Here is a 55,868-nt window from a genome sequence, read left to right as displayed (position 1 = left end):
CGATGTTCGCGACGAGCAAGGCCCATTCTTCGTCGGAGATCTCGGCCGTCGCGCGCGCGATGATCGTCTTGTCGGTGGTTCCCCATGCGATCGGCATGGGAGACACCATCTGCCAGGTGTCGCCGATCGTGTTCTTGTTGCGGTCGGCGAGCACCGAAATCGACGGAACCAGTTCGCCTTCCACCAATTCGTGGCCGGGAAGTGTTCGAATGCTGCGGGTGACCAGTGCGAAGTGACGCGTGTCCGCGTCGGGTTTCGCGATGTCGACGAGCGCCAGCAACGTCACACCGCGCGCCCGCTTCTCCGCGATGACCGCCGGCACGAGGCCGCCCTTCGCGTAGAGGTCTTCGACGGTGCCGACCTTGCGCGGGGCCCAGACCGTGACCCACAGCGACGTCGCCGCAGTGATCAAGAACACCGCGCCGAGGATGTACGACCACGGGTGTGCCATCCAGAAGAACCAGATCCCGGCGCCGATCAGCACCACCGCGGTCACGATGGCCGACACGCGAAGCCTGCGTACGTCGGCCATCGTCTCGTTCACCGACTTGGCGTGGGCTACGTCGACAGGAAACTGGAATTGGCGCACACGCCCATTATTAGCACGTCTGTCAGATCGCGGGACCGAGCATGTCGTCGGCGTCCGTGATGCGGTAGGCGTACCCCTGCTCGGCCAGGAAACGCTGGCGGTGTGCGGCGTACTCCGCGTCGAGCGTGTCCCGGGAGACGACGGAGTAGAAGTGCGCCTGTCCGCCGTCGTGTTTCGGCCGCAGCAGTCGTCCGAGGCGCTGCGCCTCTTCTTGCCGCGATCCGAACGTGCCCGAAACCTGCACTGCCACAGACGCTTCCGGTAGATCGATCGAGAAGTTGGCCACCTTGCTGACCACCAACGTCTGGATCTCGCCGCGGCGGAACGCGTCGAACAGCTGCTCTCGTTCCTTGTTTCTCGTCGACCCCTGGATCACCGGCGCGTTCAGCGCCTCACCGAGCTCCTCGAGCTGGTCGAGATAAGCGCCGATCACCAACGTGGGTGCGTCCTCGTGCTTGGCGAGAATCGACTTCACGACGGCGATCTTGGTGTGGGCCGTCGAGCACAGCTTGTAGCGCTCTTCCGGCTCGGCGACGGCGTAGGCCATACGCTCGGCGTCCGTCAGCGTGACCCGGACCTCGATGCACTCCGCGGGCGCGATCCAGCCCTGCGCCTCGATGTCCTTCCACGGCGCGTCGTACCGCTTGGGGCCGATGAGCGAGAAGACGTCGCCCTCGCGGCCGTCCTCACGCACGAGCGTCGCGGTGAGTCCGAGGCGTCGACGCGACTGCAGGTCGGCCGTCATACGGAAGACCGGCGCGGGCAGCAGATGGACCTCGTCGTAGATGACCAGGCCCCAGTCGCGGGAGTCGAACAACTCCAGGTGCTTGTATTCACCCTTGGTTCGACGCGTGATGACCTGGTACGTCGCGATCGTGACCGGGCGGATCTCCTTGCGCTCGCCCGAGTATTCGCCGATCTCGTCCTCGGTCAGCGACGTGCGCGCGATCAGCTCGCGCTTCCACTGCCTGCCGGCGACGGTATTGGTGACGAGGATGAGCGTCGTCGCCTTCGCCTTGGCCATCGCGGCAGCTCCGACCATCGTCTTGCCCGCGCCGCAGGGGAGCACGACGACGCCACTGCCGCCCGCCCAGAACGAGTCGGCCGCCATCTCCTGGTAGTCGCGCAGCGACCAGTGGCCGCCTTCCTGGTCGAGATCGATCGGGTGCGCTTCGCCGTCGACGTAACCGGCGAGGTCCTCGGCGGGCCAGCCGATCTTCAGCAGCATCTGCTTGAGGTGACCGCGCTCGCTCGGGTGGACGATGACGGTGTCGTCGTCGACTTTGGCGCCGAGCATGGGCGCGATCTTCTTGTGACGCATGACCTCGGTCAGCACGGCACGGTCGAGGCTGACGAGCGACAGCCCGTGGGCCGGGTTCTTGACCAGCTGCAGACGGCCGTAGCGGGCCATCGTGTCGACGATGTCGACGAGCAGCGGCTGCGGGACCGCGTAGCGCGAGTAGTTGACCAGTGCGTCGACGACCTGTTCGGCGTCGTGACCGGCCGCGCGCGCGTTCCACAGCGCGAGGGGCGTGATGCGATACGTGTGGACGTGCTCGGGCGCGCGTTCGAGCTCCGCGAACGGCGCGATGGCGCCGCGGGCTTCGCCTGCCTGCGGGTGGTCGATCTCGAGCAACAGCGTCTTGTCGGACTGGACGATGAGGGGTCCGTCGGTCACCGATTCCTCCTACGGAAAGTGCGCAATTCTTCCATTGTCCACACGAGGCGGCTTCCGCGCACGTGAGCGCGAATGTATAGCCGGCTGTACATTCGCGCGCACGTGCGGCGCAGCCGCCTACTCCACGAGCGCCACCGACGTGATGCGGTGCAGAGTGAATCGCCGGACAACCCCGGTTGCCGGGTCGAACGCGTCGAGCTGCCCGCCGCCGACGCTCACCGGGTCCACGACGCGTTGCGACGCGACACCTTGGGCGTCGACGTACCCGATGGACACGCTGCGACGCACCTTGACGGCCGTTTGCAGCAGGGCCATCGTCGCCGACCCGGTCGCGCGGGTGCCGTCGGAGCGAACGGTCTTGCCGCCCGCCGATGCTGCCCGCTCCCCGGCGCGCAGCTCGGTGACGAGCCGTCCGAGTTGTTCCTCGGTCGGGACCGCCTGGTTCCGGTACGTCGGACGGTGCCGACGCGCGGACACGCGGGCGCCGTGGGTACGCAGGTCGACGATGGCACCGCTCGCGTCCTCACCGGCAGGCGCGAACCCGGCCGCGGACAGCACGGCCAGGACCTCGGCCAGCGGCGCCTGCGAGATCGCCACCGTCGGGGCAAGTCCGCGGAGCGCCAACTGCTCGGATGCCGGCGACTTCAGCACCTCGGCCAGCAGCGCCGGGTCCTCGCACCGCACGAACGACGACGCCACACCCGCGCGCAACCGCCCGTGCCTGCGGGCGACGTCGTCGATCAGGTAGGTCAGGCCCTGCGGCACCGGCGTGCGCGAGTGCACCTCGAAGAGCGAGTGCAGTTCGGATGCGGACATTCCGACGTCGAGTGCGCGGCGCAGGCTGTCGTCGGTGATGCGGTACATCGTCGCGGCACCTGCGGATTCGACATCGGCGACGAGGTCGATGCGGTCCGACAACTCCGGTTCGAGCGGTCCGGGCGCGACGAGGGTGAGGTCGGCCTGCACCAGCACGTAGTCGATCGGGGTGGGGAGCGCGTCGCGCATCTCCGCTTCCGCGTCGCCGCCGTGCAGCAGCGCCTTGCCGGGTGTCGACAGTGCCCCGCGCGCGACGATGCTCAGTGCCGTCGCCTCGGCGAGCATGCGGGAGACCGGCCGCGGTGAGAACCGGGCCGCCGACCGGGGACGACGCCACGCCAGGCCGCGCGAGATGTCGATCTCACTCGCTGCCACACCCGTTCCCAGGTCGGCCAGGTACTCGAGGATGGTCCGCCGGTCACGCGGTGCGGCGGGGGAGCGCACTTCGTCGGACAGTGCAGCGACAGGCTTGTCGTTGGGATCACGCATCCCGATCAGCCACGGCGCGCGCTGCAGATCGAGCCACGCCGACGCGAGCGTGTGCCACTTGGCGGCGGTCGTGCCGTTCGTCCATGCGTCGACGGCCGACGTCGGTGCCCAGTAGTCCTCACCGGAATCGTTCGGTGGCAGCGGGTCCGGGGTGCCGCTCGAGATGAGCGACGCGGCCGCGAGCAATTCGACGAGCAGTCCGACGCGGGTGTCGTCGAGCCCGGTGACTTTCGCGATGCGTTTGATTTCGCGGACACCGAGACCACCGGCCTTCAGTGCCGGAGCCGGGGTGTCGGACAACGCCTGCACGACGGCCCCGCAGTGCCGAATCAGTTCGAGTGCCTCGCCCGCCGCAGCGGCGTTGACGTCGGCCACGGTCAATTTGCTGGTCGCGGGCTTGGGAGGTGTCAGCGACGTCGGATCGGAGACGGGTTCGCCGCGCAGCGTCTGTCCGACCTGGTGCGGCAGTTCGACGGTCTGCTCGTCGAGCCAGATCAGCAGACCCGCGCGCAGGAGTTTCTGCACCGGCCGATCGGGGGGAGTGTCGGGTGCTGCGTCCCTCGTCCTGCCGGTGGGCGACGACCTTGCCAGCGTCTCGAGCAGGCTACGTTCGCTGTCGTCCAGCTCGGCGAGCGCTGCGGTGATCTGCTCGGCGGTGAGCTGCTCGGTGGCGTCGAGAATGCGGCCGACGCGCCAGGGCACGGCGTCACGAGCGGCAGGAACCATCCGCAGCGACGTCGTGCCCCAGACGAGTGCACGTTCGCGCAACGACGTGAGTGCGCGGTCGACGGCCTTGCCCGTGGCTCGTTTGGCGATGATCGCGTCGAGCTGGGCCCGCGTGACCGGCATTTCGTGAGCGCCCTCGATGGCGAGCATCTCGAGAATCGTCAGCGTGAGAGTGTCCAGCGTGTCCGCGGCGCGCAGGATCGAGGCTCGCTGTTCGGCACGCCCGGCGAGCACCCCGATGGTCGACGGCGGCGGCACGGTCAGGTCCGGCCGCAGCGTCAGGGTGGTGACGAGCTCGGTGTCGGTACGGGATCTCAGCCACGCCGCGAGGTCCGAAGCCACTGCTGTATCGGTCATTGCTTTACAGATTAGAGACCTGGGCTGGTGTACGGCGCGTCGCAGGTGTCAAAATGGGCGCATGGTGAACAAGTCGAAGAAGCCCTATGTCGATCCAGGCTGGCCCGAAACCGCTCGTGGCGATCACGCGGTGACCGAGCTCTCGTCCTCCCGATCGGGAGGCCTGTCCCCGTTCGGCGAGGAGACGGAGTTCCCGTTGCCGGTGGAGCAGCTGCCGTACGCGCACCCGGTGACCGTCGTCAACCGTTAGAAGAACAGATACGCGAAAGGCCCCCGAGAATCTCGGGGGCCTTTCGCGTACGTGCGGCGCTTACTGAGGCAGGAATGCCTTGTTGGCCTGGTAGAACTCGACGATCTGCGGGTCGAGCTGGATGCCCTTGGTCGCGTCCTGGATGAAGGACGTGATCTGCGGATCGTTGGTGATGGTCTGCACGGCGGTCGTGATGCCGTCGATGACCTCGGCGGTGCCGTCGACCGTCGGGATGCTGGTGAGGTCCGGAAGCTTCGGGGCTTCGGGAGCGGACTGCGGCGAGGCAGGAACGCTGCGCTCGGTGGGCGCGCTGCTCAGTCCGAGGCTCGACGAGCAGGAGGGCCATGCGCCCCAACCCTGCGATGCGAGGACCTTCTCGGCGACGGCGATCTGCTCTTCACGGGTGGCCTGGTTGGCCGACGCTGCATACTGTCCGCCGCCGTGCGACGTCCAGGTGCTCGGAGAGAACTGCAGGCCGCCCTGGAAACCGTTACCGGTGTTGATGGCCCAGTTACCGCCTGCTTCGCACTGCGCGAGGCGATCCCAGTCCGAGTCGGGGGCCGCGTTCGCGGTGCCCGAGAAGGCGATACCCGCGGTGCCCATGATGGCGCCGGTGACGGCGACCTTGGCAACCGTGCGGCCGGTGGTGGTCGGCTTGCGATGACGTCCGCTCATACGAATTGAAATCCTCTCCACTGGCGCCTGCGAGGTCAGCTGTCGGGTTCGGGCTGAGAGGTAGCCCGGCCCAACCGTTCCGGAGGAACTGTCGGGCTTCACCCCAAGGAAATCGTTGCCGGGCAACGCTTTCCGGTTATCCGAGAGGACGTGTGGGTCCCCCGTCCTCGTCCCCTGGGTAGTTCGTCGAGGGTTCCGTTCCCGCGGGACGAGGTTGGGCGCTGCGGGTACGGATTCGGCCGAAGTTTCTCAGCCGCTGATGACCGTACTGAAGTTCCGGCGGAGTGTCACCATTTGGTAACTGTCGATTTCGGGGGGCGCGGCCACAGTCGTTCGGGTAACGGAATGCGGGGCCGGCGAACTCCCAGCTAGCGGCGGTGATGCGTCGGCGTCGCCCGCTCGTTGCCCTTCCGTTATGCCGCTGTTATGTGACAGAAGTCACATTCACCAGGAATGGGACGGGAGGGGCTGAAGTGATCAGGCGTCGACGATGTCCTTGCCGAGTGGCATCAGGGAGATCGGGATCATCTTCAAGTTCGCGATCGCGAGCGGAATCCCGATGATCGTGATCGCCATCGCGACCGCCGTGACGATGTGACCGATCGCGAGCCAGATGCCGGCGACGATCACCCAGATCACGTTGCCGATCAACGACGCGACTCCGGCGGTCGGTTTCTCGACGACGGTCTTGCCGAACGGCCACAGCGCATAGACGCCCACGCGGAACGACGCGATGCCGAACGGAATGGTGATGATGAGAATGCAGCAGACGATGCCCGCCGCGAAGTAGCCGAGTGCCAGCCAGAGTCCGCCGAAGATCAGCCAGATGACGTTCAGGATCACTCGCACTTGTCGGCCCCTCTACCTCGCACGTCTACCGGACATCAGCGCAAACACTAGCGCCAGAACGAAGCCGAGGGGCGACGCGAGCATTGCAGTCAGATAAAGCCACAGTGGCGGTTCCTCGTTCGTGATCGCGGGTACGAGAAAGATGGCCACGATCGCCAGCAGGCCGACGGCGAAGATCGTCAGTGCGACGCGGAGCAGTGTGTTGCGGTGGGGGCGCGAATCGGGCACGTCACCAACTTAGCGGCTGGGCTGCGAACGAAAACGCAGATGCCTCGCAGATGCCCTCCGCTGTAGACTGCAGTATTCGCGTCCTACGTTCGTATGTGGGGCGCGACTGTTGTGTGGAAGTACTTCGAGCGAATGGACGGGTGAGCGCAGTGCCGACCGGCAAGGTGAAGTGGTACGACGTCGACAAGGGTTTCGGCTTTCTCTCGCAGGAAGAGGGAGAGGACGTCTACGTTCGTTCGTCTGCGCTTCCTCCCGGCGTCGAGGGCCTCAAGGCAGGCCAGAAGGTCGAGTTCGGCATGGCTGCCGGTCGACGCGGTCCTCAGGCGCTCAGTCTGAAGGTGCTCGAACCTGCCCCGTCGGTGCGGCAGAACAGCGCGAACCGGCGTGAGCCAGTGGAGCGCAAACACACTCCGGACCAGTTGCACGGCATGGTCGAGGACATGATCACGTTGCTCGAGGCAACCATTCAGCCGGAGCTGCGCAAGGGTAAGTACCCGGACCGCAAGACCGCGCAGAAGATCTCCGAGGTCGTGCGCGCGGTGGCCCGGGAACTGGACAGCTGAGCAAGAAACGATCTCCGCTCAGGCCGTGGCGATCGACCAGATCGCGTGACTGACGATCTCTTCCTGCTGGGTGTCGGTGTCGATGACGCCGGACGGCAGTCGGACCTCGACGCCCAGCAGCGCACGACCCTGGTCGTCGACCGGCGGCACCGTCACCGCCGAGGTCGAGTCGGGGAGGTACAGGGTGTCGGTTTCGACGGCGTCGCTTCCCGATTCGTCGGAGTACACGGCGGCGAGAATCCACGGCGCCGACGCGATCTCGCTCGGTAGCGACAGCTGCAGCGGGCGTCCCTCGCGTACCGGCAGAGTGACGCTCTCGCCGTCACTGCCGCACAGAGGCTGGTCGACGGGGCAGTACAGGTAGGGCTGGACGTCGATGGTCCGGCCGTCGGCGAAGGCTGTGATGCTCGGTCGCCCGGAGGGCGCGTCGCGGACGAGGAGCGCCAACACCCCGACGAAGGCGACGAGCACGACGACGGCAGCGGCCGCCCCGATTGCCAGGATCTTCTTGGTTTTCGGTGCGAGGTTCACTTAGCTCACGTTCTGTCGGGTGGCGGCGTCGGGAAAGGTCTGCTCGGCGTGCTCGGGACGGTTTCCGCCGAGCCCGGGCAGCAGCGACTTTCCTCGGTAGGTGAGGAAGGTCTGCGCGAGTCCGATCGTAAGTAATACCGAGACGACGGTGAAACCCAGCCAGTATTCGGTCGGCAGCAGCACGCCCAACGTTCCGCCGAGAACCCAGCAGAGCTGCAGAACGGTCTCCGAACGCCCGAATCCGGATGCGATGGATTCGGGCGGCAGATCGGACTGCAGCGACGCGTCGAGGGAAACCTTCGCGAGGGCGCTGGCGCAGGATGCGACGAGAGCCGCAAGCGCAGCGGTCAGGAGACTGTCGGTGATGGCTGCGATGATCGCGAACGCCGTCACTGCGGCGGCGCAGCGCAGGACGACGATCGCGGGCCTGCCGAGCTTGATGCGCGCGCCCGCGGCGTTGCCGGCGAAGTTTCCGATCGCTGCGCCCGCGCCGACGAGTCCGAGCATCGCGGCCTGCTTGATCGGTTCGTGTTCGGTCTGCGATTTGGCGACGAACGCGACGTACAACGTGAGGAACCCGGTCAGGATTCGAATCGTGCCGTTGCCCCACAATCCGACGATGACGGCTTTGCCCAACGGCTGACGACGGTTCTTCGGGGCAGCGGCCGTCTGCTTCTCGCGTCGGATGACCTCGGTGACGGCGTCGTCGCCGTGGTAGCTGAGTGTCGCGGGGACCTCGCCCTCGGTGACCTCGACCCACGACGGGATCCGCATGCTCAGGTACGCGCCGAAGATCGTGATGGCGGCGACGAACCACAGCGCGCCCGACGACCCGGCGAGCCACGCGACCACGGCCGCGACACCGCCTGCGACGATCGTGCCGCCGATCAGACCGAACACGGTGAGCCGCGAGTTGACGCGGACGAGGTCGATCTCCGGTGGTAGCACCCTCGGGGTCACGGCACTCTTGAGCACCGCGAACGATTTGCTGAGTACGAGCATGCCGAGCGCCGCCGGGTACAGCACCCAACTGTCGAAGTTGAACACCAGGACCACCGCCAGCGTCGCGCGCAGCACGAACGACGTGGCCAGCGCGATGCGTCGGCCGTGTTGAAGTCGGTCGAGCATCGGGCCGATGAGCGGGGCGATGACGGCGAACGGCGCGATCGTGATGAGCAGATACAGCGCGACCTTCGTCTTGTCCTCGCCCGTCGCGGCCGAGAAGAACAACGTGTTCGCGAGCGCGACGGCCAGTGCCGCGTCGGACGCGAAGTTCGCCATCGTCGCGTACGTCAGAGCCGTCAGACCGGACTTGTCGGCGCCGTCGGCCTTGGCGGCTCGCTGGAACGCGCCGATGCCCTTGCCCGTCAGCTCGCGACTACGCATCGCGGCGACGCGGGTGACCGTCAGCTTGCGCGGCATCGGCGGCGGTTTCGGGCCCGACCCCTTACCGGGAGGAGGCGCCGGGGGATGCAGTGGAGGCAGCGGAGTGCGCCTGCTGGCCTGACGCGGCGCAGGTCGGTAGTTGTCGAATCCCGGGTGATCCTCACCCGGAGGGGTATCGGAGTGGCGGGGATCGGTCACGGGATCAATTCTGTCCTAAAAATCGACGCGGCGAAGACACCGACTCACGGCTGGGGTGTGAACTGCACCTCGAACATCGTCGGCCAGAGCTTCCCCGTGACGAGAAACCTGTCGGTGCCGGGAATCTGCGCGATTCCGTTGAGCACGTCGGCACCCGCACGCTCGTCGGAGGTCATCGAATTCCAGAGCGGCGACGCGTCGATCATCTCGGTGACGCGCCCGGAGTCGGGGTCGATCCGGGCGATGTCGTCGCTCTGCCAGAGATTGGCATAGACGGAACCGTCGTCGGAGCATTCGAGTTCGTTCAGGTTGCTCAGCTGCTCGCCGTTCACTGTCACCTGGACCGACCCCGTCTCGTCGAACGACGCGGGATCGCGGAACGTGAGTGTCGACGAGCCGTCGCTCATGATCAGTCGGTCACCGTCGTCGCACAGGCCCCAGCCCTCGCCGTCGTAGACCACCTGCCGACGCTCCTGCAGCGTGACGGGATCGCGCTCGAACGCGACGCCGTCGCGCCACGTGATCTGCCAGAGGGAGTCTCCGGCGACGGTGAGCCCCTCGCCGAAATAGTTCGACGACAGGTCGACGCGTCGCAGTTCCTCGCCCGTCTCGAGGGACGAAACCCGTACGTACGACGACCCGTTGCGGCCGGTGCCCTCGTACAGTTCGTCGCCGGACACCTCGAGACCCTGGGTGAACGCCGTTCGATCGTGCTCCCGCGTCTGGACGACCGTCACGGTCGACGTCGCGGCGGTGGCGTCCGGCTCGTCCGTGGCTCCGGAGCACCCGATCAGCAGAACCGCCGCGGCGAGCAGACCCGGCACGGCCCGGAAGGGGACGGTCATCCGCCCATCATGGCAGGCCCGAACTGGGCGCATTCGACGTGATGCGGCAAAATGAACGACGTGAGTTTCGTATCGTCTCCAGAACTCGACCATTCGGACCGCGACGAAGCCGTGCGCGATCGGACAACCCAGCGTGAACCGGTTCGCCCCGTGTTGGCCGACGCCGTGGATCTGGCGCGGCAGGCGGTCGTCGACCTGGGCGAAGGCGGTATCGGTGAGTATCTCGGCGTGACGGCCGAGGACGAGAGTTCTGCCACCCATCGCTTCGTGAGCGACCTGCCCGGCTACCGCGGTTGGCAGTGGGCCGTCGTCGTCGCGGCACCCGAGGGCGCGGACACCGCGACCATCAGCGAGCTCGTTCTGCTGCCGGGCCCCGATGCTCTCGTCGCGCCCGAGTGGCTGCCGTGGGACGAGCGCATTCGCCCCGGCGATCTCGGTCCCGGCGATCTCCTTCCCCCTCGCGTGCAGGATCCGCGGCTCGTTCCCGGGTACGTCGCGACGGGTGACCCGCAGGTCGACGACGTCGCATACGAGCTCGGCCTCGGACGGACGCAGGTGCCGAGCCGTGAAGGACGTCTCGACGCGGCCGAGCGGTGGCACGACGGCGAATTCGGTCCGGGCAGCGAGATGGCGAAGGCCGCACCGTCGACGTGCGGTCTGTGCGGCTTCTACCTTCCGATCGCCGGGTCGCTCTCCGCCGCGTTCGGTGTGTGCGGCAACGAGTTCGCCGCCGACGGACGCGTCGTCCACGCCGAGTACGGATGCGGCGCGCACTCGGACACCGAGTTGCGCACCGGCGCAGGCTCGCCGCAGTTCGAGCCGTACGACGACGCCGTGCTCGACGTGACACCTCAGGAACCGCAACCGGTGCAGGAACCGGAACCGGCGCAGGAGACGGAAGCGCCGCAGGAGACGGAAGCGCCGCAGGAGACGGAAGCGGCGGAGGCGTCGCAGGACGAGCAGCCGATCCAGGATCCGCAATCGACCACCTGAACGATCCTCTCGACACCGAAGCTCTGCGGGCCGGGGTCGTCTCGGCGTGGACGTCGTCGCCGACCCGGCTGCGAGAGGATGCGGCGACCGAGGCGGATCTGGTTCGCGCGGGATATCGCGATCGTCTGCTGACCGAGCTGGCGCAGAACGCTGCCGACGCGGCGGACCGAGCGGGGGTTCCCGGGCATGTGAAGGTGTGGTGCGTCGGCGACGCGTTGCACGTGGCCAATACGGGTGCCCCTCTCGACGTCGAGGGTGTGCATGCGTTGACGGCGCTGCGTGCGTCGGCGAAGACGTCGGGGGTCGGACGGTTCGGAGTCGGCTTCACCGCCGTGCGTACCGTGGCGTCCGAGATCGAATTCCGTTCCGCGGCAGGCGGAATCGTGTTCAGTGCCGAACGGACCGGGCAGGTTCTGATCGACGCGGGTCTGACGGCCCCGGACGCGGGTATCCCGGTGCTCCGATTGGCGTGGCCGACGAACGAAGCGCCGGCGGAAGGGTTTGCGTCCGAGATCGTTCTGAAGCTGCGTCACGATCCCGCACCGATGCTCGACGCGTTCCGGGCCGAGGCCGTCGACCTGCTCCTCGAACTCGACTCGTTGACGACGATCGACATCGACGACACGCACTTCGACTGCCGCACAACGGATATCGGAAACGGTGCGGCGCACCTGACCATCGGCGACCGAACCTGGTGGCAGTTCCGCACCGACCACGCGCGCTGGGTGGTGCCCATGAGCGACGGCGTCCCGGTGCCTGTCGACGCCGACGTTCTGCGCGCTCCGACGCGGTCCGACGAGGAATTGTCGTTGCCCGCCATCGTGATTGCCGACGTCGCGATGCAACCGGACCGCAGACGCACGCTGCCCGGCGCTCCCGTCGAACGGATCGCCGACGGCTACGGCCGCATGCTTGCCGCACTTCCCGCTGCATCACGGCCGTCGTTCGTGCCGAGGCCGGGTTTCGCGCGCAGTGAGGTCGACGGAGTGCTGCGTGAGCGGATCGTGCGTGAATGTGCCTCGACCCCTTGGCTTCCTGGCGCCGACGGCGAGGATCTGATCCCGTCGCGGACCGTCGTGTTGCCGGGGCTGACCGACGAACTGGCCGAGGTGCTCGGGCCGGTGATGCCGGATCTCGCGGCCCCGTCGGTGTCCGGCCCGCAGCACGGCCCCGCCCTCGCGGCCGTCGACGTCCATCGAATCGGGTTGGCCAGGCTCGCCGACATGCTGTCCGGGACGTCGCACGAACCCCTCTGGTGGCACCGCCTGTACGACGCGTTGGCCCCGCTCGTCACCGACGGCGTCGCTGCGGAAGAGCTTGCGGCGCTGCCGGTTCCGCTGTCCGACGGTCGCACCGTCACCGGTCCGCGTACGACGGTTCTCGCGGTGGGAGCACGAGGGGTCGGGGGAGTGCACTGGGCTCGGCTCGTTCACCCGGACGCCGCCGCACCGCTGTTGACCCGGCTCGGCGCGACCGAGGCGTCGCCCGCGGAGTTGTTGTCCGATCCGGCGCTGCAGGTCGTGCTCGACGATCTGGACTGGGACGACGACGATGCCGTCGACGAACTCACCGCCACCGTGCTGTCGCTGGCCGACGGGCAGCGGGAGTTGCCGTCGTGGCTCGGTTCGCTTCCGATCGAGGACACGGACGGTGAACTGCGCGCCGCCGACGAACTACTGCTCCCGGACGCGCCGCTGGTGCGATTGCTGTCGAGCGATTCGCCGTTCGGTGTCGTCGCCACGTCCGTGGTCGACAGGTTCGGCGCCGACGCGTTGCGGGCGGTCGGCGTCGGATGGGGTTTCGGCGTCGTCACCGAGGACCTGCCGACCGGACCGGATCACGATCTCGCCGACGAGGGCGCCTGGTGGGCGTCGTTGCGGGAAGACCCCGATGTGCTGATCGCCGTCCGCGACCTCGACCTCGTCGACGACGAACGCTGGCCCGACGCTCTGTCGCAGCTGGTCGAGGAGCGGACCACACGCGACCTGCTCGCCGATCGTGGCGGGTACACCGCGTGGTGGCTGCGTCGGCACGCTGTGATCGACGGCCATCGGCTCGGCCACTACCGTGCCCCGTCGGATCTGACATTCGCCGGCCTGCTGGATCCGCTCGACCATCCGCACGCCGACGACGTGGCGTCGGCGCTGGCGCCCGCGGTCTGCGACAGCGCGGAGTTCGCGTCCCTGATTCTGGACCGGCTCGCCGATCCGGCGCGTACTCCGACGCCGGCCGTCGTCGCGCGTGCGCACCGACTCGTCGCCGAGGCGGTGTCGTCGGGAGTCGTCGATCTCGACGATCTCGATCTTCCTCCCCGTGTGCGTGCGATGTCCGGGGCCGTGATCGACCCCGCCGACGCGGTGGTCGTCGACCGGCCGTGGTTCGTCGGCGTCGTGACGTCGGACGTCGCGGTGCTGTCCTCGATGGAATCGGCGGCGACGTTGGCGTCGATCCTGGACGTGCGCACTGCGTCGGAATCGATTCGCGCGGACGTCGTCGGCGTCGGACGCGTCAGTTCGTGGGATCGCGAGCCGGACGCGGTACTTGCCTGCGCGGCGCTGGGATCGGAGCTGCCGTCGGGACAGGTCGTCGTGCACCGAGAGTTGACCGTGCGCGTGACCGGCGCAGTCGAAGGCAGACGCCGGGTCGCGTCGTGGGTGACCGACGACGGCATCGTGCACTGTGACGAGAGCTGGGGGAGACCGCGTGGACAGTGACGTTCTGCAGTGGATGGTGGCGCACCGGGTGCCGTGGCTGACGGACGTCTTCTGGGCGATCACGACGCTGGGCAACACGGTGTCGATGTTCGTGCTGTCGGTCGTCGTCTGTGTCGCGCTGCTGGTGTCGAAACGAGTGCCCGACGCGATCATGGTCGGTGGCGCGATGCTGACCGGCTGGGGCGCGATGAGCCTCGGCAAGCTGCTGTGGGGACGTGACCGGCCCCCGATACCCGAACGTCTGGTGGAGATCTCCACCTATTCGTTCCCGTCGGGGCACGCGATGATGTCGGCGATCCTGGCCACGACGGTCACTGCACTGATGTGGCGGTCGACCGTGTCGTGGCGTCGGAATCCGGTGGTGCTGGTGTTACCCGCCGTCGCATCCCTGTCGATCGGCTTCTCGCGGATCTACCTCGGCGCCCATTGGACGACAGATGTTCTGGCGGGCTGGGTGTTCGGTGTTCTGTGGGGTCTTGCGGCGGTGGCGATTACCGCGCGAAGTCGCTCCGCTGTGCGATGACGAGCAACTCGTCGCGCATGGACGGGCTGGAGACGGCGTGTGCGCGGGCGTAGAGAGCGCGAAGCGAACGGACGTGATTGCGACGGGTACGGAACTGGGAAACGAGCTTCATGGCCTTGCTTTCGGGAATCGGTGCTGTTTCGAATCTGACATCACCGATGATCCGCGTTAAATCTGTGTTACACAACCGCGTTCGGCGGTGAATTTCCGCACGTCAAAGGCTGTTTTATGACGGCGATTACGTGACGGCGCTCTCAGGTCAATCCGCGTTGAGCGGTCTTGCTCCCGCGTCGTGCCGCGGCACGTTGGACCACGAAGAGTGTGAAGCCGAAGGCGCCCAGGACGATTCCGGTCAGACAGGTCGTCAGCGCGTCCGCCCATCGGTCGCCGCTGACCGCGACTACGACCGCGGCGACGATCCATGCGATTATTCCGACAGCGAGTACCGGCGCCGGATCCGTCAGGCGCGGGCTGAGCACACTTTCCCTGTCCGCACTCTGCCTGTCCATGAAGGTAGGTTACTCCCATGGCTTTCTCGTCCCGGCTGCTGGACAACTACTTCAAGATCACCGAACGAGGGTCCACGGTCGGCGCCGAAGTACGTGGCGGTCTCGTCACCTTCGTCGCGATGGCCTACATCGTCGTCCTGAACCCGCTCATCCTCGGTAGCTTCTCGCCCGACGACGCCGCGGCCAAGACCGACGTTCTCGGCAACATCCTCCCGGTGTCACAGGTCGCCGCGGTGACCGCGCTCGTGGCCGGCTTCATGAGCATTCTGTTCGGCATCGTCGCCAACTATCCGTTCGGCATCGCCGCCGGTCTCGGCATCAACACGCTGCTCGCCGTCACGATCGCGCCGCAGGTGACGTGGCCCGAGGCGATGGGCCTCGTGGTCATCGACGGCATCATCATCGTGCTGCTCGCCGTGACCGGGTTCCGTACCGCGGTGTTCAACGCGATCCCGTCGGAGCTGAAAGCCGCCATCGCCGCCGGTATCGGCGCGTTCATCGCGTTCATCGGTCTCGTCGACTCCGGCTTCGTTCGCCGCATTCCCGACGCCGCGGGCACGACGGTTCCGGTCGGTCTCGGTATCGACGGTTCCATCGCGTCGTGGCCGACGGCCGTGTTCGTCTTCGGTGTCCTGCTGATGGGCATCCTCGTCGTCCGAAAGGTGCGCGGCGGATTGCTGATCGGCATCGTCGTCACGACCGGCGTCGCGGCCGTCATCGAGGCTCTCACCGATGTCGGACCGTCCCAGGGCGTCGACCCCAAGGGGTGGAACCTGAGCGTGCCGATCCTGCCGGACACCCTCTTCCAGATTCCGGACCTGTCGTTGGTCGGTGACGTCGACCTGTTCGGCGCCTTCACCCGCATCGGCGTTCTGGCCGCCAGCCTTCTGGTGTTCACCCTCGTGCTGGCCAACTTCTTCGACGCGATGGGCACGATGACGGGTCTCGGCAAGGAGGGCAACCTCGTCGACGACAAGGGCAACCTGCCGGGTATCGGAAAGGCACTCGTCGTCGAGGGAACCGGCGCGATCGCCGGCGGTGCGGCATCGGCGTCGTCGAACACGGTGTTCGTCGAATCGGCGTCGGGCATCGCCGAAGGTGCGAGGACGGGCCTTGCCAACGTCGTCACCGGCGTGCTGTTCCTCGCCGCGATGTTCCTGACGCCGCTCACCGCGATCGTGCCGATCGAGGCTGCCGCACCTGCCCTCGTGGTCGTCGGCGCGCTGATGATCGGGCAGGTCCGCGACATCGATTTCACCAAGTTCGAGGTGGCCCTTCCGGCGTTCCTGACCATCGTCGTCATGCCGTTCACGTTTTCCATCGCAAATGGAATCGGCGTCGGTTTCATCACCTGGGTCGTACTCGCCGTAGCCGCTCGGAAGGCGAAGTCGGTTCATCCCTTGCTCTGGGTCGTGGCAGCGCTCTTCGTTGCATATTTCGTCGTCGGACCCATCACTGACGCGGTTACGTGAGCCCGAACGCGGCTCTAGGCGTAATCTCTCCGCTGTGACGTCGGGATACAGCGTGAAGGACAACCGTGAACTGGCAAGTGATCTGTCGCTTGCCGTCGTGCGATTGACTCGCCATCTCAGGGGGCGCCGAGTCGATTCGCAGGTGTCGTTGACTCAGCTGTCGGCTCTTGCAACCTTGAGCCGCGAAGGGGACATGACGCCAGGTGCACTCGCCACGCGCGAGAAGGTCCAGCCGCCCTCGATGACGCGGGTCATCGCGTCGCTGGCCGAACTCGGACTGGTCGTGCGCACTCCGCACCCCACCGACGGCCGTCAGGTGATCGTCTCGCTCTCCGCGGCGGGCAAGGAACTGATCGCCGACGAGGCCAGCGCACGCGAAGCATGGATGACGGCTCAGTTGGAGGGACTGGACGAGCCGCAGCTGGCGGTGCTGCGCGACGCCGTCACCATCATCGGCGCCTTGGTGAGCGACTCGGAGTAGATCGTTACCTAGGGTTAGTATGTAAAGAGTGCCTACTGCCCCGTCGATGTTCGCAGCGCTGCGAACACGCAACTACCGCTTGTGGGCGTCCGGGCAGATCGTCTCCCTCGTCGGTACCTGGATGCAGCGAGTGGCGCAGGATTGGCTCGTACTGACCCTCTCCGGAGGAAACGGCTTCGCCGTCGGAATCGTCATGGCCCTGCAGTTCGGGCCGACTCTGCTGCTGTCGGTGTGGGGCGGAGTTCTCGCAGACCGGTACGACAAGCGCACGCTGCTGATGATCACGCAGGCCTTCGCCGCGATCTGCGGCTTGGTGCTGGGTGTGCTCGACGTCGGGGGCGTCGTCGCGCTCTGGCACGTCTACCTCATCGCGTTCGTGCTGGGATGCTCGTCGGCGATCGATGCGCCTGTGCGACAGTCCTTCACGATCGAGATGGTGGGCAAGGAAACGCTCTCCAACGCGATCGCGTTGAACTCGATGACGTTCAACTCGGCGCGCATCGTCGGCCCTGCGATCTCCGGGGTCCTGATCACCCTGATCGGTACGGGATGGGTCTTCCTGATCAACGCGGTGTCGTTCGTGGGCGTGTTCGGCGCACTTCTGGCGATGCGTGCGGGGGATCTGTTCCGCGTCGAGCCGGCTCCGCGAGCGAAAGGTCAGGTCCGCGAAGGCTTCGCGTACGTGTGGGGACGACCCGATCTGCGCGTGCTGCTCGCGACGGTGTTCATGGTGTCGACCTTCGGGCTGAACTTTCCGCTGAGTCTGGCCGTGCTGGCACGTAATTCGTTCGGCAGCGGCGCCGACGCGTACGGGCTTCTGTCGACGACGCTGGCCATCGGAACCCTCGCGGGAGCGACGTTGGCGGCCCGACGCACCAGCTCACCGAGACTCCGGCTGTTCCTCGGCGCGGTCATCGGTTTCGGGGTGTTCGAGACACTCGTCGGGCTGATGCCGAACTATGTCCTCGTCGCGCTACTGCTGGTTCCCACGGGTGCGTTGACGCTGACGTTCACGACGTCGGCCATGAACATTCTGCAGATGTCGGTGCCGTCGGAGATGCGAGGACGCGTCATGGGCATCTACATGCTCTGCTTTCTCGGTGGGACGCCGCTCGGCAGCCCGGTCCTCGGGTGGTTGGCCGACGTGCTCGACCCGCGCGCACCGCTGTTGTTCGGTGGCGTCGTCTCGCTCGCGACGGGCGTCGTGGCCGGGGTGTACCTGATGCGTCTGGGCAATCTGCGTGTCCGGTTCGTGCGCGGGACCGACCGACTGCGTCTACCCGTCATGCAGGTCTGTCACCGTCCCGTCCGAGCAGGCGCGCTGCCTCAGATCCAGCCGTAGCGTCGGGCGATCGCGCACGCTTCGTGACGGTTCGCTGCACCGAGTTTCGCCGCCGCGGCCGACAGATAGTTTCGCGTCGTGCCCTGCGTGAGGTGTGCACGTTCGGCGATCTCGGCGATCGACGCGCCGTCGGCCGCGTATTCGAGCACGTCGGCTTCCCTCGGCGTCAACGGTGAATCGCCGGCGCCGATCGCCTCGGCCGCCAGTGTCGGATCGACGTAGCGACCACCGCCGTGCACGGTACGCACGACCTCGGCCAACGTGGAGGCCGACGTCGTCTTCGGCAGGAAGCCGCGCACACCCGCGGCCAGCGCCTTCTTCAGATATCCGGGACGGCCGTGACTGGTGACGATGATCGCTGCGCACGACGGCAACGCCGCAGCGATCTGCCCGGCCGCTTCGATACCGTCGATGCCGCCCATCTGCAGATCGAGGACCGCGACGTCGGGCGAATGCTTCGTCGCGGCCTCGACGGCTTCTTCGCCGGACTCGGTCTGAGCGACGATCTCGATGTCGTCCTCGAGCGCCATCATCGTCGCCAACGCGCTGCGGATGAGGTTCTCGTCGTCGGCGAGCAGTACGCGGATCATGAGGCCACCGTAGCCGGGAATGCCGCGGACAGTGTGAATTCGTCTGCGGTGCAGGCAACGTCGAGAGTACCGTCGACGGCGGCCAGGCGTTCTTTCAACCCCTTCAGTCCTGTTCCGTCGCTCGAACGAACAGCATGTGGCCGGTCGTTGGTCATCTTCACTCCGTTCTCGCTCAGGGCAATTCGACAGTGGGAGGCGTCGGAGTGCCGGAGAACGTTGGTCGCGCCCTCCCGTACGACCCACGCGGCCGCCTCGGTGTAGGCCGGGTCGAGGGTGTCGGCGTTGCCGACGGTGTCGGTCTCGATGCCTGCAGCGTTCAGCAGCGAACGCGCGCCGTCGATCTCGGCGACGAGGTCGATCTGGCGATAGCCCCGAGCGAGTTGCCTTGCCTCGGTCATGGATTGGTGTGCGAGATCGCGCACCTCGTCCATCTGCGAGGCGGCCCGGTCGTCTCCCCGACGCGACAGTGTTGCCGCGAGTTCGCTCTTGACCGCGATGGCCGACAGAGCCCGGCCGACGACGTCGTGCAGATCGCGCGAGAACCGCAGGCGTTCCTCGGCGACGGACAGGGCCGATGCCGCGTGACGCGACGCGTCGAGCTCGCTGACGATGCGCAGCAACCAGATCGACAGGTGCGTGCTGGCCGCCATCGCGAGTACGACGAAACACGCGATCACACCGCCGAGCACCCCGAAGCGCGTGGCGATGGTTCCTGCTCCGACGACGACCGCCGTCAGCGCGGCGACGCGCAACGTCATCATCGCGCTGATCGGAATCGAGGTGATCAGCAGCGCCCAGATCCACAGGGCCGGAGCGCTGCTCGTGATACCGGCGGTGACACTCCCGGCGACGCACAGTGCGACCGGCCATCGGATGTCACCTCGAGCAGTTCCGCCCAGCCTGGGCATCCGTCGTATCGCGATGACGGCCGTGGTCGCGCTGACGGCCATCGCGACGGCGGTGGCCCATTCGCCGCGGGACACGGTATCGGTCACCGCGGCGACGAGCAGCGCGACGATGATGCTGATGAAGGACTGACGTGTGTAGAGCCGGACCTTGTCGACCTCGGTCGTGTCCTTCCACGTCGTGCGCGGATCGAGGTAACGGCGCAGTTCCATGTGTTTCACCTTGCCAGAATCAGGCCCGCGGTTCCCAGCGGAAGTGCGTCTTGGCGACGACGACCGAACCGACGATCCACGCGGCGACGACGACCAGCGGCATCACCGCGGGCGAAAACGTCTGGGCGGCCGTCAGAGGCGCGGATTCGGGATCCGTCGTGCCGAGCCAGCCGAGGTTCACCAGATCCAGCACGGCAGCCATCGGTGTCAGATCGATGATTCTGTCGAGGGATTCGGGGACGATGTTTCGCAGGAACGACGTGCCTGCCATCGCGACCAGGATGACGGGAAGGCTGGTGATCTGCGCGGCTTCGGCATTACGCGTGAACGACGACGTGATCAGGGCCAGGGCCGCGAACATCGCTGCGCCACCGCCGAGTCCGGCGACGAACAGGACCGGATTGACGGGAAGCCCACCGCCGAGCCAGGCGATGATCGCCGTCAGTGCGATCGTCAGAATCACCGTCAGCGCGAACGAGGGAACGGCCGGGCCGAGAAGAATTTGGTTGTCCGTCGCTTCGCCGGTGCGAAGTCGCTTGAGCACCAACTCGTCTCGACGCGTCGCGTACGCGGACAGGAGGTTGTAGTACACCAGGAACACGAGCAGGAACAGTGCGAACACTTCCAGTGCTCCGGACACGACGGTGTCGGGCAGTCCGTCGTCGCGGCCGATGACCAGAACGACGATGGGGAACAGCAACGGCATGACCATCGCGTTGAACAGCAGCACGCGGTTGCGGAGCAGCAGGGTGAATTCGCTGCGGGACAGTGTTGTCAAGGTGTTCATGCCGCGATCTCCTGCGGTCGGTCGAATTCGTCTGCAATGGACAGGAACACGGTCTCGAGCGATGCGGCCCTGGCGTCGAGGCCGTGGATGCGTACGCCCGATCGCTGTGCCCACAGCATCAATTCGGTGAGGGTGTCCTGTAGTTCGTTCGTCCTGATGACGACCTTGCCGTCCTCCACGTCGACGGTCGACGACACCAGTTCGGGCAGAGGCGCATCGGGCAGTTCGAGCCGAATGCTGGCGGGATGGTCCGCCACGACCTCGGCGACGGTCCCGGCGCGCACGACGCGTCCCTTGTGCATGATCGCGAGCCGATCGCACAGGCCCTCGGCCTCGTCGAGGTAGTGGGTCGTCAACATGATCGTGACGCCGGATCGCTTGAGGTCTTCGATCAATGCCCATGTGTTGCGCCGACTTTCGGGATCGAGGCCCGTCGTCGGCTCGTCGAGGAAGAGCACGCGAGGTTGTCCGATGATGGCGCAGGCGAGGTCGAGGCGTCGTTGCTCACCGCCGGACAGGAACTTCACGCGTGTGTCGGCGCGATCGGCGAGGTCGACGCGTTCCAGTACCTCGCGGGGCGGCAGCGGGTCGCTGCAGGTTCCGGCCCACATCGTCAGGCTCTCGAGCGCCGTGAGGTCCGACGGCAACCCGCCCTTCTGCAGCATGATGCCGAGATTCGGGCGCACATCGCGGCGATCGCGGATGGGGTCGAGGCCCATGATCGAGACGGTTCCCTCGCTCGGTCGCGAAAGTCCCTGTATCACTTCGAGAGTCGATGTCTTGCCGGCGCCGTTGGTGCCGAGCAGGCCGAACAGCTCACCTTCGGTCACCGACAGGTCGAGACCGCTGACCGCTTCGAACGCGCTCTTGCCGCTGCCGTAGCGGCGCGTCATGTTCGCCACCTCGATCATGCTCATGACCTGCTCCAGCCGCGAAGTCCGATCGCGAAGCGGACGCCGAGGAACACTGCGGCGACCGCGGCGGCGACGAACAGGAGCACGGTCGGCCCGACGAGTGCGAACACCACACCGAAGAGCGCGATCGAGATCACGACGACGACGACCTCGCGGGCCATCGTCGGAGCCGGACCGAATTCCATCAGGTCCGTGAACAGGTTTCCTTCATCCGGTTGCTTCATGCCTAGAAGCATCTCCGGATCCGAGATGCCGCGACAGTGCACGGCATCACCGGTCGGACTGACACCGTCACGGGTCGGTCATGACAAATGTCAGGGAGTCGAGCGCGGCCGGGCTAGAACGCCCACCCCATGACTGGAGCACGGTCGGTGGAGAACGCGAGATCGACCGTGTGCAGCGCGTCGGCGTCGCGACTCGTCAACCGCTCGGCCGCCGCGAACCGCGTCGCCCGGTGCTGCCCGAAGTACATCGAGCTGAGCACGTCGATCTTCATCGTGACGTCGGGTGCGGCTTCGGTGCGGGTGACGGACGCCTGCCCTGCCGTGATCGTGACGTCGAACGTTCCGCCCGCGTCGAGGAACGGGTCGTCGACCTCGATGACGAACTGCGCGTCGACGCCGTACGTTCGGGCCTCGAGCGCAGCCTTGACGTCCATGATGCGGCACCACAACGCGTCGTGATGGTCGGTGACCTTCGGGAGACGATTGCTCGTCAGCAGGAAGGGCAGTGCCTCGTCGGGGGCCTGGTTGACCTCGATGGAGTCGACGAGATCGACGCCTGCGAGCACCTGCCACAGTTCGGCGTACGCGGCGTCGGTGACGGCGATGAACTCCTGGACGACGATCTTGCTCTCGCTCTCGCTGCGCCGGTACGCGGCGTAGCCGTCCGGGTGAACGATGAAGAACAGTTCCGTCAGACCCTGCCTGCGGTTCTCGCGGTCGGCGAAGAAGCGCTCCCACCGGATCGGCGGCTTCGGCTGTGCGCCCGCGGTACGACGCTGCCAACGGTGGTAGATCTCGGGAAGAAGGTTCGACGCCTCCGCGGACTCGACGAGCCGCACCCCGGTCACCGGACGCACGCCCGAGTGGAACTGTGCGAACCGTCGGTCGATCACGACGCGATGTTCCTCGGTGACGGGTCCGTAGCCGAAGCGGCCGTAGATCGTGGCTTCGCTGGCGGTCAGCAGCGACAGTGGCGCACCCGCGTCCTGCAGCTTGCGGTGCTGCTTCGTGAACATGCGACGCAGAATCCCGCGCCTGCGATGCGTCGGCGCGACCGACACCCACGACACACCGGATGCCTCGACCTGAGCGCCGCCCGGCACCGTCACCGACATCGGGAAGTGCATCGCGACGCCGACGGGAGTCTCACCGTGCCAGGCCATCACGACGTGTTCGGAACTCGTCAGGATCTGGGTTTCGGCGAGGTCCTCGGAGTTCTGGTGCTCACCGAACGCGTGCGCGTCGAGGAGAGCTACGGCACCCCAGTCGTCGTCGGTAGCGGTTCTGATCGTTATCGCGTCATCGGTACTCATCACAGTCGAGCTTTTCACACGATGCCAAGATGGACACGTGGTACACGTAATCGACATCGATGACTCAGCCGATCCCCGTCTCGACGACTTCCGCGATCTCAACTCCTCCGACCGTCGCCCGGATCTGCCCGACGGAAAGGGACTGGTCATCGCCGAGGGTGTGCTCGTGGCCGAGCGGCTGCTGTCGTCGAGGTTCGCGCCGATCAGTCTGCTCGGTGTCGATCGTCGCCTGACCGAACTCGGGTCGCGTCTCGACGATGTCGACGTGCCGTTCTATCGCACGACCGCCGACGTGATGGCAGACGCGGTCGGGTTCCATCTCAATCGCGGAGTGCTCGCCGCGGCTCATCGGCCGCCCGAGCTCGACCTCGCCGACGTACTGAAGGGTGCGCGCACGGTCGTCGTCCTCGAAGGCGTCAACGACCACGAGAATCTCGGTTCGATGTTTCGCAACGCGGCGGGACTCGGTGCCGACGCCGTGTTGTTCGGTGCCGCGTGTGCCGATCCGCTGTACCGACGCGCGGTGCGGGTGTCGATGGGTCACGTTCTGCGCGTTCCGTTCGCGCGTGTGCCCGACTGGCCGCGTGGCCTGAACATATTGCGGGAGGCCGGTTTTCAGACCATCTCGCTGACGCCGAACCCGTCGGCGATCTCGCTCGCGGAAGCGATGACGGGGGAGAAGGTGGCGCTGATGCTCGGAGCCGAAGGCCCCGGTCTCACCGAACATGCCATGCGCGCCAGCGATGTTCGCGCACGCATTCCGATGGCACCGGGCACCGATTCGCTCAACGTGGCCACCGCGGCGGCCATGGCGTTGTACGAGCGAGTACGCCTGCAATGAGGCCGGTGAGGAACAACAGCATCCTCTACACCGGCATACCCGTGGCGGCATTCGCCGCGGTACTCGTCGGAACCGCGCTCACGGCGTTCGGGCTCGAACTCGCCGCCATCAACAGTGCGCTCGCGCTCGGAATCAACGTCGTCGTGGTCGGCGGCGCCGCTCCGACGATCCTGCGGTGGAGGCACAAGCCGACCGTGCGGTGGCTCGTCCACGGTGCAGTCGTGGGCGCCGTGGTCAGCTTCGTGGCGCTGGGGATTTCCGTCGCCACCAGCGCTTGAACGACCGTTCCGACGCGGGCGCCGGGCGAGGTGCAGCGGTCGGCTCTTCACCGGGGGTGTACAGCGAGAATCCGCTCACCGGTAGGGAGTTCGGGTCGAACTCCTCCCCGCGGGGTGCGCCGGTGTAGCGGAAGCCGAGCCAGTGCGCATTGGCGGCCTCGGCGAATTCCTGCGGATGGAACGGCAGCGACTGCGGATCCGGCATGACGCCCGGCGGATAGACGAGCGGGTGCTCGCCTGCCCAGAACGGGCGTTCCCACACCAGCGGCAGACCGATGTCCTCGTAGATGTAGATCGGTGTCGCGCTGAACGAGCGTCGCAGCGATCCGCGCTCCCAGTAGGCGAACGCGCCCCACGCCGTCTCCGGGTCGGTCGCGATCAGATAGGTCTTCTCCGACGCGAGCGGACGCGACCAGTGCTCGGACAGCGATGCAGGAGACGCGTCGGCGATGCGGGTGCTGCACACGACCGTCACGCCGGGATAGCTGCCGACGGCGACCTCGTCGACCCCCACCGACGCCGACTTGGAGATGGGCGCCTGCTGTGTCGGCACGGCGACCTTGTCGGCGAACAGGCTGCCGACGAGCGCCGTCGCCGCGTCGTGATGGGACGAAGTGGTCTGGCGCAGAACCGAAATCGGATCCGGCGTGTCGACGTACCAGATGGTCGATGCCTTGGCCCCCACTGCCTGCACCCTCCCCGATGTCAGCTGTGCTCGTGTATCAGCTGTGGCCGCTGGAGCGGACACCTAGCAGGACATCCTCCCACGACGGCATCGCGGGCTTGCCCTTCTTGTCCTTCTTCGGTGCGGATGCTTCGTGCTTCGGTTCCGGAGTGCTCGACTCCGGCTGGTGCTCGGCTGCTTCGAGTTCGCTGTCCGACGTCGTTCCGTAGTACTCGTCGAACGACTGCTGGGCGTCCTCGGCGGGTGCGGGCTCCAAGGCGCGGACCGGAGCGAGACCACGCAGCTGACGTCCGAAGTCGGGATCGATCAGTTCCGACGCCGCATCGTCGAGCGCGGTGATGGTGCCGCCGTGGCCGTCGGGCATGAAGTGCCAGTGGGCCTTGTTGGTGGTGCGGCCTGCCTGCCACTTCAGTTGGGCGACCCACTTGTTGTCGTCGTCGCGCCATGCGTCCCATGTGGCGTCGTCGAGGCTGTGCCCACGTGCGCGGAAGGCTTGCGTGACAACCTCGGACAGCGTCTGGACGGCGGGACCGTCGGGGCGCATCGGGTGGCCCTCCTGCGCCATCGCGGCGGCCTGGGAACGCTCGAGCAAGACGGGATGGGCGAAGATCTCGACCCGGCTCAGTGCCATCCCGGAATCACTTGCAACCTGTTCGACGCTGGCACCCGCGCGAATTCGAGCCTGGATCTCCTTGGGCCTGAGCAAACTGTCCATTTCGATCTCAATCTGTCCTAGTCGAGCGATGTCACCGCGTGAGGCAGCGCGGAGCTTGTCGTCGGCCGGAAGCCGGAATTTGTCGCCGGTTTTGGGATCCGAACAGATCACGTACTGCCCATCGGGTTCGAGACCGACCACGCGTAGATCTCGCACCTTGACCTCCTCATCGCGCCGACTCGCGATATCGTCCGCTCTCGACTGTAATCCACTCGTGATCTCGGTCGGATGTCCGACACGCGTAGGTTCTCCGGTGTCACAGACTAGTCATCGATGCCGACGGCTGCACGGGTTCGGCCACGACGGTGCGAGACCGATTGTCGATCAACGGTTTTCCATCGCGTCGCAGGTAGAAGGCGCCCAGAGCCAGTCCGATCGACAGTGCCGCAGCGTGTCCGAACGCGGTGAACGACGGGTCCGTCACCACCGACGCGGCGACGAGCGACACCCACCCGCACGCCCACGTCGTCCTCCACGGTCCGCTCAGGTAGCGAATCATCGAGCCGGCGACTGCGGCCGCGGCATAGCTGACGCCGACGTCGACGGCCACCGCCAGAGAATCGGCGAGCCAGTCCGCGCGGATTCCGACGAACAGGCCGAGCGCGACGAGTGCCGTCGCACCGACGTGTCCGGCGACGAACGTCAGCAGGAACCGGGTCGAACCCGACAGCCACTCGGCGACGGCGAACAGGACGGCGACCGATCCGAGCCACAGCCAGTCGGTCTCACCGTCGGTGAGAAAGGCACTCGCGACGAGGGTGCCGACATGGCCGTCGCCGAGATTGTGGAGGTTGGTGCTGGCCTCGAACAGAACGTGCCACTGGGTGTGTGGGCGGAGATGGGAGAGGAGCGCGGTGGCGGTCAGGGCGAGCGCGAAGTACCCGAGGGTGACCTTCAGTCGAAGAAGGGATGCCAGAACACGCACGGGCGCTCCCTCCGAGATAGTTGCGACTGCCAACTATTTTAGCTCTCGAAGAAAGCGCCCGCCTGTGAGCTCGCTGCTAGCTCAGTGTGGATACGACGTAGTCGATGCTCTTGGTGAGTGCCGTGACGTCGTCCGGTTCGATGGCCGGGAACATGCCGACGCGCAGCTGGTTCCGTCCGAGCTTGCGGTACGGCTCGGTGTCGACGACGCCGTTCGCACGCAGGATCTTCGCGACCTGAGCCGCGTCGATCTTCTCGTCGAAGTCGATGGTGCCGACGACCTGGCTGCGATGTGCGGGGTTCTCGACGAACGGCGTCGCGAACTCGCTCTGCTCGGCCCACGTGTAGAGGCGCGACGACGAGTCGGCCGTGCGACCCGTGGCCCAGTCGAGGCCGCCGTTGCCGTTCAACCACTCGATCTGGTCTGCGAACAGCAGCAGCGTCGCGAGCGCGGGGGTGTTGTACGTCTGGTCCTTGCTGCTGTTGTCGATCGCGATCGGCAGCGACAGGAAGTCCGGAGTCCAGCGGCCCGACGACTGGATCTCGCTGACGCGCTCGAGCGCAGCCGGGCTCATCAGTGCGATCCACAGGCCACCGTCGGCGGCGAAGCACTTCTGCGGGGCGAAGTAGTAGACGTCGGAGTCGGCGACGTTCACCGGCAGACCGCCCGCACCGGACGTCGCGTCGATCGCGATGAGTGCGTTCTCCGAACCGGAAGGACGGCTGACGGGGATGGCAACACCGGTCGACGTCTCGTTGTGTGCCCAGCCGATGAGGTCGACGGACGGGTCCGACGTCGGCTCGGGGGCGCTGCCCGGATCGGCCTTGACGACGATCGGATCGCCGATGAACGGGTTGTTCTTGGCGACCGACGCGAACTTCGAGCTGAACTCGCCGTTGGTCAGGTGCAGCGACTTCTCACGGATCAAGCCGAACGCGGCCGCGTCCCAGAACGCCGTCGTACCGCCGTTGCCGAGGACGACCTCGTAGCCGTCGGGCAGCGAGAACAGATCGCGCAGACCTGCGCGCACCCGTGCGACGACGTCCTTGACGGGCTTCTGGCGGTGGCTGGTACCGAACACGGAGGCGCCGAAGTCGACCAGGGACTGCAGCTGCTCGGGCCGAACCTTGGACGGGCCGCAGCCGAAACGTCCGTCGGCGGGCAGAAGGTCAGCGGGAATGATCGGCAAGTCGGCCATGTGAGCAGCGCATCCTAAGTTTCGGGGAAAATGGGCGTTGTTGGAATATGGCGTGTACAGGTTAGTCGATGGGTCGGGTCGACTGTTCGCCGCTTCCTCGTCCGCGCAGGTTGCAGCAGCTGCGCGGGTTGCAACGTGCGCGCTTGCTGGAAGGTGCGCGGTCGAGGTTCGCGATGTGCGATCGGTGTGTGCTCGCTTCTGCCTGCGCAGGTTGCAGCGGCTGCGCGGTTGCAACGTGCGCGCTTGCTGGAAGGTGCGCGGTGATGGTGGCACGCTTCTGCCCGCGCAGGTTGCAGCAGTTGCGCGGGTTGCAACGTGCGCGCTTGCTGGAAGGTGCGCGGTCATGCCGGCTCGCTTCTGCCCGCGCAGGTTGCAGCAGTTGCGCGGGTTGCAACGTGCGCGCTTGCTGGAAGGTGCGCGGGCGGCGTTCGGGGCGTCCGATCGCTGTGCGCTCGCTTCTTGCCGCGCAGGTTGCAGCAGCTGCGCGGGTTGCAACGTGCGCGCTTGCTGGAAAGTGCGCGGTCATGCCGGCTCGCTTCTTGCCGCGCAGGTTGCCGCAGTTGCGCGGGTTGCAACGTGCGCGCTGGCTGGAAGGTGCGCGGTCGAGGTTCGCGATGTGCGATCGGTGTGCGCTCGCTTCTGCCCGCGCAGGTTGCGGTAGTCGCGCGGGTTGCAACGTGCGCGCTTGCTGGAACCTGCGCGGTCATGCCGGCTCGTCGAACGACGCGGGGCCAGGCAGCGTCGCCGCCAGGTCGAGCGCTTCCTGCAGCCGCGCCAAGAACTCGTCCGGGTGATCGAGGTCGTACCACGTCACCCGTAACACGACCCATCCGATTCGTCGGATCTCGTCCTCGCGAACTTTCTCCGCGAAGACGACGTCGCCCGGGTCCTGACCTGGTTTCGCGTGCTTCGTGTACTTGACCTTCCCGTCGAATTCGAGCGCAACTCCGATGGCGTACCCCAGGTCGAGTCGTCCGACGAAGCGACCGCGCTTGTTGCGAACTTCGATCTGAAGAAGTGGGGGAGGCATCTTCGCGCGGTGCAGCAAAACACGAGTTCGCGATTCCCCGACGCTCTCGCTCCGCGCGTCACAGAACGCCAGGGTGCGTCGCGCCTTCACCGCGGCTCGTTTGCCCGACCGTGCCAGCGCTTCCTCGATTCCCGCGACAGTTGCCGAGCCTGCCCGTAGTGCAGCATCGCCGACGCACACGCCGGCCTCGAACGGGAGCAGTCTCAGCAGATCGGCAACAGTGCGATCGGCCGACGTCACCGCAATTCCGTCGACCACGGTCACGTCGGCTTCGGTCAGGGTGTTCGCGTGCACGTGGCGAGTCTTCGTGGTTCGACCGCCGGACTCTCGGTCGACGGTGAAGTGGACCTTCCCCAGGTCCGGGGCGAACATCGCGAAGCCGTGCACGACGGCCGCGGACTGGTGGCTCACGACGAGTGCGCTGGTCGCTGCGGCGAGATGTGCTCGGACATTGAGCAGGTGCCGCTCCTCCGGCCGCAGATCCTTCAGCGTCGTCGTCGGAACGAACGCGCCTCGCCGAAGGGGCGTGATCGAACCGTCGGCCTTCGCGATACGAATGTCACTGTCCGACGATCCGTCTCGAACCATGTCGCGACGCAGCAGCAGCGGGTCTTTCTCCGGGTACATGCGACTTATGGTGGCCCAGCCACACCTGGCCGACGGTCGGGTGAGCGGTCGCCTGTGGATAAAGCGAACCTGTGGAATTCGGCAGCGAACCGTCATATCCGCGCAGGTTGCAGCGGCTGCGCGGGTTGCACCGTGCGCGCTTGCTGGAAGGTGTGCGGTCGAGGTTCGCGATGTGCGATCGGTGTGTGCTCGGTTCTGCCGCGCAGGTTGCAGCGGCTGCGCGGGTTGCAACGTGCGCGCCTGCTGGAAGGTGCGCGGACGGCGTTCGGGGCGTCCGATTGCTGTGCGCTCAATGCAACCCGCGCAGGTTGCAGCGGCTGCGCGGGTTGCAACGTGCGCGCTTGCTGGAAGGTGCGCGGGCGGCGTTCGGGGCGTCCGTTTGCTGTGCGCTCGCTCCTCCCCGCGCAGGTTGCAGCGGCTGCGCGGGTTGCAACGTGCGCGCTTGCTGGAAGGTGCGCGGGCGGCGTTCGGGGCGTCCGATCGCTGTGCGCTCGCATCTACCCGCGCAGGTTGCAGCAGCTGCGCAGGTTGCAACGTGCGCGCCTGCTGGAAGGTGCGCGGACCGCGTTCGGGGACGTCCGATCGCACCTGCGCAGAACGACCGCCCTAGACGATCTGCCCCCACCCGTCGACGGATTCGGGGGAGCGCGGTGCAGGTCCGGTGTAGATGGCCGCCGGGCGCACGAGCTTGCCGAGTCGCTTCTGCTCGAGGATGTGCGCACACCATCCCGCGGTGCGGCCGCAGGTGAACATGGCGGGCATCATGTGCGCGGGTACCTCGGCGAAGTCGAGGATGACCGCGGCCCAGAATTCGACGTTGGTCTCGATCGCGCGATCGGGGCGGCGCTCACGCAGCTCGGCCAGCGCCGCCTGCTCCAATGCGGCGGCGACCTCGTAGCGCGGTGCGTTCAAGCGCTTGGCCGTCGCACGCAACACGCGGGCGCGGGGATCCTCGGCTCGGTAGACGCGGTGCCCGAAGCCCATGAGCTTTTCCTTGCGGTCCAGGATGCCCTTGACCAGCGCGCGGGCGTCGCCCTGCTTCTCGACCTCTTCGATCATCGGCAGCACTCGTGCGGGCGCGCCGCCGTGGAGTGGGCCGGACATCGCGCCGATCGCACCGGACAGCGAGGCGGCGACGTCGGCGCCGGTCGAGGCGATGACGCGAGCGGTGAACGTCGACGCGTTCAGGCCGTGCTCGGCCGCGGAGACCCAGTAGGCGTCGATGGCTTCGACGTGCGCGGGGTCGGGGTCGCCCTTCCATCGCGTCATGAAGCGTGCGGTGACGGTCTCGCACAGGTCGATCTTCTTCTGCGGGACCGCGGGCTGATGGATGCCGCGTGCGGACTGGGCGACGTAGGACAGTGCCATGACGGACGCGCGGGCGAGCTGTTCGCGGGCGGTGGCGTCGTCGATGTCGAGCAGCGGCTGGTATCCCCAGATCGGGGCCAGCATCGCCAGGCCTGCCTGGACGTCGACGCGGACGTCGCCGGTGTGCACGGGAAGTGGGAACGGTTCGGCAGGCGGGAGGCCGGGGCCGAAGCGGCCGTCGACGAGCAGTGCCCACACGTTGCCGAACGTGACCCGCTTGGCGACGAGATCTTCGATGTCGACGCCGCGGTAACGCAGTGCGCCGCCGTCCTTGTCCGGCTCGGCGATGTCGGTGGTGAACGCGACGACGCCCTCGAGGCCGCTGACGAAATCTTCGGGTACCTGTTGAACAGCCATGACGTTAGGACTCTCCTTGTGGCCTTGCGGCTCGCGTTCGAGCTTGCCTGGTCAGCACTGTAACCCGTCGTACCCGGGAGTAACGTTCGGGTACGTGCAGAATGAGCAGAAGCCTCTGGCGGACATGAGGGTCGACTACCGCCAGGACACCGATCTCGACGCTGATCAGCTGGTCGACGGCTGGTTTCCGGTGGCCCGCGCGTGGCTTTCCGACGCGATTGCCGCCGAGATTCCCGAGCCCAACGCGATGGTGTTGGCGACCGTCGACGAGGCGGGTCGTCCGTCGACGCGCACGGTCCTCTGCAAGGACCTCGAGCGGGACGGTGTCGTCTTCTACACGAACTACGACTCCGACAAGGCCACTCACCTGACGCGGACACCGTATGCATCGGTGACGTTCCCGTGGATCGGGATAGCGCGCCAGTTGTCCATCAGAGGGTCTGTGGAGAAAGTGTCGGCGGAGACGACGGCCGAGTACTTCGCGACGCGTCCGCGCGGATCGCAGCTCGGCGCGTGGGCGTCGGCGCAATCTCGACCCATCGGCTCGCGCGCGGAGCTCGAACAGGCGCTCGCCGACGTCACGACGCGGTTCGACGGCGAAGAGGTTCCGGTACCGCCGAATTGGGGTGGTTTCCGGCTGATTCCCGACACCGTCGAGTTCTGGCAGGGTCGAACCAGCCGTCTGCACAACAGGATTCGCGTCACCGTCGCGAACGCGGTGGTGGAGCGGCTTCAGCCGTGACGGAAGCGCTGAAGAAGAAGAGCAAGCTTCGCGGAGTACTCGCCGACACGACACCACTGCAGAACAAGGCCTACCGACGCCTGTGGGTGGCGAACATCGTCACCGTCATCGGTGCGCAGCTCAGTATCGTCGCTGTGCCGCAACAGATCTTCGAGATCACCCGCAGTTCGGCATACGTCGGTCTGACGGGTGTCTTCGGCCTCGTACCGTTGATCGTGTTCGGGTTGTGGGGCGGGGCGCTCGCCGACGTCATGGATCGCCGCACGCTGTTGACCATCACGACCGTCGGCTTGATCTCGACGTCGACCCTGCTGTGGTTGCAGGCGTTCGCAGATCTGAACAACGTGTGGGTCGTGTTGTGCCTGTTGGCCGTTCAGCAGGCGTTCTTCGCGGTGAATCAGCCGACGCGCAGCGCGATCATTCCCCGGTTACTGCCCGGAGCGCAGTTGCCTGCGGCGAACTCGTTGAACATGACGGTGATGAACTTCGGGGCCATCGCCGGTCCGCTGATCGCGGGCACGATGATTCCGCTCGCGGGTCTGCAGACGCTGTATCTGGTCGACTCGATCGCCCTGTTCGCGACGCTGTGGGCCGTGATCCGATTGCCGCGTATCCCACCGGCGGAGGCCGGGCGGAGAGCCGGATTACGTTCGGTCGTCGAGGGTTTCACGTACCTTGCGACGCAGAAGGTGTTGCTCGCGTCGTTCGTCGTCGACATCATCGCGATGGTCTTCGGGATGCCGCGCGCGCTGTTCCCGCAGATTGCGCACGACACGTTCGGTGATCCGGCGTCGGGCGGCCTGGTTCTCGGCTTGTTGTTCGCGGCGCTGTCGGCGGGTGCCGTTCTGGGCGGTGTGTTTTCGGGATGGCTCCCGCGCGTCGAGCGGCAGGGGCTTGCGGTGATCGTCTGCATCGTCGTGTGGGGACTGGCGATGGTGGGGTTCGGCGTCAGCGTCGGGATGGCGACGAGCGGCGGCGTCTCGGTCGCGCTGTGGATCGCCCTTGCCTTCCTCGCGCTCGGCGGTGGTGCGGACATGATCTCGGCTGCGTTCCGGTCGACGATGCTGCAGCAGGTCGCCACCGACGACATGCGCGGCCGTCTGCAAGGCGTGTTCATCGTGGTGGTGGCGGGTGGTCCGCGTATCGGCGACGTCCTGCACGGGGCGAGCGCCGCGATGGTCGGTACTGCGGCCGCGGCTGCAGGTGGCGGCGTTCTCGTCGTCGTCGGTGTGGTGATCGCAGCCGTCGCACTTCCGGCATTCATTCGATATCGAGTCACGAGGGTGGACAATGGACACCATGGCTGACGAACGGAATTACGTGCTGACGAGCGGTCGATACCGCGCCGAAGTCGCCTCGACCGGTGCCGGTCTGCGCTCGCTCGAGTTCGACGGCGCGCCCATGACCGAGACGTGGGAACTGGGGAAGAAGCCCCCGCTGTCGGCCGGTCTCGTGCTCGCGCCGTGGCCCAACCGCGTCGCCGACGGCAAGTTCTCGTTCGGCGGAGTCGACCACGAGCTCGACATCACCGAGCCTGCGCGAGGCAACGCCAGTCACGGGTTCGTCCGACGCGTCGACTGGACGCTCGTCGACCACTCCGATTCTCGCGTCGAACAGTCGGTCGACGTCGGTCTGCACAAGGGGTGGCCGTACCGGATCACGCTGACGGTGACCCACGAGCTGACTGACGACGGTCTGGTCGTGACGGCGTCGGCGACCAACGCCGGTGACGTCGACGCGCCGTTCGGAATGGGCTTCCACTCGTTCGTACGCGTCGGTGACGTGCCTCTGGACGAGTGCACGCTCGAGCTGTCCGCGGGCACACGGTTGCAGTTGGATCCGGATCGAATGCTGCCTCATGGTCCTTCCGTACCGACCGCGGGCACGGACTACGACTTCACCACCGCCAAGTCCCTGAAGGACGTCTGGCTCGACACGCCGTTCAGCGCCGAAGTTCCCGACGAGGACGGCAAGGCACGCCACGTATTGTCGGGTCCCGACGGCGCCGCCACGGTGTTGTGGACCGATCGCGAATTCGATTGGATTCAGGTGTTCACGGCCGACCCCAAGAACGACCAGGCCTATCCAGACCGTGGTCGGGCGCTCGCCATCGAACCGATGACGTGCCCGCCCGACGCGTTCAACTCGGGGATCGATCTACTGGTACTGGAGCCGGGCAAGTCCTGGACCGGTTCGTGGGGAATGGAGCATCGCGCCGCATGACGATTCTCGTGTGTGGAGAGGCACTGGTCGATCTGGTACCGGTGCACGAAGGACCGTTGCTGGCGCCGAAGCTCGGTGGTGGCCCGTTCAACGTCGCCGTCGCGATCGGACGCCTGGGTTCGAAGGTCGCATTCCTCTCGCGGGTGTCGACCGACCCGTTCGGCGACCAGATCTTGGAGAGTCTGCGCGGCGCAGGCGTCGACACGTCGTGGGTTCAGCGCGGCGAGGAGCCGACCACGCTGGCGATGACGACGCTCGCGTCGGACGGCAGTGCCCAGTACTCGTTCTACGCGGACGGCACCGCGGATCGTCTCGTCCAGGATCCGGGCGACATCCCGGACGACATCGACGTTCTGTCGTTCGGCACGTTGTCGCTTCTGTACCAGCCGGGTGCGTCGGTGTACGCGAACCTGCTGAAAAGAGCGCACGCCGCCGGCAAGCTGACGATGCTCGACCCGAACATCCGGCCTGCCGCCATCGACAGCACGAGCGGCGACATCACCGCCAACGAGTTCCGCACGCGATTCAGATCGTGGCTTCCCGACGTCGACATCCTGAAGGTCTCGGAGGACGATTCGCACTGGCTCGGGCTCGGAACCGAGGGGACGACGGTCGACGACTGGCTCGCCGCGGGCGTGTCGGCCGTCGTCATGACGCGCGGCGGCGACGGTCTGTCGGTGTTCCGGGCGTCGGAAGAAATCTCTGTTCCCGGCGTGGCCGTCGACGTGGTGGACACCATCGGCGCAGGTGACACCGTGCACGGGGCTTTACTACAGTTTTTGAATGAAGAGACCATTGTCACATCCAGCGCCGTTCGTGACATGGGTAGGGAAGATTGGGAGCGAGCACTGAGCTTCGCTGCTCGGGCAGCTGCCATCACGGTTTCTCGCCCGGGTGCCGACCCTCCGTGGGCGTCCGAGGCGCCGAGAGACTAGTTTCTCTATCGACGTAAAGAACTGTCCGATTTAAGTACGTGTCCGTTACATGAGTTCGAGAGGGACCATTCGTGCCCGCTGAGAATGACGCCAAAGCCACCCTCACCTACCCCGGTGGCGAATACAGCATGTCCATCGCCAAGGCCACCGAAGGCAACGATGGCATCGAACTGGGAAAGCTGCTGGCTACGACCGGTTACACGACTCTCGACGGTGGGTTCGTCAACACCGCCTCGACGAAGTCGGCCATCACCTACATCGACGGTGACAAGGGAATCCTTCGATACCGCGGGTACCCGATCGAACAACTGGCAGACAAGTCCAGCTTCATCGAGGTCAGCTACCTGCTGATCTACGGCGAGCTCCCCACCGAGGATCAGCTCGAGACGTTCACCGACAAGATCCGTCGGCACACCCTGCTGCACGAGGACCTCAAGCGGTTCTTCGACGGCTTCCCGCGCAACGCGCACCCGATGCCGGTGCTGTCCAGCGCTGTCAACGCGCTGTCGGCGTACTACCAGGATTCGCTGGACCCCAACGATCCCGCGCAGGTCGAGCTGTCCACGATCCGTCTGCTCGCCAAGTTGCCGACCATTGCGGCGTACGCGTACAAGAAGTCCGTCGGCCAGCCGTTCCTGTACCCCGACAACTCGAAGAGCCTCGTCGAGAACTTCCTGCGCCTGACGTTCGGCTTCCCGGCCGAGCCCTACGAGGTCGATCCCGAGATCGTCAAGGCCCTCGACATGCTGCTCATCCTGCATGCCGACCACGAGCAGAACTGCTCGACGTCGACGGTTCGTCTCGTCGGCTCGTCGGACGCCAACCTGTTCACGTCCATCTCGGGCGGCATCAACGCTCTGTGGGGCCCGCTGCACGGCGGCGCCAACCAGGCAGTTCTCGAGATGCTCGACAAGATCAAGGCCGAGGGCGGCGACGCCACCGACTTCCTGCGTCGAGTGAAGAACAAGGAAGACGGCGTGAAGCTCATGGGCTTCGGACACCGCGTCTACAAGAACTTCGATCCGCGCGCGACGTTGGTCAAGGAAACTGCGCACAACATCCTCGGCAAGCTGGGCAACGGTGACGAGCTCCTCGACATCGCCCTGAAGCTCGAGGAAACCGCGCTCACCGACGACTACTTCGTCGAGCGCAAGCTGTACCCGAACGTCGACTTCTACACCGGCCTGATCTACCGTGCGATGGGCTTCCCGCCGCGCATGTTCACGGTGTTGTTCGCGATGGGTCGCCTCCCGGGCTGGATCGCGCACTGGCGTGAGATGCACGAGGATGCGACGACGAAGATCGGCCGTCCGCGTCAGATCTACACCGGCTACACCGAGCGCGACTACAAGGATGTCGCTTCCCGGTAGAGCTACGACGAAGGCCGCCCACCCTGTCCGGGGTGGGCGGCCTTTTCCGTGGGTTTCGAAAGGTCAGAACTGGCGACGGTTGGCCAGCACCGGCAGCTTCTTCCGGACGCCGTCCAGGACCGCGGTGTCGATGTCGACGGTCAGCATGCCGGGCGTGGCGTCGAGCTCGCCCATGACCTCACCGATCGGGGAGCTGACGACCGAATGTCCGACGCCGAGGGGTGCGGTACCCGCGGTTTCCTCGGGCTCCGGCTGGTCGCAGGCTGCGACGAACGCCGTCGAGTCCAGCGCACGTGCGCGGGCGAGCAGCGACCACTGCTCGACCTTGCCCGGGCCCGATCCCCACGATGCCGCGACGACGATCAGTTCGGCTCCGAGGTCGCCGAGCTTCTGGAACAGCGCAGGGAAGCGGACGTCGTAGCAGGTGGCGAAGCCGACCTTCACGCCGTCGATGTCGACGACGAGCGGATCCTGACCGGGTGCGACGGTGTCGGACTCGGCGAACCCGAACGCGTCGAACAGGTGAATCTTGTCGTAGCCGGCGTCGACGCCGTTGCCGGTGACGAGCAGCGTGTTGGCGACGCGCTCGGAGTCGGCGGGGGTGAACATGCCCGCGACGATCGTGATGCCGTGACGCGCCGCGATCTCGCGGACGGAGTCGGCCCACGGCCCGTCGACGGGCTCGGCAATCTCGCGCAGGGGAAGGCCGAAGCGTCGCATCATGGCCTCGGGGAACACGACGAGCGACGACCCGGCCGCTTTCGCGGCCTCGGCATGGGTGTCGATGATCTTCAGATTCTCCGACGGGTCGGCCCCGCTGTTGACCTGGGCAAGGCTGATTCGGACGGTGGTGCTCATGGGAGAACTCCTGGTTTCATCTGGCGCCGGCAGGTATACATATCGTATGCAATCGCTGTCGGGTAGGGACAAGGCTTACGTCTTCGTGCGTGATCAGGTGCTCACGTCGCCCGCTGCGACCGGCACCTTCCTGAACGAACAGGATCTTGCGACGCGAATCGGCGTGTCTCGCACGCCTGTTCGCGAAGCCCTGCTGATGTTGCAGGCGGAAGGTCTGGTCGAGATGGTACCGAAGCGGGGCGCACACGTCCCGGCCATGTCGGGGCGTCAGATCAGTGAACTGATGGATCTGCGCGGTGTCCTCGAGCGGCACGCGGCGACGACGTCGCTGCGTGCCGGGAACGTTCCGGCTTCGGCGATGCGGTCGATTCTCGTCGAGCAGGAAGATCTCGCCGACAACCGAACCGACGACGCCGCAAAGGATTTCATCGATCTCGACGGAAAGTTCCATCAGATCCTCGTCGACGCGGCCGGTAGCGAGCTGCTGTCGCGGACGTATGCGGGACTTCGGGCCCGACAATTGCGCGTCGGGCTGACTGCTCTGTTCTCGGCGGCCGATCGTCAGCGCAACGTGTGCACCGAGCACGAGGCCATCGTCACCGCGTTGGAAGGCGGCGACGAGGGCCTCGTGCAGCGAGCGATCGACGATCATCTCGAGGTCACACTGCAGATCCTGCTGCGGGCGTAGCGTTCGCGATCACGTCGTGGTCCTCTTCCTCGGCACGATCGGGGTTGCGGCCCAAGGCGAGCCCGAGGACGGTGAGTGCGCCGACGACGGCGATGTAGCCGACGATGAGGACCCAGCTGTCGGTCTTGTCGAGCAGGAACACGAAGATCAGCGGTGCCATCGCGCCACCGAAGACGCCTGCGATCGTGTAGGCGAGCGAGCTACCGGTCGAGCGCAGACGTACCGTGAACTGCTCGGTGACGAACGCAGCCTGCGGTCCGTACATGAACGAGTGGAACGCGAGTCCGACGACGACGCCGAGAATCAGCAGCGGCAGCGAGCTGCCGCCGATCATCAGGAAGAAGATCGCACTCCACACGACGCCACCGACCGCCGCGACTCCGTAGACGAGGCGACGGTTGATGCGGTCGGAGATCGCACCTGCCAGCGGAATGAGTCCGAGCTGGAACGCAGAGCCGATGAGGATGGCGGTCAACACCTCGCTGCGGGCGAACCCGAGCTTCTGGACGCCGTAGGTGATGGAGAAGACGGTGAACAGCGCGTAGATGACGTCGGGAGCGATGCGCGAGAGGATCGCGGCGACGAGCGGACGCAGCTGCGTCTTGAAGACCTCGCTGATCGGAGCTTCCGAACGGTCGCCGCTTTCCTGCAGGGCCTTGAAGACCGGGGTGTCCTCGAGCTTCAGGCGGATCCACAGACCGAAGCCGACGAGTACTGCCGAGAACAGGAACGCGATACGCCAGCCCCAGGATTCGAACTGGTCCTCGGTCAGAGCGATGGTCAGTGCGGCGAGGGCGCCGTTGGCGAGCAGGTTGCCTGCGGGCGGGCCGATCTGCGCAGCCGACGACCAGAAGCCGCGCTGCCGCGGGTTGCCGTACTCGCTGGACAGCAGCACGGCGCCACCCCACTCACCGCCGACGGCGACGCCCTGAGCGAAGCGCATCGTGACGAGCAGGATCGGCGCGACGATGCCGATCGTGTCGTAGCTGGGGATGAGACCGATCAGGAACGTCGTGACGCCGATCAGCAGCAGCGTGATCACGAGTAGTTGCTTGCGTCCGATGACGTCGCCGAGGCGACCGAAGACGAATCCGCCGATCGGACGGGCGATGTAGCCGACCGCGTAGGTCGAGAACGCGAGCAGGGTTCCGGTCAGCGGATCGCTGTCCGGAAAGAAGATGATGGGGAACACCAAGGCGGCGGCAGCCGAGTAGACGGCAAAGTCGTACCACTCCAATGCCGTCCCGGTCAGGCTCGCGGCGAATGCCCTCGCCAGGCCTTTCTTGTCGACTGTCTGCGCAGTCATGGCAACTCCTTCGCTGTGCTTGGAATCACGCGGATCCGTTGAACGGTCTCCATACTTGCTGTATACAAGACGTATGCGCAAGCTTTTCGGCGTATTGGAAACAAAAAAGTAACGGGAAGAGGTCCTTAGGCTCATGCTCACTTTCACGCTGCCCGACGGCACGACCGAAACCGTCGAACCACTGAATCTTCTCAACGCGGGATACGCGGGCCGCAACCAGGAAGAGGTCGCGCACCACATCGCCGAGCTGGCCGAACTGGGTGTTCCTGCGCCGACGGTCACCCCCGCGATGTACCCGATTTCGCCGTACCTGGCGCAGCAGACCGACACCGTTCACGTGCAGCACGGCCGCACGTCCGGCGAGGCCGAGTGGGCACTCGTGATTCTCGGCGACTCCGAGGACGACGTCCTGCTGACGGTCGCCTGCGATCACACCGACCGTGACCTCGAGGTCCACAGCGTCGCATGGAGCAAGAACGCGTCTCCCGACGTCCTCGGCCTGGGCGCATGGCGTTTGTCCGATGTCGCCGACCGCATCGACGACATCACCCTGAAGGCATGGGTCGGCGATACCCCGATTCAGACCGGATCACTCGGCGATCTGCTGGCTCCGAAGTACTGGCTCGACGTTCTGCGGGAGCGCGGCCTGTTCAAGCGCGGCACCATCCTGATCTCCGGCACGATCTCGATGCACCCCGGCGTCGACCAGTTCGCCGACACGTGGAAGGTCGAGATGACCGACCCCGCTACCGGCAACGAGCTGACCTGCGCATACGACGTGATTCGCATGGCTGACCCGATCGGCTGACCTGCACGACGTAGGGTGGGTTCCGTGACGAAGCCAATTATCGAGTTTCAGGCCGGCCCTCCGCCCACCGACCTCGTCGTCGTCGACTTGGTCGAGGGTGACGGCGCGGAAGCGGTCGCCGGCGGCAATGTCGAGGTCCACTACGTCGGCGTCGAGTTCGACAGTGGAGAGGAGTTCGACTCGTCGTGGAACCGCGGCGAATCGATCCAGTTCCCGCTGCAGGGTCTCATCCAGGGATGGCAGGACGGCATCCCCGGCATGAAGGTCGGCGGACGGCGTCAGCTGACCATTCCGCCGGAGCTGGCGTACGGTCCTGCAGGTGCAGGCCACCGTCTGTCCGGCAAGACCCTCGTGTTCGTGATCGATCTGCTCGACGTCAAATAAGTGCGCTTCGCGCCCGTGCGCGGATAGTCGGTCCAGAGGCCGACTATCCGCGCACGGGTGGCGCAGCCGCACTCAGTTCCATCACCAACCTGGCCCCGCCGAGCGGGCTGTCGGTGAAATAGGCTGTGCCGCCGTGTAATTGAGCCTGCTGTTCGACGAGGGCGAGTCCGAGACCAGACCCGCCCTTCGCGGCGGCCGCTCCCCGGTAGAACCGCTCGAAGACCGCGTCGCGTTCGTCGACGGGCACGCCGGTTCCATCGTCGTCGACGGTGAGTACGACGCGACCCTCGTCGCGGCGAATCGCGAGAACGAGGTTCTTCGCGTCGCCGTGGCGAATGGCGTTGACGATCGCGTTGTCGACGGCCAGACGCAGGCCCGCAGGAAAGCCGCGCATCGTCACCGACGGTTCGGACTCGATCCGCACCGTCAGATCGGGGTGTTGACGCATCGCGTCCTGCGCTGCGACGTCGCAGATGTCCACGATGTCGGTGTCGACGCGGTCGCTGTCGTCCTGCAGTTCACCCGACGCCAACTTCTCCAGAGCGCCGAGCGTCGTCTCGACGCGACCCTGGGTTCGGTCCAGATCACCGAGAATCTCCTGCTGCTGCGCGCGTTCCAGATCGAGGGTCCGCAGCACTTCGATGTCGGTGCGCATCGCGGTCAGCGGCGTACGAAGTTCGTGTGCGGAGACCGCAGCGAAGTCACGGGCGGTCGCGAGCGCGTCGTTGGTGCGTTCCTGCGCGTCGTTGACGCGCTGCAACATCCCGCCGATGGCCGTCGCCAATTCGTCGGCCTCCTTGACGCCGGTCTTCGTGTCCGGAGGTAACGGCGGCTGCGCGCTCACCTGACGGGTCAACGTCACGAGAGGTTTCACCGCTCGACCACCGAAGATCCACCCCAGACCCGTCGAGACGGCAATTGCCCCGAGTCCGATGAACAGGACGAGGCGCTGCTGCTCGTCGGTCACCTGCTGCGCCTCGATCGCAGGCACTCCGATGGCGATGGACAGATCGATCAGCGACGTCGTGGTCGTGGTGTACACGCGGAATCTCTGGCCGCCGACGTCGACGGTCTGCGAACCTTCGGGCAGGTCGGGCAGTTGGATCGGGGTGGATGCACGGATGGTGTCACCGGTGCGGATGGTGACTGCGAACGCCGACGACAGCTGGTTCAGGAACGTTTCGAGCACTGCGGTGTTCGGAACCAGTGCCTGGGACGCGGTCGTCAGCCGTTCGTCGAGCTGATTGACGTTGTTGCGCGAGATGGCCACCGACGTGACGACCGCGAGCGACGCGACGACGATGGTCGCGCCGAGCGCCGTGGCGGCCGCGACACGCAGGCGCAGCGACAGCCTCACGACGCGTCCCTGAGCACGAATCCGACGCCTCGAACCGTGTGCAGGACGCGGTATGCGCCGTCGACCTCCATCTTTCGGCGCAGGTATCCGACGAAGACGTCGACGACGTTGGTGTCGGCGACGAAGTCGTAACCCCACACCAGCTCGAGCAACCGCTCACGCGTCAGAACGACTCCTTTGTTCCGTGCGAGCACCGCGAGCAGTTCGAATTCACGTTTGGTGAGGTCGAGCTCCCGGCCCTGGCTGTGGGCCCGGTAGCCGGGGATGTCCACCGACAGCGGCCCGACGACGATCTCCGACGACGAACCGCCACCCGACGGCTCAGCCACCGGCGCGACCGCGCGTCGTCGCAACATCGCTTTGACGCGGGCGACGAGTTCGGCGAGGACGAACGGTTTGGTGAGGTAGTCGTCAGCCCCGTTCTCGAGGCCGGAGATGCGGTCGTCGACGGACGAGCGTGCGCTGAGTACGCAGATGGGGACGTCGTTGCCCATCGCGCGCAGCGCCTTGACGACGCTCGCTCCGTCGAGGACGGGCATGTTGATGTCGAGGACGACGACGTCGGGTGACTGGCTGGCGACGACGCTCAGAGCGGCGGCGCCGTCGACCGCGGTGATGACCGTGAAACCGGACAGGCGCAATCCGCGCTGCAGTGACGACAGAACGTCCTCGTCGTCGTCGACGACGAGGACGGTCGCGGTGCTCTCGGTCGCTGCGTGGTTGCTCGGTGCTGTCTCGGACACAGCCCCATTGTGCCTAGGCAGCCCAACTGTCGACGGTCTTCTGCCGTTCCTCGGGCGTTTGTGCGAAGAACTCCTCCAGGGCGCTACGACGCGTCGCGTCGGTGTCGAGCGACCAGGCGACCGTCGGCGCCTGCGAGTACAGGGCCTCGTAGTACTTCTCGAAACTGCAGGTGCTGTTCACCAGAGACTGCGCTCCCGGGAACCTCGGCGTGGTCTTCATGATGTGCTCCTTTCCTTCTCGTTCGTGCGTGTTTCCCAAGCTAGGGGGCGATTCTGCGGCGACTGTGAAGCAAGAGTGGCGTTTCTCTGAGAAACCGGCGGGTATGTATCGGGCCATGTCTGTCATGTGGTTTCGACGCGATCTCCGACTCGACGATCTGCCCGCTCTCGGTGCCGCGTCGGAGTCGGGTGACCCGGTCCTCGGCCTCTTCGTGCTCGACGACGCACTGCTGAAGCCGTCGGGTGGTCCTCGTCGCGACTTCCTGTTCCGAAGCCTGTCCGCGCTCGACGAGCAGTTGGACGGACGTCTGCTCGTCGTCAAGGGCGATCCGGCGACGGTGGTGCCGAAGGTCGCGAAAGCCGCCGACGCCGACGAGGTCCACATCAGCGCCGACTACGGCCCGTACGGGCGGGAGCGGGACGAACGCGTCGGGAAGCGGGTGTCGTTGCACGCGACCGGCTCTCCGTACGCCATCGCGCCGGGGCGAGTGACCAAGGACAACGGCGAGCCGTATCGCGTGTTCTCGCCGTACTTCCGGCAGTGGATGAACCACGGTTGGCGCGGGCCGGCCGAGACGTCGGAGAAGACCGCGACGTGGCTCGACCCGTCGGACGTGACAGGCCTACCGCGACGAGCGAAGATACCGACCGAGAAGGATGCGTCGGAGGCGCCCGCGGGGGAGAAGGCGGCGCTCGACGAGTGGAAGGAGTTTCTGGGTCGGATCGAGGGTTACGACGACGAGCGCAACCGCCCGGATCTCGATTCGACGAGCCGCATGTCGGTGTACTTGAAGTACGGCAACATTCATCCGCGCACGATTCTGAAGGACCTGTCGACACTGCGCAACGAGGGAAGTGCCGCGTATCGACGGCAGATCGCGTGGCGAGACTTCTACGCGGACATCCTGTTTCAGCGACCGGACAGCGCGCGAGAGAACTACGACAAGAAGTTCGACGGTATCGATGTCGACTCCGGCAAGCACGCCGACATCATGTTCGAGGCGTGGAAGGAGGGCCGCACGGGCTTCCCGATCGTCGACGCCGGAATGCGTCAGCTCGCGTCCGAGAAGTGGATGCACAACCGGGTGCGGATGATTGTCGCGTCGTTCCTCGTCAAGGATCTACACCTGCCGTGGTGGCGCGGCGCCCGGTACTTCATGAACCAGCTCGTCGACGGCGACCTGGCCAACAATCAGCACGGATGGCAGTGGACCGCGGGCACGGGAACGGATGCGTCACCGTACTTTCGCGTGTTCAACCCGATCACGCAAGGCGAGAAGTTCGACCCCGCAGGCGATTACGTGCGTCGCTGGGTACCGGAGTTGCGCGGCATCGAGGGCAAGGCGGTGCACGCCCTGAAAGGCGGTCGGCCCAAGGAGTATCCGGAGCCGATCGTCGATCACGGGCACGAACGTCAGGTGGCGATCGCGCGGTTCAACTCGCTACCTCCGCGGGAGTGAAGCCTGCGGAACGACCCAATTATCGCCGGGAGTGAAGCCTGCGGAACGACCCGATCAACGCCGCCGTGACAGCCCGACTCCGACGAGGCAGACGACTCCACCGAGGACGGCGAGGTAGTGCGGGACCTCGCCGAGGAGCGCCCAGGCCATGAGAATCGTCAGCGGCGGGACGGCGTACGTGGTGACGCCCAGTCGGCCGGCGTTCATACGTGACAACGCGAAAGCCCACGTACTGAACGCGAGTGCCGTCGGGACGAGGCCGAGGTAGATCAGTCCGCCGGTGGCGCCTGTCGATGCGTGGCTCAGGTCACCCAGAAGCGCGGGTAGGAACGGCAGAGTGCACAGCGCGCCGATCGCGCAGGCCATCCACGTCACCTGCAGGCCGGGAATCGTGCGGAGCACCGGCTTCTGGCTCAGTACGCCGATCGCGTACGTGACGGCCGAGACGAGGCACAGCGCGATTCCGAGGGCGTCGGCGTCGGTCCTGGTGGTGTCGGTCGTCGTGACGGCGGTGACGACGCCGACCATGACGGCACCACCGAACGCGACGGCGGCACCGATGACGAGCCATTTCGGAAAGCCCTCGCCGAGCAGCAGTCCGGCGAACAGGGCCACCAGGATCGGGCCGATCTGGATGAACATCGATGTCGTGCCCGCGTCGACCCGTTGCTCGGCGGCGTTCAGCGCGACGTTGTAGATCGCGAACCAGAACACTCCGACGCTGAGGATCTGCAGCCACTGTGTTCTGCTCGGCCGCACCCATGTCCTCCGAACGAGCAGGACGAGTCCGAGCGCGACCGTGCCGATGAGCAGACGCCCGAGCGCGAGAGGTCCCGCGCCGAACGACGTTCCGACGCCGCGGATCGCGACGAAGGCCGACGCCCACGACAGCACGGTGATCGTGACGGCGCCGAGAGCGAGGAGGTCGGGTTTCGGGCGGGTGTCGAGCTCGGTCATAAGGAGAAACAGTAGGCGACGCCGTCACCCGTGCGTGCGAATGTGTAGAGGGGTATACATTCCCACTCACGAGCGGCGAAGCCGCTCCGCCAACGCGTCGAGCACCGCCGGATCCTCGATGGTCGACGGCACCCCGTACTCCTCACCCGCGACGATCTGACGCATCGTCTTGCGCAGAATCTTGCCCGACCGAGTCTTCGGCAGCGCCCCGACGACGGTGACGTCACGAAACGTGGCGAGTGCACCGATCTGATCGCGCACCATCGCGACCAGTTCGTCGCGCAGCTGGTCTTCCTCGATCGTTTCACCTGCTTTCAGCACGACGTATCCACTGGGGCGCTGGCCCTTCAGGTCGTCGTGGATGCCGATGACGGCGCATTCGGCCACGGCCGGGTGACTCGCGACGACGGCTTCCATCGAACCCGTCGACAGTCGATGTCCCGCGACGTTGATGACGTCGTCGCTACGACCGAGCACGAACACGTACCCGTCGGCATCGATGTATCCGGAGTCGCCGGTGAGGTAGAAGCCGGGGAAGGTGTCGAGATAGGAACGCTGGAACCGTGATTCGTCGTTCCACAGGCCCACCAACGTGCCGGGCGGTAGCGGCAGTTTCACGACGACGTTGCCTTCGGTGCCGGCCTCGACGGGAGTGCCCGTCGCGTCGAGAATCTCGACCTGGAAGCCGGGAACGGGGACGGTCGCGGACCCGGGTTTGATCGGAAAAGGTTCCAGCCCACGTAGATTGGCGCAGATGGCCCAGCCGGTCTCGGTCTGCCACCAATGGTCGACGACGGGACGATTCAGCGTGCGGCTGATCCACTCGTACGTATCGGGGTCGAGGCGCTCGCCGGCGACGAACAGCGTCTCGAGCGACGACACGTCGTACTTCTCGAGTTCCGACGCGTGCGGATCGACCTTGCGGATCGCGCGCAGAGCCGTCGGCGCCGTGAACAGCGCTCGCACACCGTGATCGGCGATGACGCGCCAGAACGCACCCGCGTCGGGAGTTCCGACGGGTTTGCCCTCGTACAGAACCGTGGTCGCACCGGCGAGCAGCGGGCCGTAGACGATGTACGAATGTCCGACGACCCATCCGACGTCCGACGCCGTCCACATCGCCTGGCCTGCTCCGACGTCGTAGATGTGGCGCATCGACCACGTCAGTGCGACGGCGTGGCCCCCGTTGTCGCGCACGACGCCCTTCGGCTTACCCGTCGTTCCCGACGTGTACAGGATGTACAGCGGATCGGTGGATTGCACCGAAACCGGTTCGGCGGCAGACGCGTCGGCGATCTCGGTGTCCCAGTCGAGCCAGGCGTGGTCGGCGGGAATCTCGTCGCGTTTTTTGACGATGACCGTCGTCGGAGAGGACAGAGACAGGGCCTTCTCGACGATCGGAAGATATTCGACGGTACGTCCCGGCTCCAGACCGCCCGACGCGGTGACGATCAGCTTCGGCTTCGCGTCGTCGATACGCGCGGCGAGTTCCTTGGCAGCGAATCCACCGAACACGACCGAGTGCACGGCACCGATCCGCGCGCACGCCAGCATCGCGACGACGGCCTCGGGGATCATCGGAAGGTAGAGCACCACCCGATCGCCGCGAGTGACGCCGTGTTTCGCCAGAACACCCGCGAACGTGGCCACCGAGTCCAGTAACTCCGCGTACGTGTAGGAACGCTGGGTGCCGACCATCGCCGAGTCGTAGATCAACGCCGTCCGATCACCGTGACCGGCCTGAACGTGGCGGTCGAGCGCGTTGAAGCAGGTGTTCAGCCGACCGTCGGGGAACCAGCCCGCGCCGTCGTACGCCCTGCTCGGCGGCGCGTCCCACGTGACGCTCTCGGCCGCATCCAGCCAGAACCCTTCGCGATCGGTGATGCTGCTGTCGAAGCTCTTTCGGTACTCGCCGCTCATGAAAACCACACTAGTTGCGGATACGCGCAATTGAGTGCACATTGTCAGGCCGAACTGGCGGGATCCCGTCCACATGGCCCGATAATGTGCACTCAGTCGCGGGCTATCCACAGGACGAAAATTGCCCCTACCACCGGGGGTCTCCATAGGCGACGGTTGTTCGTCATGGGGGTATCGACAGCGGCACAGCTGATTGCGTCAGGGATGAGTCGAAGTGCGATTTCCCGACGCGTGAAGTCCGGGGAACTTATACGTCTGCTTCCGGAGATCTATGCGACCGAGAAGCCGGACTACATGGATCTGTGCCGGGCCGTCGCGTTGTGGAAGCCGAAGGCGGTGGTCAGCCACACGACCGCAGCGTGGCTCTGGGGGCTGATCGACTACGAACCGCAGCGCGTCGAAGTCACGATCGATCCGTCGGGCCGATCACGTGCCCCCGATTGGGTGCGTATCTATCGCCGGACGCTGCCCACCGTTGCGACCTACGGAGGATTTCGGATCGTCGCGATCGAGCAGGCATTCGTCGATGTCGCTGCGGTTCTCCCGAAGCCCGAACTGGAGAAGTTCTTCGACGCTGCGATCGGCGCACGGATTCCGTGGCGACGAGTCGCGGAGATCTGCGATATTTCTGCCGGCATGAAGGGCATGGCGGCTCTTCGAGAACAGCTTCGACGCTGCTGCCCTGGCACCCGCTCCGAACCGGAGCGAATCGTCGCGCGTGCCTTGACCGCCCGAAATTTTCGGATGGCGATCAACGCGAGGGTGGGTCCGTTCTACGGTGACCTCGTCGACTTCCGTGCCCGCGTCATCGTCGAGATCGACGGGCGCGAGTTCCACAGCGATCCGGCGACATTCAACAACGATCGCCGACGGCAGAACGCTGTGGTCCTCGAAGGATGGTTGGTGCTGCGGTATTCGGCCGCGACGGTGCTTGCCGACCTCGACCGCGTCGTCGAGGAGATCATTACCGTGGTGCGGCGGCGTCGGAAGTCGATCAATTCGTCCAGTCGTACTCTCCCGCGCAACTGAGTGCACATTGTCGGGCCGAACTGGCGGGATCCCGCCCGAATCGCGTCAACACTGTGCAGCCAGTCGCGGCTGGTCCGTAAGGGTTTCGTCAAAACTCTGGTAACCGCGGCGAACCCGACGAACACTCGACGACGTGACCCTTTTCGAACAACTTCCCTCCCTCCGAGCCGCGTGCCCGTCCCGATTCGACATGGCGATCTGGCCGTCGGCGACGCATTTTCACCTGGGGCGCCTGATGGTCGACGGCGTGTGCGTCGAGGATCTCGCCGACTGCGACGGAACTCCGACACGGCTGGGTGGCGTCGTCGTCACGCGGGTGAGGTCGGTACTCGCCGGAACAGTGCGTGTCGACGCGGCCGCGTGCGACTGTGTCGCAGCCGAGGTCGCCAATCGACATTCGGTGGCAGGACGGGAGTTCTTCGCGTTCGGCGACGGCAAGGTCGCATTGCCGTCGGACGTTCGGGCCGGCGACCTGCTAGCTCTGATCCCGAACTCCGAGCCGCCGGTACCTTTCCATACGCAGCGAGACGCGGTCCGGCCCGCCGGTCGCGATCTCACGTAGCTCGCGGGCGATCGCACCGGCGACGCGTGTCGAGAACTCGACGGGTTCGTCTGCCGCGTCCGGGTTCTCGGGGACGATGGCGTCGACGATCCCGTCACGCAACAGGTCTACCGACCGAATGCCCTGTGCCTCCGCCATATCGGGGGCGTGGGCGGTGTCTCGGTGGACGATCGCACTGGCACCTTCGGGCGGCAGCGGCGCGAGCCACGCGTTCTGCGCACACAGCGTTCGGTCTGCAGGCAGCAGGGCGAGAGCGCCGCCTCCCGTCCCCTGTCCGAGCAGCACCGAGACGGTCGGTGTGTTCACGGTGACGAGATCGCTGATGCACCGCGCGATCTCGGGTGCGAGACCACCTTCCTCGGCCTCTTTCGACAGTGCGGCACCGAACGTGTCGATGACGAGTACCAGCGGAATGCCCAGTTCCTCGGCCAAGCGCATTCCCCGACGCGCTTCTCGGAGTGCGGCCGGCCCCATGGTTGCGGTGACGCTGTGACTGCTGCGGTCGTTGCCGAACACCACGCACGAGACTCCGCGGAACCTGCACAGCGACAACAGAATAGTGGTGTCCGACTCGCCCTGGCCGGTGCCGCTCAACGGAACCTGTTCGGTCGCAGCATGTTCCAGAAGCTCCCGGACGCCCGGCCTGTCTTCGCGTCGGGATGCCTCGACGGAATGCCACGCGGAGTGCTCCGGAATGTCGGCCGGGGCGGGCTCCAACTCGGCGGGAATCTCGGTCTCACCAGTGACGACGCGTAGGGCACGTACGAGCAAGTGGCGGAGGCTGTCGATCGGCACGACCCCGTCGATGACGCCGTGGTGGTACAGATTCTCGGCGGTCTGGACGCCGTCGGGAAATGGCTTGTCGTACAACGCCTGATACACGCGAGGTCCGAGAAAACCGATCAGGGCGCCCGGCTCCGCGAACGTGACGTGCGCCAGCGATCCCCAGGACGCGAACACACCACCGGTCGTCGGATTGCGGAGGTACACGAGGTACGGCAGTCCGGCCTTCTTGTGCACGGTGACGGCGCCTGCGATCTTCACCATCTGGACGAACGCGAGCGTCCCCTCCTGCATACGCGTTCCGCCCGACGTGGGAGACGCGATCAACGGCAGTCCCTCGGCCGTCGCCCGTTCGATGGCGGTGACGATCCGTTCCGCGGCGGCCACGCCGATGGATCCGGCGAGAAAGGCGAATTCGCAGGCGACGACGGCCACCGGTCTGCCGTCGATCATGCCGCGCCCGGTCAGAACCGACTCGTCGACGCCGCTCCTCTCCCGCGCCCTGTCGAGGTCCGCCGCGTAGGCCGGGCCGGGAGAGACGTCGATCGGCGGGGAATCCCACGACACGAACGATCCGCCGTCGAGAATGGCATCGAGAATCTCGGCGGCGGACGTTCGCGTGCTCATGGAACTGGAGCTTAGCGGGCGAATGCTTCCTTCCACGTGACGGTCTTACCGATCCGCAGGATCGAGCGCTGGTAGATCTTCGCGGCGACGACGGCCAGGGCTGCGGTGGTGGCAGCCATGATGAGCACCGTGCCGACGACCTGATAGACCGGCGCCACACCGGCCGCGATGCGCAGCGGCATCATGACGGCGGAGAACGGGGGAATCCAGCTCAATACGTTGCTGAGCGTGCTCTCGGGATCTCCGACGGAGTAGAACGCGGAGAAGAACATTGCCATGATCAGCAGCAGCAACGGCATGGTCGTCGAATTGACGTCCTCCTGCCGCGAGACCATCGAACCGCCTGCCGCGTACAGCACCGCGAAGAACGCGAAACCGAGGACGAACCAGCCCAGGGTGCTGGCGAAGACCGTGATGGCCGTTCCGGTGACGGTGAGAGTGCCGGTGGCGAGTCCCGCTCCGACACCCGCTGCCCCGTACAACGCGAGTTGCAGAATGCCGACCGCGCCGATCCCGATGATCTTGCCCCACAACAACTGCAGCGGCCGAACCGTCGACAGCAGCAGTTCGACGACACGCGACGACTTCTCCTCGACGACGCCCATCGCGACGTACATTCCGAATCCGATGATCTGCGCGTACAGCACGAACACCGCGGCGAGTGACAGCGCAACACGTTGTCCCGCTTCGGGATCGGGAGGATCGATCGCCTCGACCGTCACGGTCGCCTGCGACACTGCTGCTGCCAACGCGTTCTGGTCGACGCCTTGCTCGGCGAGAGCGGTGTCAGTCGCCTGCGTCTGCACACTTCCTTCGACGACGGCGCGGAGCGTTCCCTCGAGCTCCGAATCGGTGATCGCCGTGTAGGCGCCCGCGCTGCCCGGTACGAGAGCGACTGCGACATCACCGGATTCGACGTCGGCGCGCGCGGTGTCGGCGTCGGAGATTTCGCGAACCTCGACCGGGCTGCCGACGGCGGTGCCGGTCTGCTCCAGGATGGACGCGATCGAAGAATCGCCGACGACGCCGACGACGTCACGTTCCTCGTCGTCGCCTCCGGAGAAGATCGAGTAGGCGATGATGCCGCCGATGATGACGGCAAGAATGATGACGTTGCTGATGACGAAGCTCTTCTTCATCACCTGAACGGTGAACTCGCGCTTGGCGATCAATCCGATGGCGCGACTCGAACTCATCTGTTGGCTCATGCCACTGCCTCTCGGAACAGGTCGCTCAACGACGGTTTACGGAAGGAGAATTCGTGCACGGGTCCGGTGGCCAGCGCTGCGCGGAGGATGGCTTGGTCGTCGGCGCCGCTCTTGACGCTCAGGATGGTGCGCCCGTCGGAATGACCGATCGGCGTGACGCCTGCAATGGCGTCGGCCCAGCCTTCCTGGGCGCCCGGTGCGTGTACGAGAAGTTGCGCGTCACCTGCCCCTCGAAGCTCGTCGACGGTGCCGACGGCTTTCATCGAACCGCCGGAGATGATGCCGACCCGATCGCACAGCCGCTGCACGAGATCCAACTGATGGCTCGAAAAGATGACGGGCACACCGGACGACGCCTTCTCTCGCAGCACGTCGCTCATGACGTCGACGGCGACGGGATCGAGGCCCGAGAACGGTTCGTCCAGAACGAGTACCGCGGGGTCGTGCACGAGTGCGGCGGCGAGTTGAACGCGCTGTTGGTTGCCGAGACTGAGCGCGTCGACCGTGTCGTTCAATCGCTCGGAGATGCCGAGTCGTTCGGTCCATCGCGCGACCGCGGCCTTCGCGTCGGCCGACGACAGTCCGTGCAATTCGGCCAGATACGCTAGCTGCGGCCCGACCTTCATCTTCGGGTAGAGCCCGCGTTCCTCCGGCATGTAGCCGATGGTTCGGCGGACGTCGAGGTCGACGGGATTGCCGCCCAGGAGAACTCGCCCGGAGTCGGCCGACAGCACGCCGAGGACGATGCGCATCGTGGTGGTCTTGCCCGCTCCGTTGCTGCCGACGAAGCCGAAGAGCTCGCCCGGCCGAACGTCGAAGGTCAGGGAATCCAGGGCGATCTTGTCGCCGTACCTTTTCGAGATGTCGTCGATCGTGAGGGTGCTCATGGTGCCTCTTTCAGAGATCTTCGGGATCGGGGTCGGGGGTTATCCAGGCAAGAATGATTGCGGGAGAGCAGATTCCGGTCAGGAGGGCAACCAGGGTCCAGAGGCCGCCCGCGTAGGCGAGGCGGTCGTTGTCGAGGGCGGTGGACAGGAAGACGAGCGCGATGACGGCGGTGAGAACGGTACCTTGGGTGACCGTCAGGCCGATGGAGCGAGCTTCGTTGCGCTGCTCCACTTCCCACTCGTCGAGTGCTCCCACGGGTGCGTCGCTGTGACGGCCGGACACGGTCTGCAGGATCGTCCACAGGACGAGGAACGCTGCAGTGGCCGGGAGCCACGCAAGGGGCGCCCACTTCCAGAACAGGGTGGAGATCGACAGAACGAGAAGAACGAACAGGGTGGCCAGAACGGCGACGGCCAGAACGCGTCGGCGATGCTGTGTGCGCCAACCCGGCAACCAGTGGCGCGTCTTGGCGTCGTTCTCCAGGAAGCGCCGCGTTCGATAGGTCTGGTAGCGGCTGAGGATGTTCGTGTCCGGGGTACTCATGGTTCCCTTCTGAACAGTTCGGCGGAGAGTGGTCCGAGCTCCGTGCGCGAGAAGACGGCCTCGATGGGGAGGTCGAAGACGTCGCAGATGCGCATGGCCAGGTCGAGACTCGGGTAGTGGTCACCTCGTTCGAGCGCCCCCACGGTCTGTGGGTTGACGTCGACGAGTTCGGCCAGTTGCGCGCGGCTCATCTTGCGTTCGGCTCGCAGAACTCCCACCCGGTTGTAAATCGGGAGCGTGGTCGCACGCTTGGGGCTCATAGAACGAAGTGTTGTATAAACCCAACGATCTGTCAACCGTTGACGACGCTCCACCGCATCGGTGGACCGCGGCAACCGTCTATCGGATGCCACGGTCCATCGATGCCGACGGGAGAGTCACACCTCCGTCAACCGACCGCCGTCCATGACCCAGCGTCGCGTCGCGCGGACGGTGTCGAGCATGCGGCGGTCGTGCGTGACCAGCAGCAACGTGCCCTCGAAGTTCTCCATCGCCCGTTCGAGTTGCTCGATCGCGGGCAGGTCGAGGTGATTGGTCGGCTCGTCCAGCACGAGCAAATTCACGCCACGCGCTTGCAGCAGGGCCAAGGCCGCGCGAGTGCGCTCACCCGGAGACAGAGAATCGGCGGCCCGCAGCGCGTCGTCGCCCCGCAGTCCGAATTTTGCGAGCAACGTACGCACATCGGCGTCAGGCCAGTCCGGAACTGCGGCACTCAATGACTCGGCCACGGTCGCAGCCCCGGTGAACAGCCCTCGCGCCTGGTCGATTTCACCGACCGCGACGCCGGAGCCCAGCGACGCGGTTCCCTCGTCGGGCACCAGTTTGCCGAGGAGTACCGACAACAACGTGGTCTTTCCCGAACCGTTCGCGCCGGTGATCAGCACACGGTCACCGAATTCGATCTGCGTCGTGACGGGTCCGAATGTGAAGTCCGGCCGACGCACGACTGCCCCACCGAGCACCGAGACGACGGTGCCGCTGCGGGGTGCCGCGGCGATTTCCATCCGCAGTTCCCACTCCTTGCGGGGCTCCTCGACGACCTCGAGCCGTTCGATACGGCGTTGTGTCTGACGCGCTTTCGCGGCCTGTTTCTCGGTGGATTCCGCGCGTGTCTTGCGGCTGATCTTGTCGTTGTCCGTTGCCTTGCGACGCGCATTCCGGACGCCGGATTCCATCCAGTTCCGCTGCATTTGCGCGCGGGACTCCAACGATGCCTTCGTGTCGGCGTAGTCGTCGTACTTCTCCCGTGCATGCTGTCGCGCGATTTCCCGTTCGGTGAGGTAGGACTCGTAGCTGCCGTCGTACACGTCGATGCGGCGCTGACCCCGATCCAACTCGACGATGCCGGTGACCGTCCGCGCGAGGAATTCACGATCGTGACTGACGACGACGATCGCCGCTCGCGTTTCCACGACGAACCGTTCCAGCTGCTCGAGCCCGGCCAGATCGAGATCGTTGGTCGGCTCGTCGAGCAGAAGAATGTCGTACCGGGCGAGCAGAATGGCGGCGAGCCCTGCCCGCGCGGCCTGACCACCGGACAACGACGTCATCAGAGCAGAACCGTCGACCGCGAGACCGAGGTCGGCAAGCACCTTTTCGGTCCGTTCGGCCAGGTCGGCGCCGCCGAGCGCCAGCCACTTCTCCAGCGCGGGCGTGTAGAGGTCCTCGCCCGAGCCCGAACCGAGCGCCTCGGCCGCGTCGTTCATCGCCTGTTCGGCCGCCGTGACTCCGGTGCGGCGGCCGATGAACTGGACGACGGTTTCTCCTGCCCGACGGTCCGGCTCCTGCGCGAGATATCCGACGGTGGCGTCGGGCGGGCTCGTGTATATCTCACCCTCGAACTCGGCTGTTCCGACGCCCGCGAGCAGCGTCAACAACGTCGACTTACCTGCACCGTTCGCGCCGACGAGGCCGATGACGTCGCCCTCGGTGACCGTGAGGTCGAGCCCGGCGAACAGGGTGCGGTCGCCGTGGAAGGCAGACAGGTCGTCGATGCGAAGCGTTGCAGTCACACCCGCCATTATCGCGTGCAGGGAACAGAGAAACCCCCTCGGGAGTTGGCATTCGTATGACGTTTTCACCGAAAACCAGTTCTGTTCCGACGATCGTGCTGAACGACGGGCATGCGATTCCCCAGCTCGGCTTCGGCGTGTGGCAGGTTCCCGACGACGGCGCATACGACGCGGTCGCGGAGGCACTGAAGGTCGGCTACCGTAGCATCGACACCGCGAAGGTGTACGAGAACGAAGCCGGCACCGGTAAGGCGATCGCGGAATCCGGCATCGCACGCGACGAGCTGTTCGTCACGACCAAGTTGTGGAACGACGATCAGGGCTACGACTCCACGCTGACCGCCTTCGACGCCAGCATGGACCGTCTGGGACTCGACTACCTGGACCTGTACCTCATTCACTGGCAGCAGCTCGACCGTGACAAGTACATCGACACGTTCAAGGCGTTCCAGAAGCTGAAGGCCGACGGTCGGATCGGATCCATCGGCGTCTCCAACTTCACCATCCCGACGCTCGAGAAACTGATCGACGCGGTCGGCGAGGTTCCGGCCGTCAACCAGATCGAGCTGCACCCGCGGTTCAATCAGGAAGAGCTGCGCGCGTTCCACACGTCGAAGGGCATCGCGACCGAGGCGTGGAGCCCGCTCGGTTCCGGCACGATCCTGGACGACCCGGCCTTCAAGTCGATCGCCGACGCGCATGGCGTCACCCCAGCCCAGGTCATCCTGCGGTGGCACATTCAGCTCGGCAACGTGGTGATTCCGAAGTCGGTGACGCCGGCGCGCATCGCGAGCAACTTCGACGTCTTCGGTTTCGAGCTGTCGAGCGACGAGATTAAGCAGATCAACGCGCTGGACACCCCGGACGGCCGCACCGGCCCTGATCCGGACGTGTTCGCGGCATAGCCACCCGTGCGTGCATAGTTGGGCAGGAGTCCGTGTGCTGTCTACATAGATGTGAGACACGATGTCTACATAGATGTGAGAGTCGATTCTAGGCGGCGGGGGCGTGGAGTTGTCCTTGGTATCGCTTGTCGCGGTCGAGGTGTAGGTGTCCTAGAAC

Annotated in this window: 57 protein-coding genes and 1 riboswitch (1 of these 58 running past the window's edge); of the genes, 22 read left to right on the top strand and 35 right to left on the bottom strand. The window is 66.0% G+C overall.

Features of this window, described 5'->3' with window-relative positions:
* From RhoFasB10_RS14240 to RhoFasB10_RS14230, 3 genes are all read right to left on the bottom strand, one after another.
* Positions 1–589, bottom strand: the 5' portion of a protein-coding gene (locus tag RhoFasB10_RS14240) for a DUF3239 domain-containing protein (protein ID WP_174551400.1). 77 nt of this gene lie to the left of the window's left edge; only the first 589 of its 666 coding nucleotides appear in the window; it begins with the start codon at positions 587–589; its stop codon lies off the left edge, out of view.
* 22 nt (positions 590–611) lie between these two features.
* Positions 612–2,267, bottom strand: a complete 1,656-nt coding sequence (locus RhoFasB10_RS14235) for a DNA repair helicase XPB (protein WP_068424777.1) — start codon at positions 2,265–2,267, stop codon at positions 612–614.
* Positions 2,268–2,384: 117 nt separating this feature from the next.
* Positions 2,385–4,655, bottom strand: coding sequence for a helicase-associated domain-containing protein (locus tag RhoFasB10_RS14230; RefSeq protein WP_167676896.1), 2,271 nt, complete (start codon positions 4,653–4,655; stop codon positions 2,385–2,387).
* A gap of 61 nt (positions 4,656–4,716) precedes the next feature.
* Between RhoFasB10_RS14230 and RhoFasB10_RS14225 the strand changes: the two genes are divergently transcribed.
* On the top strand, positions 4,717–4,905 hold the full coding sequence (locus RhoFasB10_RS14225) for a hypothetical protein (protein ID WP_068424772.1): 189 nt from the start codon (positions 4,717–4,719) through the stop codon (positions 4,903–4,905).
* Positions 4,906–4,965: 60 nt separating this feature from the next.
* Here RhoFasB10_RS14225 and RhoFasB10_RS14220 read toward each other — a convergent pair whose 3' ends face one another.
* The 3 genes from RhoFasB10_RS14220 to RhoFasB10_RS14205 form a co-directional block, all read right to left on the bottom strand.
* Positions 4,966–5,580, bottom strand: a complete 615-nt coding sequence (locus RhoFasB10_RS14220; protein ID WP_068424769.1) for a transglycosylase family protein — start codon at positions 5,578–5,580, stop codon at positions 4,966–4,968.
* Positions 5,581–5,588: 8 nt separating this feature from the next.
* Positions 5,589–5,779: riboswitch (cyclic di-AMP (ydaO/yuaA leader) on the bottom strand.
* A gap of 278 nt (positions 5,780–6,057) precedes the next feature.
* Entirely contained in the window at positions 6,058–6,429 is a 372-nt protein-coding gene (locus RhoFasB10_RS14210; RefSeq protein WP_114330279.1) for a YccF domain-containing protein, read from the bottom strand.
* Positions 6,430–6,441: 12 nt separating this feature from the next.
* The gene (locus RhoFasB10_RS14205; protein WP_068424763.1) at positions 6,442–6,657 is read right to left on the bottom strand and encodes a hypothetical protein; all 216 of its coding nucleotides are present in this window, start codon (positions 6,655–6,657) and stop codon (positions 6,442–6,444) included.
* 149 nt (positions 6,658–6,806) lie between these two features.
* On the opposite strand from RhoFasB10_RS14205, the gene RhoFasB10_RS14200 reads away from it, so the two are divergent.
* A complete protein-coding gene (locus tag RhoFasB10_RS14200; protein ID WP_068424760.1) occupies positions 6,807–7,220 on the top strand; it encodes a cold-shock protein in 414 nt (137 codons plus the stop codon).
* Between the two features lie 18 nt (positions 7,221–7,238).
* On the opposite strand, the gene RhoFasB10_RS14195 is transcribed toward RhoFasB10_RS14200, so the two are convergent.
* Genes RhoFasB10_RS14195 through RhoFasB10_RS14185 form a run of 3 tightly spaced genes read right to left on the bottom strand, consistent with a single transcriptional unit; the run spans position 7,239 to position 10,180 of the window.
* A complete protein-coding gene (locus tag RhoFasB10_RS14195) occupies positions 7,239–7,751 on the bottom strand; it encodes a DUF2771 domain-containing protein (RefSeq protein WP_114330278.1) in 513 nt (170 codons plus the stop codon).
* Positions 7,752–9,335, bottom strand: a complete 1,584-nt coding sequence (locus RhoFasB10_RS14190) for an MFS transporter (RefSeq protein WP_222634962.1) — start codon at positions 9,333–9,335, stop codon at positions 7,752–7,754.
* A 44-nt stretch (positions 9,336–9,379) separates the two neighbouring features.
* Positions 9,380–10,180: a glutaminyl-peptide cyclotransferase gene (locus tag RhoFasB10_RS14185; protein WP_068424755.1), complete on the bottom strand. Its 801-nt coding sequence runs from the start codon at positions 10,178–10,180 to the stop codon at positions 9,380–9,382.
* A gap of 111 nt (positions 10,181–10,291) precedes the next feature.
* Between RhoFasB10_RS14185 and RhoFasB10_RS14180 the strand changes: the two genes are divergently transcribed.
* The 3 genes from RhoFasB10_RS14180 to RhoFasB10_RS14170 are packed head-to-tail and all read left to right on the top strand — an operon-like array spanning position 10,292 to position 14,410.
* Complete coding sequence (locus RhoFasB10_RS14180; protein ID WP_346764401.1) at positions 10,292–11,173, top strand: DUF3027 domain-containing protein; 882 nt, start codon at positions 10,292–10,294, stop codon at positions 11,171–11,173.
* On the top strand, positions 11,170–13,887 hold the full coding sequence (locus tag RhoFasB10_RS14175) for an ATP-binding protein (protein WP_167676963.1): 2,718 nt from the start codon (positions 11,170–11,172) through the stop codon (positions 13,885–13,887). Before RhoFasB10_RS14180 ends, RhoFasB10_RS14175 begins: the two co-directional genes overlap by 4 nt.
* Positions 13,877–14,410, top strand: a complete 534-nt coding sequence (locus RhoFasB10_RS14170; RefSeq protein ID WP_084423692.1) for a phosphatase PAP2 family protein — start codon at positions 13,877–13,879, stop codon at positions 14,408–14,410. The genes RhoFasB10_RS14175 and RhoFasB10_RS14170 overlap by 11 nt, the downstream gene beginning before the upstream one ends.
* Positions 14,411–14,664: 254 nt before the next feature.
* On the opposite strand, the gene RhoFasB10_RS14165 is transcribed toward RhoFasB10_RS14170, so the two are convergent.
* Positions 14,665–14,919 carry a DUF2530 domain-containing protein gene (locus tag RhoFasB10_RS14165; RefSeq protein WP_068424753.1) on the bottom strand — a complete coding sequence of 85 codons (255 nt, stop codon included), beginning with the start codon at positions 14,917–14,919 and terminating at the stop codon, positions 14,665–14,667.
* Positions 14,920–14,936: 17 nt separating this feature from the next.
* Between RhoFasB10_RS14165 and RhoFasB10_RS14160 the strand changes: the two genes are divergently transcribed.
* From RhoFasB10_RS14160 to RhoFasB10_RS14150, 3 genes are read left to right on the top strand one after another with little or no spacing between them, the layout of a single operon-like run.
* A complete protein-coding gene (locus tag RhoFasB10_RS14160; protein ID WP_068424751.1) occupies positions 14,937–16,391 on the top strand; it encodes an NCS2 family permease in 1,455 nt (484 codons plus the stop codon).
* 52 nt (positions 16,392–16,443) lie between these two features.
* On the top strand, positions 16,444–16,872 hold the full coding sequence (locus tag RhoFasB10_RS14155) for a MarR family transcriptional regulator (RefSeq protein ID WP_068426059.1): 429 nt from the start codon (positions 16,444–16,446) through the stop codon (positions 16,870–16,872).
* A 46-nt stretch (positions 16,873–16,918) separates the two neighbouring features.
* Positions 16,919–18,214: an MFS transporter gene (locus RhoFasB10_RS14150; protein ID WP_206030940.1), complete on the top strand. Its 1,296-nt coding sequence runs from the start codon at positions 16,919–16,921 to the stop codon at positions 18,212–18,214.
* Here RhoFasB10_RS14150 and RhoFasB10_RS14145 read toward each other — a convergent pair.
* From RhoFasB10_RS14145 to RhoFasB10_RS14120, 6 genes are all read right to left on the bottom strand, one after another.
* Positions 18,199–18,804, bottom strand: coding sequence for a response regulator transcription factor (locus RhoFasB10_RS14145; protein WP_068424745.1), 606 nt, complete (start codon positions 18,802–18,804; stop codon positions 18,199–18,201). The two genes, RhoFasB10_RS14150 and RhoFasB10_RS14145, sit on opposite strands and share 16 nt — an antisense overlap.
* Positions 18,801–19,922, bottom strand: a complete 1,122-nt coding sequence (locus tag RhoFasB10_RS14140; RefSeq protein WP_068424742.1) for a histidine kinase — start codon at positions 19,920–19,922, stop codon at positions 18,801–18,803. Before RhoFasB10_RS14140 ends, RhoFasB10_RS14145 begins: the two co-directional genes overlap by 4 nt.
* 19 nt (positions 19,923–19,941) lie before the next feature.
* Positions 19,942–20,709: an ABC transporter permease gene (locus tag RhoFasB10_RS14135; RefSeq protein ID WP_167676890.1), complete on the bottom strand. Its 768-nt coding sequence runs from the start codon at positions 20,707–20,709 to the stop codon at positions 19,942–19,944.
* On the bottom strand, positions 20,706–21,626 hold the full coding sequence (locus RhoFasB10_RS14130; protein ID WP_167676889.1) for an ABC transporter ATP-binding protein: 921 nt from the start codon (positions 21,624–21,626) through the stop codon (positions 20,706–20,708). Before RhoFasB10_RS14130 ends, RhoFasB10_RS14135 begins: the two co-directional genes overlap by 4 nt.
* Positions 21,623–21,847 (bottom strand): hypothetical protein, encoded by a 225-nt coding sequence (locus RhoFasB10_RS14125; RefSeq protein ID WP_084423746.1) that lies wholly within the window; start codon positions 21,845–21,847, stop codon positions 21,623–21,625. Before RhoFasB10_RS14125 ends, RhoFasB10_RS14130 begins: the two co-directional genes overlap by 4 nt.
* A 113-nt stretch (positions 21,848–21,960) precedes the next feature.
* Positions 21,961–23,160, bottom strand: coding sequence for a GNAT family N-acetyltransferase (locus RhoFasB10_RS14120; protein ID WP_068424734.1), 1,200 nt, complete (start codon positions 23,158–23,160; stop codon positions 21,961–21,963).
* A 37-nt stretch (positions 23,161–23,197) separates the two neighbouring features.
* Between RhoFasB10_RS14120 and RhoFasB10_RS14115 the strand changes: the two genes are divergently transcribed.
* Together RhoFasB10_RS14115 and RhoFasB10_RS14110 are read left to right on the top strand one after the other, a co-directional pair.
* A complete protein-coding gene (locus RhoFasB10_RS14115) occupies positions 23,198–24,001 on the top strand; it encodes an RNA methyltransferase (protein ID WP_167676887.1) in 804 nt (267 codons plus the stop codon).
* Between the two features lie 5 nt (positions 24,002–24,006).
* Positions 24,007–24,279 (top strand): DUF2537 domain-containing protein, encoded by a 273-nt coding sequence (locus tag RhoFasB10_RS14110; protein ID WP_308115194.1) that lies wholly within the window; start codon positions 24,007–24,009, stop codon positions 24,277–24,279.
* Here RhoFasB10_RS14110 and RhoFasB10_RS14105 read toward each other — a convergent pair.
* The 6 genes from RhoFasB10_RS14105 to RhoFasB10_RS14080 form a co-directional block, all read right to left on the bottom strand.
* Complete coding sequence (locus RhoFasB10_RS14105; protein ID WP_167676883.1) at positions 24,236–24,964, bottom strand: hypothetical protein; 729 nt, start codon at positions 24,962–24,964, stop codon at positions 24,236–24,238. The two genes, RhoFasB10_RS14110 and RhoFasB10_RS14105, sit on opposite strands and share 44 nt — an antisense overlap.
* A gap of 37 nt (positions 24,965–25,001) precedes the next feature.
* The gene (sepH, locus tag RhoFasB10_RS14100) at positions 25,002–25,835 is read right to left on the bottom strand and encodes a septation protein SepH (RefSeq protein WP_167676881.1); all 834 of its coding nucleotides are present in this window, start codon (positions 25,833–25,835) and stop codon (positions 25,002–25,004) included.
* A 100-nt stretch (positions 25,836–25,935) separates the two neighbouring features.
* The gene (locus RhoFasB10_RS14095) at positions 25,936–26,604 is read right to left on the bottom strand and encodes a rhomboid-like protein (RefSeq protein WP_346764398.1); all 669 of its coding nucleotides are present in this window, start codon (positions 26,602–26,604) and stop codon (positions 25,936–25,938) included.
* Between the two features lie 76 nt (positions 26,605–26,680).
* A complete protein-coding gene (gene serC, locus RhoFasB10_RS14090) occupies positions 26,681–27,802 on the bottom strand; it encodes a phosphoserine transaminase (protein ID WP_167676879.1) in 1,122 nt (373 codons plus the stop codon).
* 703 nt (positions 27,803–28,505) lie between these two features.
* Positions 28,506–29,459 (bottom strand): hypothetical protein, encoded by a 954-nt coding sequence (locus RhoFasB10_RS14085; RefSeq protein ID WP_068424713.1) that lies wholly within the window; start codon positions 29,457–29,459, stop codon positions 28,506–28,508.
* Positions 29,460–30,065: 606 nt separating this feature from the next.
* On the bottom strand, positions 30,066–31,184 hold the full coding sequence (locus RhoFasB10_RS14080; protein ID WP_068424710.1) for a citrate synthase 2: 1,119 nt from the start codon (positions 31,182–31,184) through the stop codon (positions 30,066–30,068).
* A 124-nt stretch (positions 31,185–31,308) separates the two neighbouring features.
* On the opposite strand from RhoFasB10_RS14080, the gene pdxH reads away from it, so the two are divergent.
* The 5 genes from pdxH (at position 31,309) to RhoFasB10_RS14055 (ending at position 36,454) form a co-directional block, all read left to right on the top strand.
* Entirely contained in the window at positions 31,309–31,926 is a 618-nt protein-coding gene (gene pdxH / locus RhoFasB10_RS14075) for a pyridoxamine 5'-phosphate oxidase (RefSeq protein ID WP_114330320.1), read from the top strand.
* Positions 31,923–33,233 (top strand): MFS transporter, encoded by a 1,311-nt coding sequence (locus RhoFasB10_RS14070; RefSeq protein ID WP_068424707.1) that lies wholly within the window; start codon positions 31,923–31,925, stop codon positions 33,231–33,233. The genes pdxH and RhoFasB10_RS14070 overlap by 4 nt, the downstream gene beginning before the upstream one ends.
* Positions 33,217–34,149 (top strand): aldose 1-epimerase family protein, encoded by a 933-nt coding sequence (locus RhoFasB10_RS14065; protein WP_068424704.1) that lies wholly within the window; start codon positions 33,217–33,219, stop codon positions 34,147–34,149. Before RhoFasB10_RS14070 ends, RhoFasB10_RS14065 begins: the two co-directional genes overlap by 17 nt.
* Entirely contained in the window at positions 34,146–35,084 is a 939-nt protein-coding gene (locus RhoFasB10_RS14060; RefSeq protein WP_068424701.1) for a carbohydrate kinase, read from the top strand. Before RhoFasB10_RS14065 ends, RhoFasB10_RS14060 begins: the two co-directional genes overlap by 4 nt.
* A 71-nt stretch (positions 35,085–35,155) precedes the next feature.
* Positions 35,156–36,454, top strand: a complete 1,299-nt coding sequence (locus tag RhoFasB10_RS14055; RefSeq protein WP_084423690.1) for a citrate synthase — start codon at positions 35,156–35,158, stop codon at positions 36,452–36,454.
* A gap of 63 nt (positions 36,455–36,517) precedes the next feature.
* Here the strand turns inward: RhoFasB10_RS14055 and RhoFasB10_RS14050 are convergent, their stop codons facing one another.
* A complete protein-coding gene (locus RhoFasB10_RS14050; protein ID WP_167676878.1) occupies positions 36,518–37,312 on the bottom strand; it encodes a carbon-nitrogen hydrolase family protein in 795 nt (264 codons plus the stop codon).
* A 46-nt stretch (positions 37,313–37,358) separates the two neighbouring features.
* On the opposite strand from RhoFasB10_RS14050, the gene RhoFasB10_RS14045 reads away from it, so the two are divergent.
* Positions 37,359–38,000 carry a GntR family transcriptional regulator gene (locus RhoFasB10_RS14045; protein WP_068424696.1) on the top strand — a complete coding sequence of 214 codons (642 nt, stop codon included), beginning with the start codon at positions 37,359–37,361 and terminating at the stop codon, positions 37,998–38,000.
* Here the strand turns inward: RhoFasB10_RS14045 and RhoFasB10_RS14040 are convergent.
* The gene (locus RhoFasB10_RS14040; protein WP_114330261.1) at positions 37,972–39,306 is read right to left on the bottom strand and encodes an MFS transporter; all 1,335 of its coding nucleotides are present in this window, start codon (positions 39,304–39,306) and stop codon (positions 37,972–37,974) included. The genes RhoFasB10_RS14045 and RhoFasB10_RS14040 overlap by 29 nt on opposite strands.
* Positions 39,307–39,439: 133 nt before the next feature.
* Here RhoFasB10_RS14040 and RhoFasB10_RS14035 point away from each other — a divergent pair, with 133 nt between their 5' ends.
* Positions 39,440–40,114: a DUF2848 domain-containing protein gene (locus RhoFasB10_RS14035; protein WP_068424694.1), complete on the top strand. Its 675-nt coding sequence runs from the start codon at positions 39,440–39,442 to the stop codon at positions 40,112–40,114.
* 24 nt (positions 40,115–40,138) lie between these two features.
* On the top strand, positions 40,139–40,498 hold the full coding sequence (locus RhoFasB10_RS14030) for an FKBP-type peptidyl-prolyl cis-trans isomerase (RefSeq protein ID WP_068426048.1): 360 nt from the start codon (positions 40,139–40,141) through the stop codon (positions 40,496–40,498).
* Positions 40,499–40,541: 43 nt separating this feature from the next.
* On the opposite strand, the gene RhoFasB10_RS14025 is transcribed toward RhoFasB10_RS14030, so the two are convergent.
* Genes RhoFasB10_RS14025 through RhoFasB10_RS14015 form a run of 3 tightly spaced genes read right to left on the bottom strand, consistent with a single transcriptional unit; the run spans position 40,542 to position 42,818 of the window.
* Complete coding sequence (locus RhoFasB10_RS14025) at positions 40,542–41,855, bottom strand: HAMP domain-containing sensor histidine kinase (RefSeq protein ID WP_068424689.1); 1,314 nt, start codon at positions 41,853–41,855, stop codon at positions 40,542–40,544.
* Complete coding sequence (locus RhoFasB10_RS14020; protein WP_068424686.1) at positions 41,852–42,598, bottom strand: response regulator transcription factor; 747 nt, start codon at positions 42,596–42,598, stop codon at positions 41,852–41,854. The genes RhoFasB10_RS14025 and RhoFasB10_RS14020 overlap by 4 nt, the downstream gene beginning before the upstream one ends.
* Positions 42,599–42,611: 13 nt before the next feature.
* A complete protein-coding gene (locus tag RhoFasB10_RS14015; protein ID WP_068426045.1) occupies positions 42,612–42,818 on the bottom strand; it encodes a hypothetical protein in 207 nt (68 codons plus the stop codon).
* Positions 42,819–42,933: 115 nt separating this feature from the next.
* On the opposite strand from RhoFasB10_RS14015, the gene RhoFasB10_RS14010 reads away from it, so the two are divergent.
* The gene (locus tag RhoFasB10_RS14010) at positions 42,934–44,277 is read left to right on the top strand and encodes a deoxyribodipyrimidine photo-lyase (RefSeq protein WP_167676876.1); all 1,344 of its coding nucleotides are present in this window, start codon (positions 42,934–42,936) and stop codon (positions 44,275–44,277) included.
* A gap of 54 nt (positions 44,278–44,331) precedes the next feature.
* Here RhoFasB10_RS14010 and RhoFasB10_RS14005 read toward each other — a convergent pair whose 3' ends face one another.
* Together RhoFasB10_RS14005 and RhoFasB10_RS14000 are read right to left on the bottom strand one after the other, a co-directional pair.
* Positions 44,332–45,234, bottom strand: coding sequence for a DMT family transporter (locus tag RhoFasB10_RS14005; protein WP_068424680.1), 903 nt, complete (start codon positions 45,232–45,234; stop codon positions 44,332–44,334).
* 66 nt (positions 45,235–45,300) lie between these two features.
* Positions 45,301–47,154, bottom strand: a complete 1,854-nt coding sequence (locus RhoFasB10_RS14000) for a propionyl-CoA synthetase (protein WP_167676874.1) — start codon at positions 47,152–47,154, stop codon at positions 45,301–45,303.
* Between the two features lie 165 nt (positions 47,155–47,319).
* Here RhoFasB10_RS14000 and RhoFasB10_RS13995 point away from each other — a divergent pair, with 165 nt between their 5' ends.
* Complete coding sequence (locus tag RhoFasB10_RS13995) at positions 47,320–48,183, top strand: DUF559 domain-containing protein (RefSeq protein ID WP_167676872.1); 864 nt, start codon at positions 47,320–47,322, stop codon at positions 48,181–48,183.
* A gap of 133 nt (positions 48,184–48,316) precedes the next feature.
* Positions 48,317–48,745 (top strand): hypothetical protein, encoded by a 429-nt coding sequence (locus tag RhoFasB10_RS13990; RefSeq protein ID WP_157105282.1) that lies wholly within the window; start codon positions 48,317–48,319, stop codon positions 48,743–48,745.
* On the opposite strand, the gene RhoFasB10_RS13985 is transcribed toward RhoFasB10_RS13990, so the two are convergent.
* The 6 genes from RhoFasB10_RS13985 to RhoFasB10_RS13960 form a co-directional block, all read right to left on the bottom strand.
* Positions 48,659–50,155 (bottom strand): carboxyl transferase domain-containing protein, encoded by a 1,497-nt coding sequence (locus RhoFasB10_RS13985; RefSeq protein WP_167676870.1) that lies wholly within the window; start codon positions 50,153–50,155, stop codon positions 48,659–48,661. The two genes, RhoFasB10_RS13990 and RhoFasB10_RS13985, sit on opposite strands and share 87 nt — an antisense overlap.
* Positions 50,156–50,166: 11 nt before the next feature.
* A complete protein-coding gene (locus RhoFasB10_RS13980) occupies positions 50,167–51,363 on the bottom strand; it encodes an ABC transporter permease (protein WP_167676868.1) in 1,197 nt (398 codons plus the stop codon).
* Positions 51,360–52,250 carry an ATP-binding cassette domain-containing protein gene (locus RhoFasB10_RS13975; protein WP_068424662.1) on the bottom strand — a complete coding sequence of 297 codons (891 nt, stop codon included), beginning with the start codon at positions 52,248–52,250 and terminating at the stop codon, positions 51,360–51,362. Before RhoFasB10_RS13975 ends, RhoFasB10_RS13980 begins: the two co-directional genes overlap by 4 nt.
* 10 nt (positions 52,251–52,260) lie before the next feature.
* Positions 52,261–52,794, bottom strand: coding sequence for a hypothetical protein (locus RhoFasB10_RS13970; RefSeq protein ID WP_114330251.1), 534 nt, complete (start codon positions 52,792–52,794; stop codon positions 52,261–52,263).
* On the bottom strand, positions 52,791–53,054 hold the full coding sequence (locus RhoFasB10_RS13965) for a helix-turn-helix transcriptional regulator (RefSeq protein ID WP_068424653.1): 264 nt from the start codon (positions 53,052–53,054) through the stop codon (positions 52,791–52,793). Before RhoFasB10_RS13965 ends, RhoFasB10_RS13970 begins: the two co-directional genes overlap by 4 nt.
* Positions 53,055–53,171: 117 nt before the next feature.
* On the bottom strand, positions 53,172–54,806 hold the full coding sequence (locus RhoFasB10_RS13960) for an ABC-F family ATP-binding cassette domain-containing protein (protein ID WP_167676865.1): 1,635 nt from the start codon (positions 54,804–54,806) through the stop codon (positions 53,172–53,174).
* Positions 54,807–54,862: 56 nt separating this feature from the next.
* Here RhoFasB10_RS13960 and RhoFasB10_RS13955 point away from each other — a divergent pair, with 56 nt between their 5' ends.
* A complete protein-coding gene (locus tag RhoFasB10_RS13955) occupies positions 54,863–55,711 on the top strand; it encodes an aldo/keto reductase (RefSeq protein ID WP_167676864.1) in 849 nt (282 codons plus the stop codon).
* Positions 55,712–55,868: the final 157 nt, after the last annotated feature.

The sequence above is a fragment of the Rhodococcus sp. B10 genome (genome assembly GCF_011770055.1).
GTDB lineage: Bacteria > Actinomycetota > Actinomycetes > Mycobacteriales > Mycobacteriaceae > Rhodococcoides > Rhodococcoides kyotonensis_B.
This window is presented reverse-complemented; position numbering and strand designations above follow the sequence as displayed.

Bases quoted from the DNA above. Each gene is read 5' to 3' on its own strand.
- RhoFasB10_RS14140 (WP_068424742.1), bottom strand. From the start codon at position 19,922: ATGGAACTGCGCCGTTACCTCGATCCGCGCACGACGTGGAAGGACACG.
- RhoFasB10_RS13970 (WP_114330251.1), bottom strand. From the start codon at position 52,794: ATGAGTACCCCGGACACGAACATCCTCAGCCGCTACCAGACCTATCGA.
- RhoFasB10_RS14015 (WP_068426045.1), bottom strand. From the start codon at position 42,818: ATGAAGACCACGCCGAGGTTCCCGGGAGCGCAGTCTCTGGTGAACAGC.
- RhoFasB10_RS14035 (WP_068424694.1), top strand. From the start codon at position 39,440: ATGCTCACTTTCACGCTGCCCGACGGCACGACCGAAACCGTCGAACCA.
- RhoFasB10_RS14135 (WP_167676890.1), bottom strand. From the start codon at position 20,709: ATGAACACCTTGACAACACTGTCCCGCAGCGAATTCACCCTGCTGCTC.
- pdxH (WP_114330320.1), top strand. From the start codon at position 31,309: ATGAGGGTCGACTACCGCCAGGACACCGATCTCGACGCTGATCAGCTG.
- RhoFasB10_RS14005 (WP_068424680.1), bottom strand. From the start codon at position 45,234: ATGACCGAGCTCGACACCCGCCCGAAACCCGACCTCCTCGCTCTCGGC.
- RhoFasB10_RS14060 (WP_068424701.1), top strand. From the start codon at position 34,146: ATGACGATTCTCGTGTGTGGAGAGGCACTGGTCGATCTGGTACCGGTG.
- RhoFasB10_RS14150 (WP_206030940.1), top strand. From the start codon at position 16,919: ATGTTCGCAGCGCTGCGAACACGCAACTACCGCTTGTGGGCGTCCGGG.
- RhoFasB10_RS14045 (WP_068424696.1), top strand. From the start codon at position 37,359: ATGCAATCGCTGTCGGGTAGGGACAAGGCTTACGTCTTCGTGCGTGAT.
- RhoFasB10_RS14165 (WP_068424753.1), bottom strand. From the start codon at position 14,919: ATGGACAGGCAGAGTGCGGACAGGGAAAGTGTGCTCAGCCCGCGCCTG.
- RhoFasB10_RS14230 (WP_167676896.1), bottom strand. From the start codon at position 4,655: ATGACCGATACAGCAGTGGCTTCGGACCTCGCGGCGTGGCTGAGATCC.
- RhoFasB10_RS14085 (WP_068424713.1), bottom strand. From the start codon at position 29,459: ATGTACCCGGAGAAAGACCCGCTGCTGCTGCGTCGCGACATGGTTCGA.
- RhoFasB10_RS14220 (WP_068424769.1), bottom strand. From the start codon at position 5,580: ATGAGCGGACGTCATCGCAAGCCGACCACCACCGGCCGCACGGTTGCC.
- RhoFasB10_RS14010 (WP_167676876.1), top strand. From the start codon at position 42,934: ATGTCTGTCATGTGGTTTCGACGCGATCTCCGACTCGACGATCTGCCC.
- RhoFasB10_RS13965 (WP_068424653.1), bottom strand. From the start codon at position 53,054: ATGAGCCCCAAGCGTGCGACCACGCTCCCGATTTACAACCGGGTGGGA.
- RhoFasB10_RS13995 (WP_167676872.1), top strand. From the start codon at position 47,320: ATGGGGGTATCGACAGCGGCACAGCTGATTGCGTCAGGGATGAGTCGA.
- RhoFasB10_RS14185 (WP_068424755.1), bottom strand. From the start codon at position 10,180: ATGACCGTCCCCTTCCGGGCCGTGCCGGGTCTGCTCGCCGCGGCGGTT.
- RhoFasB10_RS14145 (WP_068424745.1), bottom strand. From the start codon at position 18,804: ATGATCCGCGTACTGCTCGCCGACGACGAGAACCTCATCCGCAGCGCG.
- RhoFasB10_RS14080 (WP_068424710.1), bottom strand. From the start codon at position 31,184: ATGGCTGTTCAACAGGTACCCGAAGATTTCGTCAGCGGCCTCGAGGGC.
- RhoFasB10_RS13975 (WP_068424662.1), bottom strand. From the start codon at position 52,250: ATGAGCACCCTCACGATCGACGACATCTCGAAAAGGTACGGCGACAAG.
- RhoFasB10_RS14125 (WP_084423746.1), bottom strand. From the start codon at position 21,847: ATGAAGCAACCGGATGAAGGAAACCTGTTCACGGACCTGATGGAATTC.
- RhoFasB10_RS14130 (WP_167676889.1), bottom strand. From the start codon at position 21,626: ATGAGCATGATCGAGGTGGCGAACATGACGCGCCGCTACGGCAGCGGC.
- serC (WP_167676879.1), bottom strand. From the start codon at position 27,802: ATGGCCGACTTGCCGATCATTCCCGCTGACCTTCTGCCCGCCGACGGA.
- RhoFasB10_RS14225 (WP_068424772.1), top strand. From the start codon at position 4,717: ATGGTGAACAAGTCGAAGAAGCCCTATGTCGATCCAGGCTGGCCCGAA.
- RhoFasB10_RS14040 (WP_114330261.1), bottom strand. From the start codon at position 39,306: ATGACTGCGCAGACAGTCGACAAGAAAGGCCTGGCGAGGGCATTCGCC.
- RhoFasB10_RS14000 (WP_167676874.1), bottom strand. From the start codon at position 47,154: ATGAGCGGCGAGTACCGAAAGAGCTTCGACAGCAGCATCACCGATCGC.
- RhoFasB10_RS14050 (WP_167676878.1), bottom strand. From the start codon at position 37,312: ATGAGCACCACCGTCCGAATCAGCCTTGCCCAGGTCAACAGCGGGGCC.
- RhoFasB10_RS14160 (WP_068424751.1), top strand. From the start codon at position 14,937: ATGGCTTTCTCGTCCCGGCTGCTGGACAACTACTTCAAGATCACCGAA.
- RhoFasB10_RS14065 (WP_068424704.1), top strand. From the start codon at position 33,217: ATGGACACCATGGCTGACGAACGGAATTACGTGCTGACGAGCGGTCGA.
- RhoFasB10_RS13980 (WP_167676868.1), bottom strand. From the start codon at position 51,363: ATGAGCCAACAGATGAGTTCGAGTCGCGCCATCGGATTGATCGCCAAG.
- RhoFasB10_RS14120 (WP_068424734.1), bottom strand. From the start codon at position 23,160: ATGAGTACCGATGACGCGATAACGATCAGAACCGCTACCGACGACGAC.
- RhoFasB10_RS13985 (WP_167676870.1), bottom strand. From the start codon at position 50,155: ATGAGCACGCGAACGTCCGCCGCCGAGATTCTCGATGCCATTCTCGAC.
- RhoFasB10_RS13955 (WP_167676864.1), top strand. From the start codon at position 54,863: ATGACGTTTTCACCGAAAACCAGTTCTGTTCCGACGATCGTGCTGAAC.